A 57,671-nucleotide genomic window follows, 5' to 3' on the forward strand; every position below is an offset into this window, starting at 1 on the left:
GATGACATTGCGCGCCCGAAGCGACAGGCGCTGCGAATATTCGAGCATCCGCAATTCTTCCGGCACGGAGATCAAAATGTTGGAATCCGAACCGACACCGTAATGGCCGCCTTCCGCGATGAAACCTGGAGCGGGGAAGATGCCGTCGCCAAGATTGGCCTCGGTGATGGGGCAAAGGCCGGCAACGGCACCACTTTTTGCCATGCGGCGGGTTTCGGCTTCTGTCATATGCGTCGCATGGATAAGGCACCAGCGCTCATCGACCGGCGCATTCTGCAAAAGCCACTCCACCGGCCGCGCACCTGAAAAGGCGAGCGAGTCCTCGATTTCCTTGACCTGCTCCGCCACATGAATGTGGATCGGGCCGCCTTTCGCCAGCGGTTCGATCGCCGCCAGTTCTTCACCAGTTACGGCACGGAGACTGTGTGGCGCGATGCCGAGCGTTGCACCCGGAAGCCCATTCACCACGGCTTGGGCGCCCTGCATGAGCCTTTCGTAACTGTCGAGCGAATGGATGAAACGTTTCTGACCGTCGATCGGCGCCTGACCGCCGAAACCGGAATGCGCATAAAATACCGGCAGCAAAGTCAGGCCGATACCCGTTTGCGAGGCGGCGGCACCGATACGTTCGGCCATTTCGGCGATATTGCCGTAATGCGAACCATCCATATCGTTATGCAGGTAATGAAATTCACCGACCCGTCCAAAACCGGCTTCCAGCATTTCCATATAAAGCTGGGCAGCAACCGCCTCGACATGATCCGGTGTCATCGACAGCGCGAATTTGTACATGACCGTACGCCAGCTCCAGAAGCTGTCATCGGCAGGTCCGCGAATTTCCGCAAGCCCTGCCATGGCCCGCTGAAAGGCATGGCTGTGTAGATTGGGCATGGCTGGCACGACAACGGCATGCCGTTCATCCTGCGGCTGCGGAGAAACACTGGTTTCGACGGATGAAACAGCACCATCCTTGCAGTGGATGCGAACATCTTGCACCCACCCATCGGCCAGAAGTGCTGCGCCCGCGTGAATTACCGTCATGCCACCCTCTCCTCTTGATCTCTTCTGACAAGGCCACGTCGAATACGAAATTGCGGCTTGCCAACGTGATTATTATGTATATACATTTGGCACATAAAAGAAAGGCGAAAAGCAAATGCCAGGGAACAAATATACAAAGGGAATGGCGACGGGTGACACTACCGCATTGTGGCGCAATGCCCGGCTGGCGACGTTTGATTCTACCATGGAAGGCATCGGCGCTATCGAAAATGCTGCCATTGCCATACGCAACGACCGCATCGTCTTTGCCGGCGCTGAAAGCGATCTGCCCGCCGACCTGGCAACGGCCGACGAGATAACCGATTGTGAGGGACGCTGGATCACCCCGGCCCTGATAGACTGCCACACACATCTGGTCTTCGGCGGCAACCGCGCCATGGAATTCGAAATGCGTCTCAATGGCGCAACCTATGAGGAGATCGCCAAAGCGGGCGGCGGTATCGTTTCTTCGGTACGCGACACGCGCGCCCTTTCGGAAGAGGCTTTGGTGGCACAGGCATTGCCCCGACTGGATACGCTTCTGGCGGAGGGTGTCTCGACCCTCGAAATAAAATCCGGTTACGGTCTTGATATCGAAACCGAACTGAAAATGCTGCGCGTCGCCCGCAAACTTGAGACGCTACGGCCCGTTAGAATCGTCACCAGCTACCTGGCCGCGCATGCGACACCGGCCGAATATAAGGACCGTAACGCCGACTACATTATGGAAGTGGTTCTGCCGGGGCTGGAAAAAGCCAATGCGGAAGGACTGGCGGATGCGGTTGACGGTTTTTGCGAAGGCATCGCCTTTTCCGTTGAGGAAATGACCCGGGTTTTCGAGGCGGCAAAACAGTACGGTCTTCCTGTCAAGCTGCATGCCGAACAGCTTTCCAACCTCGGCGGTACGGAGCTTGCCGCATCCTACGGTGCGCTTTCCGCCGATCATCTGGAATATCTGGACGAGGCCGGTGCAAAAGCGCTGGCTAAAGCGGGAACGGTGGCCGTGCTTCTGCCCGGGGCCTTTTACGCGCTCCGGGAAAAACAGCTGCCCCCGGTTCAGGCTCTGCGCGATGCAGGCGCTGACATCGCGCTGGCTACCGATTGCAATCCTGGCACCTCTCCACTGACTTCCCTGTTGCTAACCATGAACATGGGTGCCACGCTTTTTCGCATGACGGTGGAGGAATGCCTGACGGCGACCACGCGCAATGCCGCAAAGGCGCTCGGCCTGCTTGCGGAAACCGGCACGCTGGAAGCAGGAAAATCCGCTGATTTCACCATCTGGGATATCGAACGCCCGGCTGAACTTGTCTACCGCATCGGCTTCAACCCGCTCCACGCCCGCATTTTCAAGGGACAGAAGGTTTCTCCATGACTATCACGCTTCACCCCGGCAATGTGACCCTTGCTGAACTTGCTGCAATCTACTGGGATAACGGCACAGCGAAACTCGACCGTTCGTTCGATGCCGGCATAAAAAAAGCAGCGGCCCGCATCGCCGAGATCGCCGCCGGCAATGCGCCGGTCTATGGCATCAATACCGGTTTCGGCAAACTCGCCTCAATCAAGATCGACGCAGCCGATGTGGCGACGCTGCAGCGTAACCTCATCCTGTCGCATTGCTGCGGCGTCGGTGCGGCGCTTCCGGAAAATGTCGTGCGCCTGATCATGGCGCTGAAGCTGATTTCGCTCGGTCGCGGCGCCTCCGGCGTGAGGCTGGAACTGGTACGGCTGATCGAGGACATGCTGGAAAAGGGTGTCATCCCTTCCATCCCGGAAAAGGGTTCGGTCGGAGCGTCAGGCGATCTCGCGCCGCTTGCCCATATGGCCGCCGTGATGATGGGCGAAGGCGAGGCTTTCTATGAAGGTACGCTTCTGCCCGCCGGCGAAGCTCTCACTAGAGCCGGGCTGACCCCGGTCGTGCTCGCCGCCAAGGAAGGGTTGGCGCTGATCAACGGCACGCAAACCTCGACGGCGCTGGCGCTTGCCGGTCTTTTCCGCGCTCACCGCGCGGCACAGGCAGCGCTGATAACAGGTGCGCTTTCCACCGATGCCGCCATGGGTTCCTCGGCTCCCTTCCATCCCGATATTCACACATTGCGCGGCCACAAGGGCCAGATCGATGCCGGGGCTGCGCTGCGCAACCTGCTGGAAGGATCCGAAATCCGTGTCAGCCATATCGAAGGCGACGAGCGCGTTCAGGATCCCTATTGCATCCGCTGCCAGCCGCAGGTGGACGGCGCCTGCCTCGATCTTCTTCGACAGGTAGCCCGCACGCTTGAAATCGAAGCCAATGCCGTGACGGACAATCCGCTGGTGCTTTCCGACAATTCCGTCGTATCCGGGGGCAACTTCCACGCTGAACCGGTGGCATTTGCCGCCGACCAGACGGCGCTTGCCATCTGCGAAATCGGCGCGATCGCGCAACGCCGCGTGGCGCTGCTTGTCGATCCGGCTCTATCCTATGGCCTTCCGGCATTTCTATCGAAAAAACCGGGGCTGAATTCCGGCCTGATGATTGCCGAAGTCACCTCCGCTGCGCTGATGAGCGAGAACAAGCAGATGGCTCATCCGGCCTCGGTCGACTCGACGCCAACCTCCGCCAATCAGGAAGACCATGTCTCCATGGCCTGCCACGGCGCGCGCCGCCTGCTACCGATGACGGAGAACCTTTTCGCCATCCTCGGCATCGAGGCGCTTTCGGCGGTTCAGGGCGTTGAGCTGCGTGGGCCATTGAAAACCAGCCCGGAGCTGCAAAAGGCAATCGCCGTGCTGCGTCAGGCGATCCCTTCACTGGAAGAGGACCGTTATATGGCGCCCGATCTGAAGGCGGCATCCGACCTTATTGCTACCGGCGCTCTTGTGTCCGTGATTTCCGACGGCATTCTTCCGAAGCTGGAGGCGTAAGATGCCCGTCTTCGATATTAAAGAAGGCACATCGCCCGTCATTCTCGGCCTGCCCCACACCGGCACCGATGTTCCGGCAGCGATTTGGCAACGCTTGAACGACAACGGCAAGATGCTTGCCGATACCGACTGGCATATTCATGATCTCTACGCGGATCTGCTCCCCGACGCGACGACGGTTCGCGCCACCTTTCATCGTTATGTGATCGATGCCAACCGCGATCCTGAAGGCGTCAGCCTCTATCCGGGACAAAACACCACAGGCCTTGTTCCGGAAACCGATTTCGACGGCAAATCGATCTGGAATGAGGGGCAGGAACCGAATCAAGACGACATCGTCTCTCGGCTGGAAACTTTTCATGCGCCCTATCACTCCGCACTTGCGGCGGAAATCGAGCGGGTTAAGGCCATTCACGGCATCGCCATTCTCTATGATTGCCATTCGATCCGCTCGCATATCCCGTTCCTGTTCGAAGGCAAGCTGCCGGATTTCAACATCGGTACGGATATGGGTAGGACCTGCGATCCAGCCATCGAGACAATGGCGATCGAAGCGACCGCGGCGGCGGAAGGTTATTCCAGCATACTCAACGGTCGCTTCAAGGGTGGCTGGACGACGCGCCACTACGGAAAGCCAGGGACCGGCGTGCACGCCATCCAGATGGAACTGGCGCAATCCACCCATCTAACGACAGAAGCACCGCCGTTTGCCTATGACGACGCCAAGGCCACCAAGCTTCGTATCCACCTGAAAGACATTCTCACGCGCATCGAAACGACTGCGCTGACACTCGCACACACCAAAAGGGGAACCAAATGACCAATCCTCGTCACAATATCCGCGACGTCCGCGCTGCGCGTGGAACCGAGCTGACCGCGAAATCGTGGATGACAGAAGCGCCGCTGCGCATGCTGATGAACAATCTCGATCCTGAAGTGGCCGAGAACCCGCACGAACTGGTGGTTTATGGCGGCATAGGCCGTGCCGCCCGCACCTGGGCGGATTTCGACAAGATCGTCGCGACCCTGCGCGATCTCAACGAAGACGAAACGCTGATGGTCCAGTCCGGTAAACCGGTCGGCGTGTTCCGCACCCACAAGGATGCGCCGCGCGTGCTGATTGCCAACTCCAACCTCGTGCCGCACTGGGCGACATGGGATCATTTCAACGAGCTGGATAAAAAGGGTCTTGCCATGTACGGCCAGATGACCGCCGGTTCGTGGATCTATATCGGCAGCCAGGGCATCGTGCAGGGCACCTACGAAACCTTCGTGGAGGCCGGTCGCCAGCACTATAACGGCGATCTCACAGGCAAATGGGTTCTGACCGGCGGCCTTGGCGGCATGGGCGGCGCCCAGCCACTTGCCGCCGTGATGGCCGGTGCCTGCTGCCTTGCCATTGAATGCAATCCCGATTCGATCGATTTCCGTCTGCGCACCCGCTACGTCGATGCCCGCGCCGAAACTCTTGATGAGGCGATGGAGATGATTGAGCGCTGGACCGCCGCCGGCGAGGCAAAGTCCGTCGGCCTGCTCGGCAACACCGCTGAAATCCTGCCGGAAATGGTCCGCCGCGGCATCCGTCCAGACATGGTAACCGACCAGACCTCGGCGCACGACCCGATCAACGGCTATCTGCCGAAGGGCTGGACGATGGCCAAGTGGAAGGAAAAGCGCGAGAGCGACCCGAAAGCCGTCGAAAAAGCCGCCCGTGCCTCGATGCGCGAACATGTCGAAGCGATGATTGCCTTCCAGGACATGGGCATTCCGACTTTCGACTACGGCAACAACATCCGCCAGGTGGCAAAAGAAGAAGGGCTGGAAAACGCTTTCGCCTTCCCGGGCTTCGTTCCGGCCTATATCCGCCCGCTGTTTTGCCGCGGCGTCGGCCCGTTCCGGTGGGCGGCACTATCGGGTGATCCGGAAGACATCCGCAAGACCGACGCCAAGGTGAAGGAACTGCTGCCCGACAACAAGCATCTGCACAATTGGCTTGATATGGCCGCCGAGCGTATTGCCTTCCAGGGCCTGCCGGCGCGTATCTGCTGGGTTGGCCTTGGTGATCGCCATCGTCTCGGTCTTGCTTTCAACGAAATGGTCAAGAACGGCGAGCTCAGCGCTCCGATCGTCATCGGCCGCGACCACCTCGACAGCGGCTCCGTCGCCTCGCCGAACCGCGAGACCGAAGCCATGCAGGACGGTTCGGATGCCGTATCCGACTGGCCGCTGCTGAACGCGCTGCTCAACACCGCATCCGGCGCGACATGGGTTTCCCTGCACCACGGCGGCGGCGTCGGCATGGGCTTTTCCCAGCATTCCGGCATGGTCATCTGCTGCGACGGCACCGATGACGCGGCCCGCCGCATAGAGCGCGTGCTGTGGAACGACCCGGCAACCGGCGTCATGCGCCATGCCGATGCCGGTTACGAAATCGCCGTGGAATGCGCGAAGGAGCAGGGCCTGCGACTGCCCGGCATTCTCGGTAACTAAAGAAAAAACTCGGCGCAGTCTTGAGGCTGCGCCGTTATCTGATCCGGGAAGAGGGCCGCGATCCACACGTCGTATAGTGCCGACCGCGATGCCGCATCAGTTTCGACGCCGCTGTCGGCGGCCGTTGGAACTTCTGGTCTGTCTGCGGCTTTGTTCGTTGCTGTTTTTAACCGACCGACTGTATGCTCGTTTGAAAGCCGCGCTAACCGTTAGGCAGGCATGAAGGACATGGTAGATCAAAGAATGGCGCACAGGTTCCTTCCGCTTGCCTTTACCCTCCTGTTCGGGGCACTTCTCCCGGTTTCCGCTACGAATGCCGTGGCGTCCGAAAAGCAGCAAAATGTTCCCGTGCGGATCGATGTGGGCGGCTACAAGCTGAACAGCATCTTGGTCGAGCCGGGAAAAAGCGCCGAGCTTCCGCCGATCCTCTTCATTCACGGGGCAAGCGCCAGTCTCTATGATCCGATGTTTTCGTTTCTCGAAAAGCTGAGAGGCCGTGCAAAACTGCTATTTGTCGACAGGCCAGGGCATGGCAACTCGGATATCGGCGGCAAGGCAAATATTCTCCCGGATGGACAGGCGGACGCCATTGCCCAGCTTATGAAAAAGCGAGGCGTCCCGAGAGCGATTATCGTCGGACATTCCTTTGGCGGCGCCATCGCGGCATCGCTTGCGGTCCGTCATCCGGAGATGGTCGCGGGCCTCGTATTCCTTTCTCCCGCTGTCTATCCATGGGAGGGCGGCATCGCCTGGTATTATACAGCGGCAAATGCGCCCTTCACCGGTACGCTGTTCAGCACCTTCATTGCTCCGCCCGCCGGCCTTCTGGTGTTGGATCAGGCAACGCGCGGCGTTTTTGCACCCAATTCCAGACCCGCCGGTTACGTGCAAGCGACGCATTCCGTGGCGGCCCTGCGGCCCAGGGCCTTTCGACACAATGCCCAGGAGGTCGCGGCTCTCAATGAATGGGCGCGTGGAGCTTCCTCGGAGTATCGGCGCATCACGGCACCAACCGTCATCATAACCGGTGATACGGACACGATCGTCTCGCCAGAGGTGCATTCCCGTCATCTCGCCAGAGATATTCGCGGCTCCACTTTGATCGTCGTGCACAATCTCGGGCATAAATCTGACTATGTCGCCAGTGACCTTGCCATTGCCGCGATCGAAAAGGTTGCCGGCCGGCCATCCGATTTAAAGGCGGTCCAAAAAACGATTGAGCGACGCATCGAGAATGATCGCGGATCGTAAACTTCCGCCCCCGCCCCCTTAACGACCCGATTCTGGACATCACATGAGACTATTACGCGCTTCCGAATACAAAACCATGCCGTGGAAAAATGGCGGCGGCGTTACGGTGGAAATCGCCATCCATCCGCCGGGTGCTTCCGTGGATGCATTCGACTGGCGCGTCAGCATGGCGACCGTTGCTCAGGACGGACCATTTTCCAGCTTCCCCGGCATAGACCGCACGCTTGCGATTATCGAGGGAAACGGCATGGCACTCGCTATTTCGGGTCATGAGCCGGTGGCGCTGACGACGGAGAGTACCCCGCTGCCCTTTGCCGCCGATGTTCCCGTGGATGCGACCCTGATGGACGGCGCGATCGTCGACCTGAACGTCATGACCCGCCGCTCATCCTTCGCCCACAGCGTGCAAAGACTATCCGGCAGTTGTTCGATGCAAGCGGCAACGGGAACAAGGCTGATCCTCGCGCTCGATCCTTTGACTGTCGCCGTCAAGAACGACACAGCCCGGCTGGAGAAGCTGGATAGCGTTTTCATCGCGGAAAGCATGCCTTTCACCATCGAGGCGGATCATGGTGAAGGCATATTCTTTTTGATCACGCTACAAGATATCTGACGCGCCGCAGCCTCAGTCCAACCCCAGCGGATCGGCCACCCGTGGCCATAACTGGAGGCTTGCCTTGCGATACGCGGTTGTGGCCGGATCGGTCGGATAGGAGGTAGGTGCAGCGATATAAACGATCTCGGAGGCGACCGGCGCAAAACCCGCATGGAAGTGGTTGGTGGACTTCACCAGCAGCACGTCTTTCCTGGCAAAATCAATGCCGAGATTGGAAAAGATATCCGGCTCATAAGTTTGCGTGCGGCTGGTAATGAGAATGATATCGATTTCCGTTCCGACCGGTCGAACGACGGCGGCGCGGCCGAGGGTGACGCGGCTGTTTCGGAAACTCTGCCACCCTGCTTCTGCAGTGCGCATGACCCTGATCCGGAAATCGAGCGGCTCGCCACCTTCGGGACTGGATTTGCCGCCGATACGCAGATCAATCTCCGCCCCCTCGCCTGCGGCGTGACAGAAAGACACGGCAATCGGATCCCAGATCGTTGCCACACCGATATTGTCCATGCCGCGCTCCACCATACGCCGCAGAATATGGGTGGCATCACCCGCAACGCCGCCACCGGGATTATCCCATATATCCGACACCACGACCGGCATATCCGGATGCTCACTACGAATGGCGAGAGCCTTGTCGAGACCCGATTCCGTGTCGAGCATCGGCATGGCAGTCAACTTGCGCATGGCATAAAGCTCATGGCCGAATTTTTCGGCCAGTGCGTCACCTTTTGCCCTGTCATTATCTGTCACGACGACGATACGCGTGCCCATATCTGGAACATCGCCCGCCATAAAACCGTGAATAACGGAAATAGACAGCACGCCGTCCTTGCCCTCCAAAGCCTTCAAACGGTCAACATAAGAACGCATCGGTTCGCGGCTGGTGGGGTAAATGGTGATCATGCGGCAATCGAAAGTGGAAATAACCGGCCTGATTTCTCCGCGCAGGGTGCGAAGCGCCAGTTCAACAACGTGCTCACCACGTTCCTCAAAATCCGTATGCGGGAATTCCAGAAACGTCGCCATGATATCGAGATTTTGGACCCTTAAAGGGGTCAAATGGCTGTGGGGATCGAATTCCGCCGCGATCAGTACGTCGGGACCAACAAGCGTGCGGACATGCGACAGGAAATCGCCTTCCGGATCGTCATAACCCTGCGCGACCATGGCGCCATGGAGACCAAGAATTACCGCATCGACCGGCATGGCGGCGGCAAGCTCGGCAAGAATTGTATCGCGCAGCGTTTCATAGGTCTGGCGCTGTATCAGCCCCGCCGGTTCCGCCCAGCAGGAGGTGCCCTCGATTACCGTAAACCCTTCCGCTTTGCCGCGCCGGCGCAGAATTGGTACCGGTGAGGAGCACAGCGTCGGCGTTTCCGGATGTTCACCGGGCCCAGCGTAAAAAGCCGCGCGAAAGGCGTCCATATCCGTCGGGACGGGTGAAAACGTGTTGGTTTCGGTGGCAAGCGATGCCGTGAATATGCGCATGACTGTCATTCTCGTTGCCGATGCCCGCATTTCGGCAGCATCTTTTTTGCAATTTAATTAGCCGGGTAATATTACCAGACGGTGCCGCGTGCTGCGACGTCTTCCACCCGCGTCACGAAACCGTTTCGATGGAAAACCATCCTGTCGAAAAGATTGGTGATGACGCAGGTGTGGTTCGGCACAACCTTGACCAGATCACCGATTTCCGGCCGACCCGATGTGCAGCCCGACAAATCGACCACCGCATGTTCTTCCGAAAGCGACATGATTTTTGCGCCTTCATACCCTTCAATCAGCCCGTAATCGCTGAACCCAAGGAGATCGGAGGTCAAAGCCTTGGAGCCACAATCGAGCACAGCGCGATCAGCTGTCGGTCGCGACACCACGGTGGCAAGAACATGCATTGCCAGGTCGCCAGCGGTGCAATGTCCGGCGCGCAGCATCGAACGGTCATTATACACATAGGTGCCCGCCCGATATTCGGTTGCGGACGGAACGAGGTGAGCAGAGAAAAAATCCGGTGAGCCGCCACTGGAGCGAACCGGGCAGTCAATGCCCTTTTCCGCAAGCAACGCCATGGTTTCGCGAATGAAGTTCTCCACCTTTTCGGCGCCACCGGGTGCCGGATAGGTCAAAATGCCCTTGAAATTGAGACCAGGTGCCGCGACGATCTTTTCTGCAAGCTGCAACACGGCTTCAGGGGTCTGCACACCGCAGCGTTTTCCGCCAGTATCGCATTCGACAAGAACGGAAAGCGGTCTTTCCGCATCGAATGTGCCGGCAAGGCCGGCAATCGTCACGGCGCTGTCGGCAACGACGCTCAGCTGCCCTATACGCGCATTCAATGCCCTCAGCCGCGAGAGTTTCGCCGCGCCGAGGATATTGTAGGTGATCAGGATGTCGTCGAAACCGGCATCCGCGAAAACTTCCGCCTCGCTGACCTTCTGGCAATTGATGCCGATGGCGCCCGCCTGAAGCTGCTGCTTCGCAACGGCTGGTATCTTATGCGTCTTGATATGGGGGCGAAAAGCCTTGCCATGTCCGTCAAGATAGGACTGCGCCCGCGCAATATTGGCGGCAAGCCGGTCCTCGTCGATCACCGGCATCGGCGTCGAGATCGCATCGAGTGGGGTGCCTTCGTCAGGCCAGGGATAGGTCATCGTCATACGCTCTCAGAATCGGAAATTGGCAATCAAACCAGTGGCTTATAGGCGATAACATCCATTTCAACCTTCGCATCGACCATCAGGGGCGACTGCACGGTTGAACGTGCCGGCGGATGATCGATGAAATATTTCTGGAAGACCGCGTTGAAGCTCGAAAAATCCCGAGCATCATCCAGCCAGACATTGACCTTGACCACATCGGCAAGCGTACAATCCGCAAGCGCCAGAACATCTATGATATTGGCCACAACCTGCTCGGTCTGGGCCACAATGCCGCCGGTTACTACTTCACCATCGACGGTTGGCACCTGTCCAGACACATAGACGAAATCACCGGCCCGCACTGCCTTGGCAAAAGGCCTGCGCTGTCCGCCAGCCTGAGCGTCAGCCGTCTCGAACCTTACCAGTTTCTGCTTTTCCATCGATGCCTCGCAAATAATTTTCATGGAAATCGTATTTTTAAGGGTTTAATAGCTCGTTTTGCGTCAATATTCCATAAGTGATGTAAATAATTTAGCAATTGTGTAAATCTCAACTCGCAGACCGATGATGTTACGGTGAACCATTCGCATCGCCGCACGTTGTCGAACCGAATGATGAGACTCAAAAGCTATTGTCTGTTGCGTTATATGGAAGCGGCTATTGGCCGAGCCAAGGCTCTTTCCAATCCTTAGCTCTATCGCGCAATCAGTAAGCCCGCGATATTTCGGATACCTGCCTGATAAGAGAGAGGTTAGCCGCGGCAAACCTCAGTATCTGAAAAGTTCGAGGAACAGTCTCAAGGTGCTACTGTTCTTTAACATCAACCGTGTGCCGAGACCCGCCGGTCTGATACCACTCTGTCCGTGACAGCTTGCGCGATCTTCTGCGCCTGAACGCGGATATCCGGCACGGCGGTTATCTCCCAAAAGCGGCCCGCCGTCAGCGCCCCGGCGGCAAACAGGCCGGGCCAGATCTGCCCGTCCGCGTTTGACAAGCGCGACTGGCCATCGACCTCGACCCCAAGACCAAAGGCGTCAAGCAAAAGCACGCCATCGTCCCGCATGGTTTCCAGAAGCCGTGAATGACCGATCCCCGCCCTCTCCATTCCGGTACAATTAACAACCCAATCGACCTGAAACTCTCTAAGCGTCTCCGTATGCCGACGGCGATAAAGTACGGCGATTCCCTCGTCCTGCTCGTCGAGAGAGCGGAGATAACCGGCATGAATCTCTAAAACGCCGTCAGATAAGAGCTTTTCAAAAGCCTTATGCACTTCGGGCGCGATTCGGTGCCGGTGAATGTTCCACCAGGGCAACGCATGGCGAAGAAACCGGCTACGCTGCTCAGATGTGAGACTCTGCCAAAGTAGCTGGGTCTTCGGCCGTAGACCATCCATGACAGTACGCCACGGCGCACCATCTTTCACCCGCTTACGCAGAGCCTGCAGTAACCGGCTGATCTCGGTCGAACCTTCAGGTAAGCGCGGATCAACCGGCGACAGGGGCGGGCTGATATGTGGATGCGGCACAAGTCCGCGGCGGGACAATACGTGGATTGGGCCACGGTGTCCCTTTCCGCGAAGCGTCAGGACCTGATCGATCATCGTCAGGCCAGAACCCAGAATGCAGATGCGGTCCCCCGCCTTTACTTTCGACAGCCATCCGGACTGCCAGCAATGCCCGATGATGCGCTGCGGCGTGTCATCATCTTTCGTCAGAGTTTGCACCGGCAAACTTGCCGCGCCGACACCAAGACATAAGACAACGTTTTGCGCGCGCAGCTTCTCACCGTTCTCCAGTGCAAAAGAGAAACCTCCATCGCCATCCGGCCGACAGGCTGAAGCCTTGGCACGGATGAAGTCCACCCTCGCCCGCTGATCCCGGCTTCTCAGCAAGCTGGCGAGCCTGTCCCTGAGATATAGGCCGTAATCGCCACGTGAGGCAAAAGCCAATGGATCATTTCCGAGCCCATTCTCCGTCAGCCAATCAAGAAAGTCATCCGGCCTGTCGGGGAATACGCTCATCCGCCCTGCGGGCACATTGAGCCGGTGATAGGGCAACTCGGTACGATAGGCCGTACCACGCCCGAAATCCGACTCGTCGCCGACAATGGCGATCGACGCGTCCCCGGGGAGGGATGATAGAAGATGAGCGGCGGTACAGATGGCCGAGAAACCCGAACCGACGATAGCGACATCATAGGACATTCATTCCTCCAACCTGCGACAGCACGAAAGGTCAGGCGGTGGGCGCCGGACCCGTTGATACTCTAGTCGATGAGTAGAGATTAAACACCTGCCAATGTCCACCCTTCACTTTCCGCTGGCGGGATCGCTCATTGCACATTGATACGCAGGATTCTCAAAGTTAGCCGCGGCAAACTTTCTCTCTGATCGCTTCTTGTCAATTTTGAAGGAAGCCAAAAAACCGCATCTCTGCCAGAACGAAGATGAAGTTAGCCGCGGCTAACCGACAAACTGTCACAAAAAGCAAAACTGATTCTTCCACAATGCCTTAGCGGTACTTCTGCATCCGGGAAAAAAGCCTATTGCGCCAAAAAGAGAATCGGCGCTTATATCTCAGTTGCGGAAAAAACCGTCTTTTTCGAAAAAAACCGCAACTGCAATATCGAGCGAAAGTAGATCCATGACACAGAGTGCCGACTCAAGATTTGCTGCAGGGGCACCCGACCTCACGAGCCTTATACAACAGCATTCGGCTGCATTGTCAGCCCAATTGCAGGCGCATAATGCGAATACGTTTTCACCGCATACCGAAAAGAGTATGCGCCATTTTTCGCCGGCGGAAACCGCCCGGCTGATTGGCATCGGTGAAGCCTATCTTCGTCAGATCGCCGCTGAGCGTCCGGAACTCGATGCAGCGCAGGCATCCGGTCGTCGTTCCTATTCGGTAGAGGATATGGACGAGATCAGAAAGTTTCTCGATCAGGGCGCGCGCGGCACACGTCGCTATCTGCCCCACCGTCGCGACGGCGAGGAATTGCAGGTCATCGCGGTCATGAATTTCAAAGGCGGTTCTGGTAAGACCACGACATCCGCGCATCTGGCACAATATCTGGCGCTGCGCGGTTACCGGGTTCTGGCTATCGATCTCGATCCGCAGGCCAGTCTCTCCGCTCTCTTCGGTCACCAGCCCGAAATGGATGTCGGCCCGAATGAAACGCTCTACGGCGCGATCCGCTACGATGACGAACGCCGGCCGATAGCCGAGATCGTTCGCGGCACCTATATTCCCAACCTTCATATCGTTCCGGGCAATCTGGAGCTTATGGAGTTCGAACATGATACCCCGCGCGCACTGATGCGCCGCGCACCGGGCGACACGCTGTTCTTCGCTCGCATCGGCCAGGCAATCGCCCAGGCCCAGAACTTCTACGATGTCGTGGTCATCGATTGCCCACCGCAACTCGGTTACCTGACGCTTTCGGCGCTGACGGCGGCAACATCGGTTCTCGTCACCGTTCATCCGCAAATGCTTGATGTCATGTCCATGAACCAGTTCCTTGCCATGACTGGCGATCTTCTCGCTGAAATCGGCAGGGCTGGTGCACGCTCCGATTATAACTGGATGCGTTACCTCATCACGCGTTTCGAACCGAGCGATGGGCCGCAGAACCAGATGGTGGCTTTCCTGCGCTCGATCTTCGGTGAAAACGTCCTCATTCACCCGATGCTGAAGAGCACGGCCGTTTCGGATGCCGGATTGACCAACCAGACGCTTTTCGAGGTGGAAAGAACCCAGTTCACGCGCTCCACTTATGACCGCGCACTGGAAGCCATGAACAACGTGAACGCTGAAATCGAGGGATTGATTAAAAAAGCGTGGGGTAGGGCAGCATGAGCAGAAAACAGATTTTCGCCAATCTTGGCACGCCAGGCACTGACAACGATACCACTCCCGAGCGGTCCCGTCCGCGTGTCAGACCCATCCTCGGTTCTCCCGAACTGGTGACGGATGTGTTGAACTCGCCAGTCGGCATGATCGGCCAGTCTCTGAACGAAGTGTCGGAGCGCTCCAAACGTGCTGAAGAGATCGAAAAACGGCTCGCAGAGGGCCTTACGATCGTTTCGCTCAATCCTGCTGATATCGACCCGTCCTTCATACCCGACCGCATGCCAGCCTCAGAAGAGGCGGATGCAGGCCTGGTGGAGGCTATTCGTGAGCAGGGCCAGCAGGTTCCCATTCTGGTGCGCCCTCATCCCGAATTTCCGGGACGTTATCAGGTCGCATTTGGCCATCGCCGTCTGCGCGCCGTTTCCAACCTGGGTATTCCGGTCAAGGCCGTGGTTCGCGATCTCAGCGACGAACAGCTGGTTGTGGCCCAGGGACAGGAAAACAACGAGCGCCGTGACCTAACCTATATCGAAAAGGCGCGGTTCGCCCAGAAACTGCAGATGCGGTTTCCGCGTGATACAATCATGGCGGCGATGTCCCTACACAAGGGCGATCTTTCCAACATGCTATCGGTTGTCGGTCGCATTCCCGAGGATCTGGTCGATCTTATTGGTCCGGCACCTACCGTCGGTCGCCGTAACTGGATGGATCTTGCAGATCAGCTCTCCTCGTCACAGGTCAAGGAAGCTGCGCGCGCTTATGTCAGGGAACCTTCCGTTGCCGCTCTTCCGTCCGAAGAACGCTTCAAGTCGCTTCTGGATTTTCTGAAACCCAAGGCACAGGCAAAGAAAGCCGGTGTCTGGTCTTCGGAAACTGGCAGCAGACTGGCAAAGGTGGTCGAAAGCGACCGCAAGCTGGATATATCCATCGACAAGAACGAGGCGCCGGAATTTGCTGATTTCGTTCTGGAACATCTTCAGGCGCTGTTTGCCGAATACCGGTCCAAGCAGTGATTGTTAATACCAACGACTAACAGGAGACGCATTACAAAAGAAAAAAGCCCCCGAACGTTGCCGCACGGAAGCCTTTCTTTGATCTAAGCAACCAAAGAATCTCATTTCCGCGAATCATAGTCAAGAGTCTTGGCATCGAATTTTTCGGTGAGCGATTTTCTTTTGCCTTGTGAAAGGTGAAAGACATGGACAGCACATGTGTAACGACGCCCTTTGGGCGGCGAGCGATGTCGTTTGGCGTCCTCGCAACACAGTTTGCCGCGCAGAAAAACAAAAAGACAGAAGCGGTCGATAAATGGAAACTCTACCGTTCGGTCTGTGAAGCCAGACCATTGCTCGGCGTGACCGATCGCTCTCTCGCGGTCTTGAACGCCCTTCTGAGTTTTTATCCGAAAAATGAACTCTCCAGCGAAGCCGGATTGGTCGTCTTTCCGTCGAATACGCAATTATCATTGCGGGCACATGGAATGGCAGAACAGACATTGCGCCGGCATCTCTCGGCTCTCGTCGAGGCCGGTCTCATCATCCGCAAGGATAGTCCAAACGGAAAACGCTACGCCCGTAAGCACAGGGGCGGGGAAATCAGCGAAGCCTATGGTTTTTCGCTGGCACCGCTTCTCGCCCGCAAATCGGAAATCGAGGAACTGGCCGAACGCATCGTTCGCGAGCGGCTCGACCTTCAGCGGCTTCGTGAAAACATCAGCCTGTGCCGCCGCGATATCCAGAAGCTTTGCGAAATGATAGCCGCCAGCGGTGACGTCGTAACGTCAGAAGGATTCCAGACGCGCTACAATGCCATTGCCCGGTCTCTCGGCCGTAATTCAAAGCCTGTCGAACTCAAGGAAATCGCCGGATTTTTGGTCTCCCTGCGTGCAGAAGTGACCAACTATCTGGAAAATATTGAAAATTCGGAGAAATCGGGCGGCAATGACTGCCAAAATGAGCGCCTCATAAAGAATTCAGAATCCGAATCTATATCTAAACCGCAAGATTTGCGTGAACCGGTAGTCGTCGCACCTGCCGACACGACAGTCGTACAGCCAGAATATGCCGTACCCGTCAGTGCAAAACCTTCGCCGCAACAGCCAAAGCCTGTTCTTCATAAGCAATTTTTTGTTCCTGATATTGTTTTGGTTGTGAAGGCTTGCCCGGATATTTCCCTCTATGCACCCGGAGGAGCGGTGACTGGATGGCGTGATCTCGAAGTGGCGACATCAGTCATTAAAACCATGTTCAACGTTAGCCAGTCGGCCTACCAGGACGCCCTCACCACTTTCGGTCGACAGGGAACAGCGGCGATTCTTGCCTGCCTGCTGCAAAAGGCCGACCAGATCAGCTCGCTGGGCGGATATCTGCGCAATCTCACCCGTAAGGCCCACGAGGGCGGGTTTGATCTTCAGGCCATGCTTCTGGCGCAACTGCGGGGTCGAACTGACGGGATAGAGAGAAGCATGGCTGTATGAGTTCTTGAGGACGGACAGAAAATGGCGTCGGCTTGCCGAATTCCCAGTCTGGAGCTACATTGACGCTGTTTCTGCAACACCCCGAAGATTCGCTGTGAGGCTGCCAGTGTTTACGAACAGACTGCGCCGGCAGGGGCTCCTATGGTTAATGCAAAGTAATGAAAGTTAAGCGTCGATTGACTTTCATTTGAGTTATTCCATGATTGGTTTCAATCGCTTGATTCCGGGCATCTTTTAACGGGATTGCGATGATAAGGGCAGGAAAAGCGCGATTTTTATGCGTCTCATGCCTGACTAGACTGGGGTAATGCAGAGATCTCGATATGGCACGACGTTGGAACTGAACCTTCCTTAAGATTGTGCGTTTCCGTGTCGATGTTGGAAGGGGGCGGTGAGCCTATGGTTTTTCCAGACGATATGGAGCTGGCTGTCGCTGTTTACATGGCGGACATTGCCTTGCCTCGACATACCGCCATCGAAAAGCTCTTGAGGGCGGGACTTGAAGAAGCCGGTTATTTAACCGGAGGTGAGGGGCGGCCGCCGGAAATTGTCGACGGGCAACCAAGTTCGGATTATGTGCAATATCGCACCTATCTGGACGAGGACAGCTGAAAGACGGCGGGAACCAAACCGGGCGAGGGCTGTTTATGGCGCAGTCAATTGTGACAGGATGTGCCGATGTTCTCCAAGTCCCTCTTTATCGCGACAATTGTCATCTCCGCGACAAGCAACCCGATATTTGCTCAGCCTTTGGAGGTCAGCATATTGGAACCGACCAAGACCCGTAGCGCCGCATTCTCGTCTGGGGCGACCGCACAGAATTATATTACCGATGTCTCCGGCAAGACAGTGCGTCTGGTAGGACCGCGTTTTTATCCCGACAATGCGCGGGCGCTGCAGTTTCCCGGCCGGGACTCGAATGTTAATTCTTCGGCTGAAGCGCAACGCTAACGCGATCGCAATAATTAATACTGACGAACAGGGGCAGAATGGGAACCGAAAGCGAAACGTCCGGGCAGAAACCGGATGCGCAAACCTGGATCAAACAGGATGGGCACAAAGCAGAAAAGGCGACCTTTCCTGAACTATTCTTCGATCTGGTTTTCGTTTTCGCGCTCATTCAGCTTTCCCATGCGCTTGCAAAGGACTTCGGACCGACAGCGGCGCTTGAGGCGGGCATTCTGATATTGTCACTTTGGTGGCTGTGGATACACACCACCTGGATCACCAACCTGCTGAATACGGAAAAGGAGCCCGTCCGGATTCTGCTTTTCGTCCTGATGTTCGGTGGAGTGCTTTTGGCCATCGCGCTGCCGGAGGCTTTTGCGGAACAGGGTTTCGTGTTTGCTCTGATCTACAGTGCCATGCAGGTGGGGCGGAGCCTGTTTGCACTTTATGCCTTCAAGGGAGAAGACAGGCAGTCTTTTCTGGTTTTTGTGCGCGTGACGATCTGGCTAATCATATCGAGCCTGTTCTGGCTGGCTGGCGGGCTTGTCGATCTGACGGATCGAATCCTCCTGTGGGGTATCGCACTCGCGATAGAATATGCCGGACCCGCTTGTCGTTATGTCGTACCGGGATTGAAAGCAAGCGATGCGGACAAGCTGCATCTCTCCGGCGAGCACCTTGCGGAGCGCTGTGCGCTTTTCGTCATCATCTGTCTCGGAGAAACGATTCTAACCACCGGCCGTACGGCCACGGAATATATGAATTCCGGCCTCACATTCATCGTCTTTTGTTCGGCCTTCGTCAGCACGGTCACAATGTGGTGGATCTATTTCCATCACGGGCAGGAAGAGGCCTCCAGAAAGGCCGAACATGCGGACGAGAAAGCGAAGATTGCCCAGAATCTTTTCAACTACGGACATCTGCCAATCGTGGCCGGCATCATTCTCACGGCAGTTGGAGAGGATTTCAGCCTGTCCCATGCCCACGAAGGGGCGACGATGAGAGAGTCCATCGCCATTCTTGGCGGCCCGATCCTGTTTCTAGCCGGTAATATCGGCGTCAAGATTGCCGCCACCTATCAGCGGCCCATTTCGCATTTTGCCGGAGTAGCAGCACTTTGCCTGCTTCTGCCTGTGCCGGGCGTGCCGCTTTTTGTGCTGCAGCTGGCGAGCACCGGGATTTTGCTGCTGGTGGCGCTGTGGGAATATCTGGCGTTGAAAAAATCAGTAGCCAACGCCTAGGCAGTGGCGAAATTGCGTGCCCTGTCGTTCCATAGCCGCAGGCTGCGGGCATAGGCCTCTTCGAAAGGCAGAACCATATCATTGACCAGCATCAGGGCGATGGCAGCGGTGGAGACGATGATGGTTTCCGCTCTTTCGTCTCTGGCCGCCCCCGTCCAGACGGCGCGCCAATATTCGAAGGTGGTGAACATGGTCGGCATTTCGGCCGGTGGGGTTTCGCGGGCGGAAATGACGAACTCAACATCTTCGCCCTTGGAAAGACCGAAGATCCGGGTGCTGCGGAAGGGTGTAAATTGCGCGAAATCCCGCGTATTGCCGAGAATGGCAAGGTTTTCGACCGAAAGCAGCCGCGCGGTATCGCGATGGAGCTCCTGATAGGAGGGGCGGGCGACGCCGATAATGGTGCTTCTGGCGCGAAGTGGATTGAGAAGATGCACGACCGTATTGAGCGGCAGGCGCATTTCCAGAATGCCGTGCAGGCCAAGCAGGCTCTGAAACTGTAACGACAGTCCACCGATCGGTAGATAGGCGATCCCTTGCGAGGCAGTGGCCTTGGACGCCTGCGAAAGTGAATGGCAGAGCGGTATCCCGCAGGCTTCAGCGGCGAGTTCGAGCTTGCCGCCATTTTCTCCTTGGCCCACATGGCCGTGTAACAAGACGCTATATCCCGCCATGGAAACAAGACGTGCGGAATGCAGGAACCAGGGTGCATCGCGATGTTTGGGCGACATATAGGCCGGCCAGTCGAGATCGACCGATGCGGGCGCTTGCTGGTCTCTTTTTATATGGCCCCACATGGCTTCGATAAAACCGGCAAGCTCTGCCGCGGTCACACCGCGATAATGCATGGTCGCAAGCAGCGCTCCTATCTGTATGGGATCTGCATCGCCTTCGAGAATGATCGAAAGCGCGTCCATCGCCTCTTGCTGGCTGAGCGGGCGGCTGTTGCCGATGCCCATCGCCGAGGTCGCTATATATTTGGCGAGCCTGTGCTGCGGATCGGCATTGTGGCCGATGCGGGCAAGGCGGTCCGCTATATTTTCCGGTGTCGGCTGACCTTCCAGAAGAACGCTGGGGCGCAGCGAAAGAGGCGGCGCCTTCATCAGCACCGGCCGTTCCCAGCCGCTAACATTGGCGGCTGCAGGAGCTGCCGCTTTTTCCTGTGAATAATCGATCAGGTTTTCCGCCTCCGCCGCCAGCGAACGAATGCGCAGCCGCATGGTCTCGGCAAAGGGGGTGGGTCGCAAACCCTGGCCGGTACGCAGAAACAGCTGGTCGCCGTATTTCTCGCGCAGCTGCTGTAATATCCGGCTCATCGATGATGTCGGCAGTCCCATGCCTGCCGCTGCGCGGCTGACGCTTCCTTCCCGCAACAACGCATCGAACGCGACAAGTAGTTTCAGCTGACCAAGCCTGTCGGGCTTTGTCGGGGAAGCTGGTTCTTCTTTTCTCTTGCCGGTTGTCATCTTGCTGTTTTTTTACCCCGCCGCCGAATGGCGGAGCCCTTTTTGCAATTTCTGGAATTTAGAACTGTTCGAAAACAAACGCGTTGCGCCAGACCTCCCTCCTAAATAAGTGGGGTTAAATTCTCAAGTTAAATGCGGGGGCGTAACATGGAATTGAAGTACCGCGGGCAGGATATGACCGCGACGATAATAAAGGCTGGCATTTCCGTCGCTATGGCGGGAACGGCGCTCAGCGTTGCCTTGCCTGCTGTCGCGCAGCAGGCGACCGACGGAACCACCGTTCTTCAGCAGATTGTGGTGACCGCGTCCGGCTTCGAGCAGAATGTGAAGGATGCTCCGGCCAGCATCACGGTTGTGACGCGAGAAGATCTGGAAAAGGGGTCTTACCGCGATCTGACAGACGCCTTGCGCGAAGTTCAGGGCGTGTCTGTCACCGGCATTGCCAATGAGAAGGATATTTTCATTCGCGGATTGCCCGGCGCTTACACGCTGATCCTGGTTGACGGTAAGAGGCAGAGCACGCGCGATGCCCGTACCAATGGTAATTCCGGCTTCGAACAGAGTTTCGTGCCGCCGGTTTCGGCGATCGAACGCATCGAGGTCGTGCGCGGCCCGATGTCCTCTCTTTACGGTTCCGATGCCATGGGCGGCGTCATCAACATCATCACCCGCAAGGTCGGAGATGTCTGGTCTGGCTCCGTGACCAGCGAGGGTACGGTTCAGCAACATTCAAAATTCGGCAATAGCGGCCAGGTGTCCTGGTATGCCAATGGGCCGATCCTGAAGGACCGGCTGGGGCTGCAGATCTGGGGCAGGGGCTTCACGCGCGGCGAAGACCGCATATTGAATGGTACGACGAGCGCGAAGGAATACGATTTCAATGGACGTTTGACCTTCACGCCGAATGAGGATCACGACATCTATCTCGAGGCTGGCAAAGCACGGTTGCGCCGCGATGCCGAGTCCGGCGAGACGCTGGCAGCCAATGCAGACGGCACCTACAACACCAATACGCGCGACCATTGGTCATTGTCGCATACCGGCCGGTGGGGACCGACCACGTCCGAATTCTCCTTCCAGCAGGAATGGGCCGAGCGCACCAACTTCACCAGAAACTTTCGCACGGGACGCGTCACTGAAAATCCGCGCTCGCCGGAGGTTCGCAATAGCGTTCTCGACGGCAAGTTCACCACGCCGTTCGAACTGTTCGGCAACCATACGCTCGTCACCGGCGGTCAATATTTCGAGGCACAGCTGAAGGACCAGAATCCGGGACGCCGTACCGGTCGCGACGAAACTTTCTCGGCGACGCAATGGGCACTCTTCGTCGAGGATGAATGGCGCATCGTCGATAGCTTTGCGCTGACGGGTGGCCTTCGTCTGGATAACCATGAAAAATATGGCAATCATTTCAGCCCACGCCTTTACGGCGTCTGGAGCGCAACCGACGATCTGACGATCAAGGGCGGCATTTCAACGGGTTTCCGCGCACCGGAAATCCGCCAGATCGCACCGGGTTATGCCTATACGACGGGCGGCGGTGGGTGCACCTATGCCTCGAACGGTACCTGCGGCGTGATCATCGGCGATCCGGGTCTGGAGGCGGAAAAAAGCACGAGTTATGAATTGGCAGCACTCTGGGACAATGGTGATGTCGCCCTCGGTGCCACCTATTTCTACACAGATTTCAAGGACAAGATTTCCAACGCGCTGGTGCTCAATCCGGATGGAACGCCTGCTCGCTGGAGCGAAGACAGCAATTATCGCCTCTGGTACAACTACAATATCGACGATGCGGTCATTCAGGGCATAGAACTGACGGCAGCATGGTATGCGACGCCGGAACTGACATTGCGCGGCAACTATACCTATACGCATTCCGAACAGAAGACGGGCGATTACGAGGGTTTTCCGCTGGCGCGGACGCCGGAGCACATGGCCAATCTGAGAGGCGAATGGGTCACCCCGGTGGACGGGCTGGAAGCCTGGGCTTCGGTGAACTATCACGGATCGGAAATCAATGCGGGTCCGCGCATCGGCACGAACGGCAAACCGGTTACGATCAACGGCAAGGCCGGGCGTAAATATGACGCTTACACCACCCTCGACATCGGGGCGAAATATGCGGTGGCCGAAAATGTCGATCTCAACGCGGCGGTTTACAATGTATTCGACAAGGAAGTCGGCGCTGACGATTTCAACACGGTCATGGAAGGCCGCCGCTTCTGGATCAGCATGACCGCCAAATTCTGATCCGCGATATTTAAGAATTCAGAGGCGCCCGATGGGCGCCTTTTTTGCCATCCATTCTATTGACCTCAACTATGGTTGAGGAATTATACCGGCTGCTCTCTAGTGTGTTTCCGCGTTTTTCAGAGCGGAGGCCGTTCAGAAAACGGAGCCGGCATGGAAAATACCATCTTTAAACACAGCCTGACGGTTGGGGAGGTTGCGCGTCGTAGTGGCGTCGCCGTTTCAACCATCCATTTTTACGAGGCGAAGGGATTGATCGAAGGCTGGCGCACCAGCGGGAACCAGCGTCGTTATCATCGCGCCGTCCTGCGGCGCATTGCCATTATCCGCATTGCGCAGCGGGCAGGTATCCAGCTCAGCATCATCAGGGACGCCTTGGCGGATTTGCCGCAGGACAGGGTGGCGACGACCGCTGACTGGCGCGTGTTCTCGCAATCCTGGCGGGAAATGCTGCAGCTTCGTATCAACAGCCTGATTATGCTGCGCGACCAGCTTACCGGCTGTATCGGTTGCGGTTGCCTCTCACTTGATGACTGTCCCTTACGCAATCCGAACGATGTTCTGGCCGATGCCGGCGCGGGCCCGCGCCGTCTCGTATCCGTCAAATGAGCAAGGTTTCCGGCTGGCCGCTTTAAAAGCAATTGTTCCTACTCGACGTCGGCCGGAACCCAGACACTGACGCTGCCGCCATTGGTGGAAAACAGACCCTTGCCATGCTCGTCAAGGGTGATCTGTTCGTGACGGTGACCAAGGAAATCGCGCCATACAGCTCCCGCCTGCTCGGGGCCGAGATCGATCTGTTTTTCCGCCGCCTCGCCGTTCGACATCACCACAACGCAGCCCGGCTCATCGGCGGTACCGTGGCGAATAAACGCAATGCAGCTCGGATCATCGAAAATATCCGTCTGGGCACCGTTGGAAAAGCGGCTGCGTGCCTCGATGAGCTTCGGCAGGCATTCGATAGCCGGCATGACGATCTCATGGTCGTTGCCGTCATTGCCGGTGTCTGTATAGGTCGTACCGAAAAGATCGGGATAAAAGACGCAAGGCACACCTTCTTCGCGCAGCAGAATGATTGCATAGGCAAGAGGCTTGAACCAAGGTTCTACCGGCGCTTCCAGAGATTGCAGCGGCTGCGTGTCGTGGTTGTCGACAAGCGTGACGGCGTGATCTGGAACAGCGGAAAGCAGCGAACCATCGAAGATAGTGCGCATGTCGAAATCGCCGCCCTGCTTGGAGGCGTCATGGAAGCGGTGGTGAAGGGCGACATCGAAGAGCATCAGCTGCTTGTCGACCAGATCGAGATAGCTTTTCAGCGCGTCTATATCGGGGTGCCAGTATTCTGCCACGACGAAGAGGTCGGGATTAATCGTGTCGCGCATATGGCCTACCCAGTCGCGGAAGAACCATGCCGGAATATGTTTGGCCGCATCCAGACGGAAACCATCCACCTGCACCTGTTCGGCAAGCCACCGGCCCCAATATTTCAATTCCTCGTAGACAGCCCTGTTTCGGAATTCGACATCCGCGCCCATGAGATAATCGAAGTTACCGTTTTCCTCGTCGACCTCCTCATTCCATTCGCCGTCGCCATATTCGTTGACGAGACGGAAAATGCCGTCCTCGTCAGGCTCTTCGATGTGGTCGACGCCGCTGAAGCACTTCAGGTCCCAGATGAATTTGGAATGCGTGCCGTTTCGGCCCGGAAAGGTGAAGCGCGTATAGGCGTGCGCCTCGAAATCCTCGTCCTCTATCTCGGTGCGGTCATCGGGATTGACGCGGCGAACCCGCACCTTCTCCCGTTCATCCGCGCCCATCTTGTGATTGAGAACCACGTCGTGAATGACGCGAATGCCGTTTTCCTTCAACGTCCGACCGGCCTGTTCGAGGGCAGCACGATCACCGTATTTGGTCGCCACGGTTCCCTTCTGGTCGAATTCGCCAAGGTCGAAGAGATCATATGTATCGTAACCTACCGAATAACCGCCGGCAGAACCCTTGTAGGCCGGCGGTAGCCAGACGTCGGTAATACCCATTCGGGCAAGGCTTTCCGCCTTTTCGGCCACCTCGCTCCATAATTTCCCTCCGTCCGGATAGTACCAATGGAAGAATTGAAGCAAGGTGCGTCCGGCCATATTTCCCTCATGATGGTTAGCAGGTCGCGCCATAAACGGCCCGGCGGCGAAAGGGTTCCGCCGCCGTATTGACCAAACTTCGATTCTGAGGAGACCACATTCCCTGATCGGTCCGGTGGTCTGGTCTATGCGCTATTCCGCAATTTCGAGAAGTGCGGCGCCCGCCTGAAGATAGTCGCCTTCCTTGACGATCAGGCGGACCTTGCCGGCCTTCGTCGCCACGATTTGCGTTTCCATTTTCATGGCTTCCATGACGGCCAGAAGATCGCCTTTGGAAACAGTTTCGCCATCGTTCACCTTGAACGATTGCAAGGTGCCGGAAACGGGAGCGATAATTTCACCTTCCTTCTCCTTGACCGACGCGCTGGGGGCAGCGGCATTGCCGCCGCTGACAGCGCCGAGGCCGGAGAGCAGCAGGTTCGGCAGGCCGACAGAAACACGCTTGCCGTCGATTTCCAGAAAGGTGCGCGTGATGGAAGGGTCTTCAGCCGGTGCCGGGCGTTCCATGGCGTCAGGCATGGCGGCGAAATCGGTTTCGATCCAGCGGGTATGAACCTTGAAACCGTCGGTGCCGATGAAGTCGTCCGTCTCGATTGCGGCGCGATGGAACGGCAGAACCGTGGCAACGCCTTCGATACGGAATTCTTTCAGCGCGCGGCGCGCGCGGCGCAGAACCTGATCGCGGTCGGTACCCGTAACGATGAGCTTTGCCATCAGCGAGTCTAATACCCCAGGCACGCTGGAGCCGCTGACGACGCCGCTATCTACACGGATGCCGGGGCCGGAAGGAGCATCGAAAACAGAGATCGAGCCGGGTGTTGGCAGGAACCCCCGGCCGGGGTCTTCGGCATTGATGCGGAATTCCATCGAGTGGCCGCGCGGTTCCGGCGTTTCAAGCACCCGCAGGGTGTGGCCCTCTGCGATGCGGAACTGCTCGATGACGAGATCGATGCCGGTGGTTTCCTCAGTAACGGGATGTTCCACCTGCAGGCGCGTATTGACCTCCAGGAAAGAAATCGTGCCATCAACGCCGAGCAGGAATTCGACGGTGCCGGCACCGGAATAGCCCGCGGCGGCACAGATCGCCTTTGCCGCGTCGTGGATTTTTTGTCGCTGTTCGGCAGACAGGAACGGGGCCGGAGCCTCCTCTATCAGCTTCTGGTTCCGACGTTGCAGCGAGCAATCGCGGGTGCCCAGCACCAGCACATTGCCGTGCTTGTCGGCCAAAACCTGCGCCTCGATATGGCGGGGCCGGTCGAGGAAGCGTTCGAGAAAACATTCGCCGCGACCGAAAGCGGCGGTCGCTTCGCGAACGGCGGATTCGTAGAGATCGGCGATCTCTTCCATCTTCCATGCGACCTTCAGGCCGCGCCCACCACCGCCATGCGCCGCCTTGATGGCGACGGGCAGGCCGTATTCTTCGGCAAAAGCGGTGACTTCGGCGGCGGTAGAGACGGGGCCGTCACTGCCGGCGACCAGCGGCGCGCCGACGCTGGTGGCGATGCGCCGCGCTTCCACCTTGTCGCCCAGCGCTTCAATGACATGTGGGTCGGGGCCGATCCAGCTAAGGCCGGCATCGATAACCGCCTGCGCAAATTCGGCGCGTTCGGACAAAAAGCCGTAACCGGGATGCACGGCATCCGCGCCGGCGCGTTTGGCAATCGCGATCAGCTTGGCGATATCGAGATAGGTTTCGGCGGGGCGGACGCCTTCCAGCGCATAGGCCTCATCCGCCAACCGAACGAATAGTGCATCCTGATCGGGATCGGCATAAACGGCAACCGACTGCAGGCCGTAATCACGGCATGCGCGGATGATCCGCACCGCGATCTCGCCGCGATTGGCAATCAGCACTTTTTTCATCGCTATTCTCCCTACAGACTTTTAGCCGCCGCGATTTCGGCAAAAGGGCCGATCGGGCGGAACTTGATTTTGGCATTGACGGGGATTTGTCCCGCGAGATCGAGATGGTATTCCGCGACCGCGCCGATGACGGGATAGCCGCCGGTCAACGGGTGGTCGGCAAGGAAGAGAACGGGCTGGCCGCTATGGGGAATCTGGATTGCTCCGGTGGCCGTGCCTTCGCTCGGCAATTCGGCACTGTCCCCGCGCTCCATCGGCACTTCGCCGGCAAGGCGGATGCCGACGCGGTTGGATTGCGGCGTGACCTGCCAGAGTTGGCCGGTCAACGTGTCTAGACCCTTTTGCGTGAACCAGTCGGTGCGCGGCCCGAGAACCACGTCGAGCGTCACAATATCGCCGGTTGCCGGCGGATCGAAGGCCGGAGCCTCGTCGACAGACACGCTGGAAAGCCCCGTCTTTTTACCCTTCAGCAGCAGGATAGTGCCCGCAGTCACGTTTTCTGGACCGACTACGGCGAGCGTATCCGTCGCATAGCTGCCAAGCACGGGCTCGACATCGAACCCGCCACGCACAGCAAGATAACAACGCATGCCCTTCGGCGGCTGACCCAAGGTTACGATATCGCCGGGTTCGAGAGAGACGGGAACATGGGTTTGTGCGGTGAAACTGCGATCTGCGGTCTTGACGGTGATGGGGCAGGGCGCGCCCGCAATGCCGATAACGGCGCGGCTCGTGCTTTTGAAGGAAAAACCGCCGAGCGTGAGCTCGAGACACGGTGAGTTGACGGGATTGCCAACGATACGGTTGGCGGCGTTAAACGCGCCACGATCCAGTGCGCCGGAGGCGGAGACGCCCTGTCCGGTTTGGCCGAAGCGGCCGAGATCCTGAAAAATGGCGGGCATGGGGGCCGCGAGCACCTCGAAATGCGGGCCTTCTCTTGTCATCTCAGTCTGGGCGGTGCGCGGCGCGGAGGCGGGAACATCAACCGTTCTTCCGGCCTTGTCCATATCGAAGAAACGCACGCGATAACCCGGCTGGAAAAGCGCACCGGGATCACGGTCTATATCCCACATCTTCACCGGTGTGGTGCCGATGATCTGCCAGCCGCCGGGGCTATTTTGCGGATAGACGCCGCTGAAGGCGCCAGCCAGCGCCACCGAACCCGCCGGAATGCGGGTACGCGGGCTTTGCCGGCGCGGCACGTGAAGAGCCGGATCGCCGCCAACCAGATAACCGAAGCCGGGCGCGAAACCGCAGAAGGCCACGGTGAATTCGCTTTCGGTATGGCGGCGGATGACTTCGTCGACGCTCATGCCGGTCAGTTCGGCAACGTCGGCCAGATCCTCGCCGTTATAATGGACGGGGATTTCCACCAGATTGTCCGAGGGCGCGATTTTTGCGGAGAGATCGCGGCTGGAAAGCCGCGCAACCAGCGCCTCTGCGCCAATCTTTTCGGGGCGGAAACGGATCATCAGGGTGCGGGCAGCCGGAACCGTTTCGTCGATGCCCTCGATCGGATCGTTCTGAAGCGAGGCGAACAGCGCCAGCGTTTCATCGAGATCGGCAAGTTCGACGAGAATGGTGGTGAGGCTGACGGGGAGAAAGCGCATCATATCCTCACGCGTGATAGGCAGAATCGGGAATGTCGGTGATGAACATGTGCCCGGGCGCATGGGTAATCGCGAACGGCACGCCGGACGCCATGACTGCAGCCTGAGGCGTCACGCCGCAGGCCCAGAAAACTGGAACCTCACCGGGTTCGATCCGCACCGCATCGCCGAAATCCGGTTTCGCGAGATCCGATATGCCGATTTCTTCCGGCGCGCCGACATGCACGGGCGCACCGTGAACCGCCGGAAAACGTCCCGAAATTGTCGCGGCATCGGCCACGCGCGAAGCCGGGATCGGCCGCATGGAAACGACCATGTTGCCCTTAAATCGGCCGGCCGGCCGGCAGGGGCGGTTGGTCAGATACATCGGAACGTTGCTTTTGTCGGTCATGTGACGGATTTCGATACCCGCTTCGACCATCGGCGTTTCAAAGGTAAAACTGCAACCGATCAGGAAAGCGACGAGATCGTCACGCTCTGCCCAGGCGGCGGTCGCATCCGCCGTTTCCTCGGCAAGTTTGCCATCCCGCCAGATACGGTAGAGCGGCAGGTCGGTCCTGAGATCGGCACCGGGGGCAAGAAGCGTAGTTGGTGAGCCGGGATCTGAAACATCGAGCACCGGGCAGGGCTTGGGATTACGCTGCGCATAAAGCAGGAAATCGAAGGCCCAGTCGCGCGGCAGCACGATCATGTTGGCCTGCGTGAAACCGGGAGCGATGCCGGAGGTCGGAGCAACGAGGCCGCCACGATAATCGGCGCGGGCCGTCCGGGCGGCATCCGCATTGGTGTGACTCAGAAAGGATAAGGGTATCGTCATTGGTCGCCCTTTTGAAGAATGGATGCAAAAGAGCGGATTTTGATGCCCTCGGCTTCGAAACGGCGGCGGATTTCCTGGGCGATCGCGACCGCGCCGGGGCTGTCGCCATGCACGCAGATGGATTGTGCTTCGATCTTGATGCTGCTGCCGTCGATGGCTTCGAGTGTTCCTTCGCGGGCAAGCTGCACCATCCGCTCGGCGATTTTGGCAGCGTCGTGCAGTACGGCGCCCGCCTCACGGCGCGAGACGAGTTGGCCTTCGGGCGTATAGGCGCGGTCAGCGAAGGCTTCTGCGACGACGGCAAGGCCTGCCTTGCGGGCGAGATCGAGGATGGGCGCATTGGCAAGACCCATCAGCACCAGCGAGGGATCGACGGCCTTGATACCGTCGATGACCGCCTGTCCCTGTTTCGCATCATTGGCGATGCGGTTGTAAAGCGCGCCATGCGGCTTCACGTAACGCACCGTGGTTCCGGCAGCAGCGGCGACACCCTTCAGTGCGCCGATCTGGTAGATGACATCGGCGATCAGCTCTTCGGAGGTCACATCCAGATCGCGGCGGCCAAAGCCGACGCGGTCCGGATAGGAGACATGGGCGCCCACGACCACGCCTTTTTTGGCGGCGGCCTTGACGGTGCGGTAAATCCCGGCCGGGTCGCCGGCGTGAAATCCGCAGGCGATATTGGCGCTGGAAACGACGGCGAGCATCGCCTCGTCGTCCCCCATGCTCCACGCGCCGTAACTTTCGCCAAGATCGCTGTTGAGATCGATAGCGGCCATGTTTGCCTCCCTTTAATTATCAGTAGCCGAGCAGGGCGAAAATCGCGCCCGCCGACTTATAGGCCATATACCAGGTGAGTACGCAGGTCAGCACGCCAAGCACGAGCAGCCAGCGCGGGTAGTGATAGCCATGCATCAGATCGGCGCGTTTCCATGCGGCATACATGAAGATCGAAAGGCCGATCGGCAGAACGAGACCGTTGAGGCCGCCGACAAAGACGAGCATGGCTGCGGGTGGTGTGGTGATAATGACATAGGCGATCAGCGAGATGGCGATGAAGCCGACGGTGGCTAGATTGCGCTGGCGTTCCGTGATGTCGGGCTTAAAAGCCGTCAGGAACGAAACGGAGGTGTAGGCCGCACCGATGATGCTGGTCATGGCCGAGGCGAGGAAGACCGCGCCAAACAGACGGTAGCCGATATTGCCGGCTGCGGCATGGAAGGCCTGACCTGCCGGGTTCGCGGCCTTGCCCGAGAGATCGATGACCACGCCACTTGCGACGACGCCGAGAATGGCGAGGAACAGGATGTAGCGCAGCACGCCGGTAATCGCGATGCCGCTCAGGGCGGCGCGATTGACCGCGTTGATATTTTCAACGCCGACCATTCCCTTGTCCAGCAGGCGATGCGCGCCAGCGTAGGTGATGTAGCCGCCGACCGTGCCACCGACGATGGTGGTGATGGTGACGAAATCGACGGTATCAGGCAGGAAGGTCTGACGGAAAGCTTCCGCGACCGGCGGGCCGGAAACATATGCCGCATAAAGAATCAGCGCGAGCTTGACGAAGGCGGCCACAAAAACGACGCGGTCCATGGCGATGCCCGCCCGGCGCGACAGGAAGATGCCGATGGCCGCCAGTGCGCCGATGGCGCCACCGATCTTCGGGTCAAGGTCGATCATGGCGTTGAAGCCGAGGCCTGCGCCGCCGATGTTACCGACGTTGAAGAACAGGCCGCCGATGATGACGAGGATGGCCAGCAGATAGCCAGAACCCGGAATGGCGGCATTGGCGATGGCAGGCGCCCGCATGCGGGTGATGGTGACGATGCGCCAGATATTGGCCTGCACGACAAAGTCAATCAGGATGGAAATGATGATGGCAAATGCAAATGCGGCGCCCAGTTTCACCGTAAAATTCGCTGTCTGGGTGATAAAGCCCGGCCCGACGGCGGACATCGACATCAAGAACATCGCCGAAAGCAGGGCATAACGTTGGTTCTTTGCCTTCTGTGCCGCCTCATTCGGGTCGGCGGGCGTGGGCATTTTCTGCTCCATGGATTTTCTCCGCTCCTGTCGCAATCCGCCCCTCGCGGATGCTTTATGCCGCCGATCTTGTCTTGTTCCGTGAGATTGTCAATATTGTTCAACAATAAATGATAATCGTTCTTTTATTTTGTCTATTTGTTGGACGTTATGAGTATGAATTCATCACGTTTTTTTGGCGCTTTGCTGAAGCTTTGTGCTATGGGCAATCATGCCGTGTCCGAACATGCCTGTCACGGAATTCCCAATGTTGCATTGCTCTTAAGGAAAGCGCTATGACGGAAACGATAGAGGGTCTGCCGCTTGCGGATCGATTGGCAAAGGGTATTCGCACCCTGCTGATCTCCGGTGAGCTGATGCCGGGCCAGCGTCTTTCGGAAGCAGCCTTCAGCGAACGTTTCGAGGTCTCCCGCAATTCGCTGCGTGAAGCCTTTCGTCTCCTGACCAAGGATGGTCTGCTGCGTCACGAGGCCAATCGCGGCGTTTTTGTCGCCGTTCCCACCCTGGCTTCGGTGATTGATATTTATAGGGTGCGGCGCATGGTGGAATGCGGGGCGCTGCGTCAGGCCTGGCACAAGCACCCGGCCATCCGGACAATGCGCACGGCGGTCGATGACGCCAGGATAAAGCGCGACCAGGCAGACTGGCTGGGCGTGGGTAGCGCCAACATGAAGTTCCACGCCGCCGTGGTCGACCTTCTCGACAGCGCTCGCCTCAGCGATTTTTACGAGCGAATCGCCGCTGAGCTCAGGCTTTGTTTCGGCCTGCTGAAAGACCCGGAACAGCTCCATTCCCCCTTTGTGGACATGAACAGCAAGATCCTGTCGCTGATGGAAGAGGGCAAGGCGGCTGAGGCCGGTGACGAGATGGAAATCTATCTCAATCTTTCCGAGCGGACGGTTTTGAAGGCGCTCGAACGGGCGTCCTGAGAGATCAGGCGGAGCGGGATGAAAACGTCCCGTTCGCGTCCGCTCCATTTTTATATCGGCGCCTGATTGCCAAGTTTGTTGCGGTGCGTCATCAATGCCGACATGACGCTTCGCGACCTCACCATTCTCGTTATAGACGAAAACGCGATCCGCGCCTCGATCATCGAGGAGGGGCTGCGCGAGGCCGGGTATAATCGCGTGACGGTCATCCATGAGGTGCACGGCGTGGCGCGGACCATCGAGACGCTGCAACCCGATGTCATCTTCATCGATCTTGAAAATCCCAACCGCGACATGATGGAGCATCTGTTTCAGTTGACACGCACGGTCGGCCGGCCGATCGCCATGTTTGTCGACCGCTCCGATACCGCGTCCATCGAGGCGGCCGTTGAGGCTGGTGTTTCCGCCTATGTCGTTGACGGGCTGAAGAAAGAGCGCGTCAAACCCATCCTCGATATGGCGGTCAGCCGCTTCAACGCTTTCAGCCGTCTGCGACAGGAACTTGCCGAAGCAAAATCGGCGCTTGAGGAGCGCAAGGTCATCGAGCGCGCCAAAGGCATTTTGATGAAAATGCGTGGCCTGTCCGAAGAGGAGGCTTTTGCGCTTCTGCGGCAAACGGCGATGAACGAGAAAAAGAAAATATCCGAGATCGCGCAAAGCGTGGTCACCGCGGCCGGTCTGTTGATGTAACGAACCCGCCGGCGGGACAGTCGAGGAGTGTATGATATGGCGGCACAGGAAAAATCGGCCGGTTCAAAAGCGGGCGCGCCGGCAATCGTTGGCAGCGACCGGCAAAAAATCCTTCGGGCAGGTTTTATTCCTCTTGTCGATGCGTCCGTCCTCATTGCTGCGGCGGAATTCGGCTTTGCCGAGCGCGAAGGCCTGACGCTCGATCTCGTCAAGGATGTGTCCTGGGCGAATGTGCGCGACCGGCTGGCATTCCGGCAATTCGACATTGCCCATATGCTGTCGCCGATGCCCGTTGCCTCCATGCTGGGCCTCGGCTCGAACCCTTCGCCGACGATCACGCCGTTTTCACTTGGACGCGGCGGCAATGCGATCACGCTTTCGACGCGGCTTTTTGCCCGGATGAAGGCGTTGACGGGGCTTTCCGAAACGGCGGGGGCGCTGGAAAATGCGAAGGCCTTGAAGCAGTTGCTGGATGACATGCGAGCGCGGGGCGAAGCTACACCGACGCTCGGCATGACCTACCCGTTTTCCTCGCACAATTACGAATTTCGCTATTGGCTCGCCGCTGGTGGCATTCATCCCGATCACGACGTCAAGCTTGTGGTCGTACCACCGCCATTGACGTCGGATGCATTGGCGGCGGGCGCCATCGATGGTTTCTGTGTCGGTGCGCCGTGGAACATCGTTGCCGCCGAGCGCGGTGTGGGCAGGATCGTCGCTGCCAAGCAGGATTTGTGGCCGTCTGCGCCGGAAAAGGTGATCGGGATGCGGCCTGAATGGGCTGAAAGCCAGCAGGAAACGGTCAGCCGGCTGCTGACGGCGCTCGATGCTGCCGCGCGTTGGTGCGACCTTGCGGAAAATCACGATGATCTGAGCGGGACACTTGCCGATCCGCGTTATATCGGTGCGCCGCAAAGCATCATCCGCCATGTGCTTGCCGGTGAATTCAACATCGACAGCCAGGGCAACCGCCGGGTCATCGACAAATATTTCCTCTTCCACGGCGGCCATGCCAATTATCCGCGCCAGAGCCAGGCATTGTGGATTTACAGCCAGATGATCCGCTGGGGGCAGACGGAATTTTCGCAAGGTGGTGTGGAGGCCACCCTGTCCGCTTACCGTCCGGATATTTATCGGGCGGCGCTGGGCGATGCCAATGCGCCCGATGATGCCGATATTCGAGTCGAAGGGCAGGAGGCGGGTGACCGGTTCGTGGACGGTTTTGTTTTCGATCCCGCAGACATTGCTGGCTATGTGAATGGCTTTTCCGTGCGCAGTTCTGCCCCGTTTTCCATCTCCCAAAGCGAGGCCTGACAGCCGTCGGCCGGGCAAGCTGCGCAAATTTCAAGCGCGGAATTTATCCAGTTGCGCAAACCATAGACAAAATTTCTGCTGATTAAAATTTAATCGTCCGATTCAATCTCGGAAATTCCGTTTTTTTCCAATGCGATAGCTTCCATATATAAAACTGGCACGCCTCTTGCCTCTTCGTCTTTGCACTGGTCAACGGCGATCGGGGCGAGCAGGGCGCGGCATAAGCGCTTTCACAGACATAGACGTCGCAAGGTTTTGCTGCCCGGAACACCTCCCGTTCCGAAGGCGCAAACACCGAGCGGCGTTTTTTTATTTTCAGGTTTTTTCGCAAGCGAACGCGCCACCCATGCGGTGGTCCAATAAGGGGAAGATGCGAATGAAAAAGATATTCTCGGGCGATGTCAGCCGCCGCACGATACTCAAGACGACAGCTACCGCAGCCCTTGTTACCGCCGTGCGCACCGCTTTTCCATCAGGCGCTTTCGCAGCCACGGCTGAGCCGGAAGTGAAGGGCGCGAAAATCGGCTTCATCGCGCTGACCGACGCCGCCCCGCTTATCATCGCGGCGGAAAAGGGACTGTTCGCCAAGCATGGCATGCCGGATGTCGAGGTTCTCAAACAGGCATCCTGGGGTGCGACACGTGACAATCTCGTGCTCGGCGGCGCATCGAACGGCATTGATGGCGCGCATATCCTGACCCCGATGCCCTATCTCATGCATACCGGCAAGGTGACGCAGAACAACGTGCCTGTGCCGATGGCGCTTATCGCCCGCCTCAATCTCGACAGCCAGGGTATTTCCGTCGCCAAGGAATATGCTGAAACCGGCGTTCAGCTCGACGCGTCCAAGCTGAAGGCGGCTTTCGAGAAAAAGAAGGCAGAAGGCAAGGAAATCAAAGCTGCCATGACATTTCCCGGCGGCACGCATGATCTGTGGATCCGCTATTGGCTGGCCGCCGGCGGCATCGACCCGGACAAGGACGTCTCCACCATCGTCGTTCCGCCGCCGCAGATGGTCGCCAATATGAAGGTCGGCAATATGGACGTCTTCTGTGTGGGCGAACCCTGGAACGAGCAACTCGTCAATCAGGGCATCGGCTTTACTGCCTGTACCACCGGGGAACTCTGGAAAGGGCATCCCGAAAAGGCGCTCGGCATGCGCGCCGACTGGGTGGAAAAGAACCCCAACGCCACCAAAGCATTGCTGATGGCCGTGATGGAGGCCCAGCAATGGTGCGATGAGATGGCGAACAAGGAGGAGATGTCCACGATCCTCGGCAAGCGCCAATGGTTCAACGTGCCGCCAAAGGACGTTCTTGGCCGCCTCAAGGGCAATATCAATTACGGCAACGGCCGCGTGCTGGAAAATACCGGTCTGCAGATGAAGTTCTGGCAGGATCACGCGTCCTATCCCTTCCGCAGCCATGACAGCTGGTTCATCACGGAAAACATCCGCTGGGGTAAATTTGCACCCGATACGGACGTGAAGGCGCTGGTTGCTAAGGTCAACCGCGAGGACATCTGGCGCGACGCGGCAAAGGATCTCGGTGTTGCCGATATTCCCGCCTCCACGTCGCGCGGCAAGGAAACCTTTTTCGACGGCAAGGTCTTCGACCCGGAAAACCCGTCGGCCTATCTCGAAAGTCTTTCCATCAAGGCAGCCTCCTGAGGAGGAGACACGGGTGTCGCCCCTCCTCCGCCGGGTTGCCGTTTAAAGATGGACACCAAAGGCCGGGTGAGGGGCAAGACCCTGACCGCAACCGAAATCCAAAGGAAACGCCATGTCCGCATTGGCTCGAAATTTCAAGGAACAGCCGCAGCAACCGGTGGTACAAAAGGCAAACGTCGTGACCCTTCCGCCCAAACATCCCTCGCGGTTCAATCTGCGTAAACTGGGTGCGGCGGCGGCCCGCAATATCATACCGCCGTTTGTCGTCCTCGCCGTTCTGCTGGGCGTCTGGCAGGTGCTCTGTTCCGCCCCCGGCTCGTCCCTGCCGCCGCCAAGCCAGGTATTCGAGGAAAGCTACGATCTCATAGTATCGCCGTTCTTCCATAATGGTTCGCAGGATATCGGCCTTGGCTTGCGCGTGCTGGTTTCGCTGGAGCGCGTGGCATATGGTTTCGGCCTTGCGGCCATCGCCGGCATCATTCTCGGTGCGGTTATCGGCCAGTCGGTCTGGGCCATGCGCGGCCTCGACCCGATTTTTCAGGTCCTGCGCACCGTGCCGCCGCTCGCCTGGCTGCCGCTTTCACTTGCCGCCTTTCAGGACAGCAATCCGTCGGCCATTTTCGTGATCTTCATCACCTCCATCTGGCCCGTCATCATCAATACGGCGGTCGGCGTGCGCAACATTCCGCAGGATTATCGCAACGTTGCGAAGGTGCTGCGGCTCAATCAGATCGAATTCTTCTTCAAGATCATGCTGCCGTCGGCCGCGCCCTACATCTTCACCGGTCTGCGCATCGGCATCGGCCTCTCCTGGCTCGCCATCGTGGCGGCGGAAATGCTGACCGGCGGTGTCGGTATCGGCTTCTTCATCTGGGATGCGTGGAACTCCTCGCGCCTGCCCGACATCATCGTGGCGCTCGCTTACATCGGCGTTGTCGGCTTCATGCTCGACAAGCTGGTAGCGGCGCTCGGCAAGGTCATCACCCGCGGCGCTGCGGCCAACTAAAAGGGCGACCATCATGAACGCTTATCTGAAACTCGATCATATCGACAAATATTTCGACAAGGGCGGTTCGCGCGCCGAGGTGCTGAAAGGCATCAACCTGACCATCGGCAAGGGCGAATTCGTCTCGGTCATCGGGCATTCCGGCTGCGGCAAGTCCACCATGCTCAACCTCATCGCCGGGCTGACCAAAGTCTCAGCAGGCGTCGTGCTTCTGGAAAACCGCGAGGTCAACGAACCTGGCCCGGAACGCGCCGTCGTCTTCCAGAACCACAGCCTGCTCCCCTGGCTTTCGGTTTATGAAAACGTCAACCTCGCCGTCGCGAAGGTCTTCAGCAATACCAAGACCAAAGCGGAACGTCACGACTGGGTCATGCGCAATCTGGATCTCGTGCAGATGGCCCATGCCAAGGACAAGAAACCGTCTGAAATTTCCGGCGGCATGAAGCAGCGCGTCGGCATTGCCCGGGCGCTCGCCATGGAGCCGAAAATCCTGCTGCTGGACGAGCCTTTCGGCGCACTGGATGCGCTGACGCGCGCCCACCTTCAGGACGCCGTGATGGAAATCCACGCCCGGCTTGGCAACACCATGGTCATGATCACCCACGATGTGGATGAGGCGGTGCTGCTGTCCGACCGTATCGTGATGATGACCAACGGTCCGGCCGCCCATATCGGCGAAGTGCTTGACGTGCCGCTGCCGCGCCCGCGCAACCGCATCGAGCTTGCATCCGACAAGACCTACCTCAAATGCCGCGAGGCTGTGCTGAAGTTCCTTTACGAACGTCACCGCTTCGTCGAAGCTGCGGAGTAATCACTATGGCGCAAAAACTCGTCATCATCGGCAATGGCATGGCGCCGGGGCGCATGCTGGAAAACCTGTTCGAAACCGCCCCCGGCCTCTACGACGTCACCATTTTCAATGCCGAGCCGCGCGTCAATTACGACCGCATCATGCTCTCGCCAGTACTCTCAGGCGAAAAGAGCTATGAAGATATCGTCATCCACAATGACGAATGGTACGCGGCCAACAATGTGACGCTGCACAAGGGCGCGAAGGTCACCGGCATCGACCGCGACAACAAGACCGTAACAAGCGAAAACGGCATCACCGTTTCCTACGACAGGCTGGTAATCGCCACCGGTTCCCTGCCCTTCATCATTCCCGTCCCTGGCCATCAATTGCCGGGCGTTCTCGCCTATCGCGATCTCGACGATGTCACGAAGATGCTTGAAATCGCCGAAGGCAAGGGTCGCGCCATCGTCATCGGTGCCGGCCTTCTGGGTCTGGAAGCGGCTTACGGGCTGAAGCGCCAGGGAATGGACGTCACCGTCATCCATCTGATGCCGACGATCATGGAGCGGCAGCTCGATCCGGCAGCGGCCTATCTTCTGGAAAAGGCGCTGAACGAGCGCGGCATCGACATCATTACCAAGGCCAATACCAAATGCATTCTCGGCGCGGAGAAGGTCGAAGGCATCGAGCTGGAAGACGGTCGCGTCATTAAAGGCGACATGGTGGTGATGGCGGTCGGCATCCGTCCAGCCTCGGGTCTCGCCAAGGAAGCCGGCATCGCCGTCAATCGCGGCATCGTCGTGGATGATGGCATGATGACGTCGGATGCCTCGATATATGCGCTTGGCGAATGCGCCGAGCATCGCGGCATGTGCTACGGGCTGGTCGCGCCACTTTATGAATCTGCGCGGGTGCTGGCGGACCGGCTTTGCGGCGGTTCAGCCGAATATCATGGTTCGGTCACCAATACCAAACTGAAGGTCACCGGCATCAACCTGTTTTCCGCCGGCGATTTTGCCGAGGGCGACGACCGCGAGGAAATCGTGCTGCGCGATGCCACCGCCGGTGTCTACAAGCGCCTGATCCTCAAGGAAAATCGCATCATCGGCGCGGTTCTTTACGGCGAGACGGCGGATGGTTCGTGGTTCTTCGACCTGATGAAGAAATCGACCGACATTTCCGCCATGCGCGAAACCCTGATCTTCGGCCAGGCCTATCAGGGAGGGTCCCCGCTGGACCCTATGGCGGCCGTTGCAGCCTTGCCGGATGATGCGGAAATCTGCGGCTGCAACGGCGTCTGCAAGGGCAAGATCACCTCGGTCATCACCTCTAAGGGGCTGACCTCGCTGGATGATGTGCGCGCCCATACCAAGGCGTCCGCCTCCTGCGGCAATTGCACCGGCCTTGTCGAGCAACTGATGACGCTGACGCTTGGCGACAGCTACAATCCCGCTGCCGTGCAGCCCATGTGCAAATGCACAGATCTCGGCCACGATGATGTGCGCCGTCTCATCAAGGCCAAGGGCCTGAAGACCATTCCCGCCGTGATGCAGGAACTGGAATGGAAGACCTCCTGCGGCTGCGCCAAGTGCAGACCGGCGCTCAACTACTATCTCGTCTGCGATTTTCCCGACGAATATGCCGACGACTACCAGTCGCGTTATATCAATGAGCGCGTCCATGCCAATATCCAGAAGGACGGCACCTATTCCGTCGTTCCGCGCATGTGGGGCGGCGTCACATCTTCCTCCGAACTGCGGGCGATTGCGGATGTGGTCGACAAGTTCGAAATCCCAATGGTGAAGGTGACAGGCGGGCAACGCATCGATCTTCTCGGCATCGAGAAGGAGGATTTGCCGGCGGTCTGGGCCGATCTCGGCAAGGCCGGTTTCATTTCCGGCCAGGCCTATGCCAAGGGGCTTCGCACCGTGAAGACCTGCGTTGGAGAACAATGGTGCCGCTTCGGCACGCAGGATTCCACCGGCCTCGGCATCCGCATCGAAAAATTCATGTGGGGCTCATGGACGCCCGCCAAGCTGAAGCTTGCCGTTTCCGGCTGTCCGCGAAACTGCGCTGAGGCGACATGCAAGGATATCGGCGTTATCTGCGTGGATTCCGGTTTCGAAATCCACTTCGCCGGTGCCGCCGGTCTCGATATCAAGGGTACGGAAGTGCTGGGCCTCGTCCATACCGAGGATCAGGCGCTGGAGCATATCGTCGCGTTGACCCAGATGTACCGCGAGCAGGCGCGCTACCTCGAGCGCATCTACAAATGGGCCAAGCGCATCGGTTACGACGAAGTCCGCCGCCAGATCATGGACGATGCCGACAAGCGCCGGGCCTATTTTGACCGCTTCGTCTTCAGCCAGAAATTCGCGCAGGTCGATCCCTGGTCGGAACGTGTGTCCGGCCACGACAAGCACGAATTCAGGCCGATGGCGGCAATCGGTTTCAACGAGGCAGCGGAGTGAGAACGATGGACAGCAACTGGATCGATATTGGCGACATTTCCGACATTCCGTTGCGCGGCGCGCGCTGCGTGAAAACGCCTATGGGCAAGATCGCCGTGTTTCGCACGGCTGAAAATCAGGTCTTCGCCATCGAGGATCATTGCCCGCACAAGGGCGGCCCGCTGTCTCAGGGCATCGTGCACGGGGCTTCGGTGACATGTCCTTTGCACAATTGGGTCATTTCGCTGGAGACCGGCAAGGCGTTGGGGGCGGATGAGGGCGAGGTGAGGACCATTCCTCTCCGCAATCTCGACGGGCGGCTTTCGATTGCGCTCGAAACTTTGATGATTGCGGCGGAGTGATATCAAATGTTGGCGACGATACCCCCCTCTGCCCTGCCGGACATCTCCCCCTCGAGGGGCGAGATTAGCAAGTGGCATGCTTCCCGCTTCATCTCTGTTGTCGGAGACGCAAGCTGTGAAATAGAGCCGGTGCGGCGATTGATCTCCCCCCTTGAGGGGGAGATGTCCGGCAGGACAGAGGGGGCTAAACGCGGCCGGATGAGAGGGCAAACCCATGCCCGTTGAAACAAAAACCACCTGTCCCTATTGCGGTGTCGGCTGCGGCGTCATCGCCACCGTTGCCGATGACGGCATCGTTTCCGTCAAAGGCGATCCGGACCACCCCGCCAACTTCGGTCGGCTGTGTTCCAAGGGTTCGGCTCTGGCCGAAACCATCGACCTCGACGGACGGCTGCTCCATCCCGAAATCCACGGAAAGCGGGTGGCATGGGACGAAGCGCTTCAACTCGTTGCTTCAAGATTTTCCGAGGCCATTTCCGAGCACGGCCCGGATTCGGTTGCCTTTTACGTTTCCGGCCAATTGCTGACGGAGGATTATTACCTCGCCAACAAGCTGATGAAGGGTTTCATCGGATCGGCCAATATCGATACGAATTCAAGGCTTTGCATGTCGTCTTCGGTCGCCGGCCATCGCCGCGCCTTCGGGGCCGATACGGTGCCCGGCACCTATGAGGATATGGAGCTTGCCGATCTGGTAATCCTCACCGGATCCAATCTCGCCTGGTGTCATCCCGTCCTCTATCAACGGCTTGCTGCCGCGAAGGCGGCGCGGCCGGACATGAAGGTGGTGGTCATCGATCCGCGCCGGACGATGAGCGCAGATATTGCCGATATGCACCTCGCCATTCGCCCGGATGGGGATGTGGCGCTGTTTACCGGTCTTCTGGCCCATCTTTCCGGCAGTTCCGCGTTCGATAATGCTTATGTTGGAAACCACACTGTAGGCCTCGATGCCGCGATGCAGGCAGCGACCGGGCACAGCCTGCCGGAGATCGCCGACAAGACCGGTCTGACAATCGCGGAACTGATTTACTTTTACGAATTGTTCGAACGCACGCAAAAAACCGTCACCTGCTACAGTCAGGGCGTCAACCAGTCGCAAAGCGGCACCGACAAGGTCAACGCCATCATCAATTGCCACCTCGCCACAGGCCGCATCGGCCGGCCGGGCATGGGGCCGTTTTCGCTGACCGGCCAGCCCAACGCCATGGGCGGACGCGAGGTGGGCGGGCTTGCCAATATGCTGGCGGCCCATATGGCGATCGAGAACGCTGAAGACCGCGACCGGGTGCAGCGCTTCTGGGCCTCGCCGGCGATTGCGCAGAAGCCTGGCCTCAAGGCGGTGGATATGTTCCGGGCGGTTGCCGATGGCCGCATCAAGGCGCTGTGGATCATGGCCACCAACCCCGTCGTTTCCATGCCGGATGCCGGTGCCGTCGAGGCGGCGATCAAGGCCTGTCCCTTTGTCGTGGTGTCCGATGTCATCGCCAATACCGATACCGCCCGCCACGCCCATGTGCTGTTGCCATCGCTCGGCTGGGGGGAAAAGGACGGCACGGTCACCAATTCCGAACGACGTATTTCCCGCCAGCGCGGTTTTCTTGATGCGCCCGGCGAAGCAAAGGCCGACTGGTGGCAATTCGCCGAAGTTGGACAGCGCATGGGTTTTGACGCTGCCTTCGGCTACCGGCAACCTTCTGAGGTTTTCGCCGAGCATGCCGCTCTCTCCGGCTTCGAGAACGCCGGAAGCCGTGATTTCGATATTGGCGGGATCGACCGTGATTCCTACGATACGATGACACCGTTTCAATGGCCAAAAGCCGGACCCGGTGAAGCCGCCATTACCCGCTTTTTCGCGGATGGCCGTTTTTATCACACGGATGGCAAGGCGCGGTTCATCGCCTCGGCACTGCCGGAGACCGGCAGGACATCGGCCGACTATCCGCTGACGCTGAACACTGGCCGTATCCGCGACCAATGGCACACCATGACCCGCACCGGCAAAAGCGCGCGGCTTACCGCCCATATCGCTGAACCCTTTGCCGAACTTCACCCGCGCGATGCACAGTTGCTGGGCATCGAAAGCGCCGATCTGGTGGAGATTGAAAGCCCGCATGGCAAGGTTCTGCTGCGGGCGCTGGTCAGTGAAAGGCAGGCGCGGGGAGCTGTGTTTGCGCCGATGCACTGGAACGACCAGTTCGCCTCGCAGGCCCGCATCGATAAGCTCGTGCCAGCGGTCACGGACCCGCATTCCGGCCAGCCCGCTTCGAAGAATGTCGGCGTGAGTGCTCGACGTTTTGTGGCGAAAGCCTATGGATTTGCGATCTCCCGCACCCGGCCTGATGCGCCGGACTGCGCCTATTGGGCAGTTGCGAAGGCGGATGGCGGCTACCGCATGGAGCTTGCCTTCGAGGAACAGCCGCAGGACTGGACGCTCTGGGCGCGACAGGTTTTCGGCATTGATATCAGGGTTGAGCCTCTGGGTTACAGCGACCGGCAGACGGGCGATCTGCGACTTGCTTTCTTCGACGGTGATACCTTGCTGGCAGCGCTGTTCGTCGCCAGAGAGCCGGTGGCCGTTGCCCGCAACTGGGCGATTTCACAGCTGAACGAACGCCATGAGGATTTGCGCATGCGTTTTGCGCTGGTTGCCGGGCGTCCCGGCGCCGGCCGCGCCGATCCGGGGGCGACGGTCTGCTCCTGCTTCAATGTCGGGGTCAACCAGATCACGGCCGCCATCCGTGATGGCTGCCACAGCGTCGAAGCCATAGGTGCTGCGTTGAATGCCGGAACCAATTGCGGCTCCTGCCGCGCCGAGATCAGGGGGATCATCGATGGATGCCTTAAAACCGCAGCGGAATGAACCGAACCGCATGGAGAAGCTTGCCAAGTTGCCGGTCTTCTGGGGGCTTGAGGGCAAGCGCGTGGTGCTGGCGGGCGGATCGGATGGGGCAGCATGGAAGGCGGAGCTACTGCTTGCCTGCGGGGCGGAACTTCATCTTTATTGCGAGGAAAGCGAGCTTTCGGAATGCTTTGCGGCGCTCGTTTCGACAAGCCAAATGCTGACATGGCATGACCGTTCCTGGGGTCCGGATAGTTTCAAAGGTGCGGAACTGGCGCTGGCGGATTGTGAAACCGACGAAGAGGCGGCAAGATTTTACAATGCCGCGCGCTTAGCCGGCGTGCCTGTCAATGTCATCGACAAGCCGGAATTCTGCCAGTTCCAGTTTGGCTCCATCGTCAATCGCTCGCCGGTGGTGGTGTCGATTTCCACCGATGGCGCCGCACCCATTCTGGCGCAGGCCATTCGCCGGCGCATCGAGACTTTGCTGCCGCTCGCTCTCAAGGATTGGGGCGCGCTTGCCCAGACCATCCGAGAGCGGGTCAATATACGCCTCGCGCCCGGCACGGCGCGGCGATCATTCTGGGAAAAATTTGTCGACCGGGCGTTTACCGAAAGGCTGGATGAGGGCAGCGAAGAAAGGCTGCTGACAGACATAGGCACGCAGGCCGGGCGGACAGGATCGGGACGCGGCCTTGTGACGCTGGTCGGTGCCGGACCCGGCGATGCCGAGCTGCTGACGCTGAAAGCGGTACGCGCCCTGCAGGCGGCGGATGTCATTCTGTTCGACGATCTCGTTTCATCCGAGGTGCTGGAACTGGCGCGGCGGGAGGCGAAGCGCATGCTGGTTGGCAAGCGCGGCGGCCGGGAAAGCTGCAAGCAGGAAGATATTAACGACATGATGATCCGCCTTGCCAAGGCCGGCAAAAGGGTAGTGCGGCTGAAATCTGGCGATCCGATGATTTTCGGACGCGCCGGCGAGGAGATCGCGGCGCTGGAGGCTGAAAACATCCCGGTCGAAATCGTACCCGGCATCACCGCGGCAAGCGCCATGGCTTCGCGGCTCGGCGTTTCCCTCACCCATCGCGATCACGCCCAGTCGGTCCGCTTCGTCACCGGGCACTCCAGAAAGGGCAAGCTGCCGGAGAATATCGACTGGCAGTCGCTGTCGAACCCTTCCGTGACCACGGTTTTTTACATGGGCGGGCGAACCGCTGCCAGCATCGAGGAAGCCCTTCTGGCGCATGGCATGCCGGCCTCGACGCCCGTCGCCATCATGATTTCCGTCAGCCGCGAAAATGAGCAGCGCTGGTGCGGTTCGCTCGTGCAACTGGCTGCGGCGGTCGAACGACTTGGCGTGAACGAGCCTATACTGATCGGCATCGGTGATGCGTTTGGCGCTGCAATCTCTGCGTTTTCCGAGATCGGCCTGCCGGAGCCAGTCGCGATGTCGATTCAGAAAGCCGGCTAATAATCTTGCTGGTCCGTGCGGATACGTTTTTCGCGTACCTCAGCAAGTGGACCTGATCGGCGCCACAAAACCGTCCCTTGACATTGGTTTTTCGTTCGCTCTTCAATAAAACGAAAAAATTGAAAGAGGAGGGAGGGTGAAATGATGCTCACACCGCGTCAGGATGAAATCGTTGCGCTGGCGAAAGCAAGCGGGCGGGTGCTGGTGGACGAGCTGGCCACGCGGTTTTCGGTAACGCCACAGACGATCCGCAAGGACCTCAACGATCTCTGCGATACGCGGGTGCTGACGCGCATCCATGGCGGCGCGCTTTTTCCGAGCGGCAACGAAAACGTCAAATACGAGGCACGCCGTGCGATCGCCTCCTCCGAAAAGCAAGCGATCGGCGCCGCTGCCGCTGCCCTCATCCCCAACAACTCCTCGCTTTTCATCAATATAGGTACGACGACCGAGGCGGTGGGCGAAGCGCTGGCGGATCATCACGAGCTGATGGTCATCACCAACAATATTAATGTTGCCAACAGGTTACGGGTTTTTCCGGGCATCGAGGTGGTGATCGCCGGCGGCGTCGTGCGCGGTTCCGATGGCGGCATCGTCGGTGAGGCCGCGGTCGATTTTATCCGCCAGTTCAAGGTCGATTTCGCCGTCATCGGCGTTTCTGCGATCGATGAGGACGGCGCTTTGCTGGATTTCGACTTTCGCGAGGTCAAGGTTGCCCAGGCGATCATGTCCAACGCTCGCCACGTCATTCTTGTATCGGATTCGCTGAAATTCGAGCGGACGGCGCCGGTGCGCATCGGCCATCTTTCACAGGTGCACACCTTCATTACCGATCATTGTCCGGTTGATTCGATCCGATCCATCTGTGCCGATCATGACGTCAGGTTGATTGAAACCGAGGTTGGGGAGCCTTGATCCGAACCGCCCCGGAATTTCGTTTGACATTCGTTTTGTCTTCAAATTAGATGTCTGTGCTTTCAATATATCGATGAGGAGAGCGTCGATGAAAGCGCGGGAGGGTCCATGTCTGACGAGGCAATCCACGATGTTTTCGTGATCGGCGGCGGCATCAACGGCTGCGGTATCGCGCGTGACGCTGTCGGCAGGGGCTATTCCGTTGCGCTTGCGGAAATGAACGATTTTGCCTCCGGCACCTCGTCGGCCGCCACAAAGCTCATTCATGGCGGTTTGCGTTATCTCGAACATTACGAATTTCGTCTGGTGCGAGAAGCGCTGATGGAGCGCGAGGTGCTGTGGGCCATGGCGCCGCACATCATCTGGCCTATGCGCTTTGTTCTGCCGTTCCAGAAGGGCGGCGTGCGCCCGGCCTGGCTCGTGCGTCTCGGGCTTTTTCTTTATGACCATCTCGGCGGCCGCAAGCTTTTGCCCGCCACCCGCTCGCTCGATCTGCGCCGTGATCCCGCTGGAAAACCGCTGAAGCCGATTTTTGCCCGCGCTTTCGAATATTCTGACGGCTGGGTGGACGATGCCCGTCTTGTGGTGCTGAACGCCCGCGATGCCGCCGATCGCGGCGCCTTGATCCTCAACCGGACGCAGGTCGTTTCGGCACGGCGCGAAGGCGCCTTCTGGCGGGTCGAAACGAAAAATGCTGCCGGAGAAACCGCGACCTACCGGGCGCGCATGCTGGTAAATGCGGCAGGCCCCTGGGTGGACAAAGTTCTGGCTGCGACATTCGGTAAAAACAATGTCCACAACGTCCGCCTCGTGCAGGGCAGCCACATCATCGTGCGCAAGAAGTTTTCCGATCCGCGCGCCTATTTTTTCCAGAACCCGGACGGGCGCATCATCTTCGCCATCCCCTATGAGCAGGATTTTACCCTGATCGGCACGACGGATCGCGACTATACCGCCGACCCCCGGGCTGTTAAGATCAGCGACGAGGAGATCAGCTATCTTTGCAACGCGGCGAGCGAATATTTCGCTGAACCGGTGACGCCGGCCGATATCGTCTGGACCTATTCCGGCGTGCGGCCGCTGTTTGACGACGGCGCATCGAAAGCGCAGGAGGCAACCCGCGATTATGTGCTGAAAACCGAAGGAGCTGAAGGCGAAGCGCCGCTTCTCAATATCTTCGGTGGCAAGCTCACCACCTATCGGCGGCTTGCCGAACATGCTCTTGAAAAAATCGGTGATGCGCTGGGTGAAAAGGGCTCGCCGTGGACGGCAGGTTCACATTTGCCGGGCGGAAATTTCGGTGCCGAGGCTTATGCGGGAGAGGTCACGGCCCTGCGGTCGCGTTATCCGTTCCTCGATGAGAGGCATGCGAAGCGGCTCATCCGCTGCTACGGAACGGACGCCGTGTCGATTATTGGCAAAGCCGGGGACATGGCAGGGCTGGGACGGCATTTCGGTGGCACGCTTTATGAGGCCGAGGTGCGCTGGCTGATGGCGCGGGAATGGGCGCTGACGACGGAGGATATTCTGTGGCGTCGCACCAAGCAGGGGCTTTTCTTTACCCAAGAAGAGGTGCGCGGGCTGGAGGATTATATCGATGACATTGCAGGTGGACGCTTGAAGGCAATCTGACGATCCGATCAAAAAGCGGAGGAGGCTTTGGATCACCATGCTTGAATTGCGAAACGTCTCGAAGATGGCCGGCGGTGAATATCATATTCACCCGACCGATCTGACGTTGCAGCGCGGAAGCCTGAACGTCCTGCTTGGACCGACACTTTCGGGCAAGACGACACTCATGCGGCTGATGGCCGGGCTGGACAAGCCAAGTGGCGGTACGATTCTCTTTAGTGGGGAGGACGTGACGGGCTGGCCGGTTCAGAAGCGCAACGTCGCCATGGTCTATCAGCAGTTCATCAATTATCCGGCGCTCAGCGTTTATGAAAACATCGCCTCGCCGATGCGCGTTGCCGGCAAGGACAAGGCAACGATCGACAGGGAGGTGAGGAAGGCCGCCGAGCTTTTGAGGCTGACGCCCTATCTCGACCGCACACCGCTCAACCTTTCCGGTGGCCAGCAACAGCGCACGGCACTTGCCCGCGCCATCGTCAAAAACGCCAATCTGGTGCTCCTCGACGAGCCGCTCGCAAATCTCGACTACAAGCTTCGTGAGGAGTTGCGTGAGGAATTGCCGCGCATCTTTGCCGAATCCGGTGCGATTTTCGTTTACGCCACGACGGAACCCTCCGAAGCTCTGCTGCTTGGTGGCAATACCGCGACGCTGAACGAGGGCAAGGTGACGCAATTCAGCCGCACGATCGAGGTTTACAGGCGTCCGGTGGATATCGTAACCGCGAAAATCTTTGCCGATCCGCCACTCAACACCATCGAGGTTATCAAGACGGGCGGCGCCTTTACGCGCGCCGACCATGCGGTTGTGCCGGTGCCGGCGCATCTTGCTGCCATGCCTGACGGTCCGGTGACCATTGCCTTCCAGCCACATCATCTTTTCCCACAGCAAAAGGGGCAGGCGGCGCAATCCATCCGGGCGCGGACACTGATCTCGGAGATCGCCGGATCGGAAAGCTTCGTACACGTGGAATTTTCAGGCCAGCGTTGGGTGATGCTGGCGCAGGGCATTCACGACATCGAGCCGGACACGGAGATCGAGCTGTTTCTCGATACGCGGCACCTGATGGCTTTCGATACACACGGCCACGCCATCGGCGAAGCGGCTTAAGGGGAGATCGATCATGGCACGCATCACGCTCGATCATATCCGCCACGCTTACAACGCCAAGGCGCAGGCGGCAGGTGATTATGCCCTGAAGGAAGTTCATCACGAATGGGAGGATGGCGGTGCCTATGCGCTGCTTGGCCCTTCAGGCTGCGGCAAGACCACGTTGCTCAACATCATTTCCGGCTTGCTGCGCCCCTCGGAAGGCCGCATCGCCTTTGACGGAACGGATGTCACCGATCTTTCCACCGAAGATCGCAACATCGCCCAGGTATTCCAGTTCCCGGTCGTTTACGACACGATGACAGTCTACGACAATCTGGCTTTTCCGCTGCGCAACCGGCAAGTGCCGGAAGCCGAAGTCGACCGCCGTGTGCGGGAAATCCTCGAGATGACCGATCTTTCCGGCATGGCCAAACGCCACGCGCGCGGACTTACGGCGGACCAGAAGCAGAAAATTTCGCTGGCGCGCGGGTTGGTGCGATCCGACGTCAATGCCATCCTCTTCGACGAGCCGCTGACGGTGATCGATCCGCATATGAAATGGGTGCTGCGCTCGCAGTTGAAGCGCCTCCACCGCCAGTCCGGTTTCACCATGGTCTACGTCACGCACGACCAGACCGAAGCGCTGACTTTCGCCGACAAGGTGGTGGTCATGTATGACGGTCAGATCGTCCAGATCGGCACGCCCGCCGAGCTTTTCGAACGCCCGGGACATACGTTCGTCGGTTATTTCATCGGTTCGCCCGGCATGAATGTGATGCCTGCCAGCATTGATGGCGCAACGGCGGTTGTCGGCGGCCTTGGCGTTCCGCTTGCCGGCGTGCCGGTGGTGGATGGATCGAAGCGGATCGAAATCGGCATCCGCCCGGAATTCGTTCGGCTGGAGCGGGGTGGCATGCCCATCACCGTCGACAAGGTCGAGGATATCGGCCGGCAAAAGATCGTTCGTGCCCGGTTCGCCGGCCAAAAGCTTGCGATTGTCGTTCCGGAAGAGGAGGACATTCCGGCAGAAGCGGGTGTTCGCTTCGATCCGGCCGCTATCGGTGTCTTTGCCGATTCCTGGCGTGTGAAGATGGGGGCCTGAGCATGGAAAAGACCTGGAACAACAAAGCGTGGTTGATGGTGCTGCCGGTTCTGGTGCTGGTCGCCTTTTCCGCCGTCATCCCGCTGATGACGGTCGTGAACTATTCGGTGCAGGATACCTTCGGCAACAACCAGTTCTTCTGGGCGGGAACCCAATGGTTTCAGGAAATTCTTGGCTCCGACCGTTTCTGGAACGCGCTCGGACGCAATCTGGTATTTTCCGGCATCATATTGGCGATTGAAATTCCGCTCGGCATATTCATCGCGCTCAAGATGCCCAAATCCGGCATCGGCGTGCCGGTCTGCCTCGTCACCATGGCGCTGCCGCTTTTGGTGCCATGGAATGTGGTAGGCACGATCTGGCAGGTGTTCGGTCGCAGCGATATCGGGTTGCTGGGTTATTACGCCAATCAGCTTGGGCTTGACTACAACTACGTCAACGATCCCGTCGACGCATGGATCACCGTCGTCATCATGGATGTGTGGCACTGGACAAGCCTCGTCGTCCTCCTGTGCTACGCCAGCCTCGTCTCCATTCCGGATGCCTATTATCAGGCAGCAAGGATCGATGGCGCATCGCGTTTTGCGGTTTTCCGGTTCATTCAGTTGCCGAAGATGAAGCGGGTGCTGCTGATCGCATTCCTGCTGCGCTTCATGGACAGCTTCATGATCTACACCGAGCCTTTCGTTGTCACCGGCGGCGGTCCCGGAAATTCCACCACCTTCCTGTCCATCGATCTCGTCAAGGTAGCGCTCGGCCAGTTCGATCTGGGTCCCGCGGCGGCCATGTCGCTGATCTACTTCCTCATCATCCTGCTGTTGTCCTGGGTGTTCTACACCGTGATGACCAGCCACGACGCGGAGACTTGAGACATGAGCGCCTCTGATGTCACCACAAGCGTGGAACTCAACGGTATCGGCAATCCACCGGTAAGAGCCAGTTCGGCGAGAATATCAGGCCTTGCTGCGAATTCACGATCGCGCCGCCGCCATGGGCCATCGCGCTTTTCCTGGCTGGTGCCGACGATCTACATCATCCTGCTGCTCGTGCCGATCTACTGGCTTATCAATATGAGCTTCAAGACGAACACGGAAATCGTCTCGTCGATGACGCTTTATCCGCACCAGCCGACGTTGCAGAATTACCGGACGATCTTCACGGATTCATCCTGGTATTCGGGTTACATCAACTCGATCATCTACGTCGTCATGAACATGGTGATCTCGGTCTCGGCGGCACTCCCGGCGGCCTATGCCTTCTCGCGTTACCGCTTCCTGGGCGACAAGCACCTGTTCTTCTGGCTTTTGACCAACCGCATGGCGCCACCCGCCGTCTTCGCGCTGCCCTTCTTCCAGCTCTATTCCGCTTTCGGGCTGATCGACACGCATATTGCGGTGGCGCTGGCGCATTGCCTGTTCAACGTGCCGCTAGCGGTGTGGATTCTCGAAGGTTTCATGTCGGGCGTACCGAAGGAAATCGACGAAACCGCCTATATTGACGGCTATTCCTTCCCGAAATTCTTCGTGAAGATTTTCATGCCGCTCATTGCCTCCGGCATCGGTGTCGCCTGCTTCTTCAGCTTCATGTTCTCGTGGGTTGAGCTTCTGATCGCCCGCACGCTGACGACGACCGACGCCAAGCCGATCGCCGCGACCATGACGAGAACCGTTTCTGCCGCCGGCATGGACTGGGGCCTGCTTGCCGCCGCCGGCGTGCTGACGCTCATTCCCGGTGCGCTGGTGATCTGGTTTGTTCGCAATTACATCGCCAAGGGCTTTGCGCTGGGGAGGGTTTGATATGACGAAGATGCCCGATTTTACCTGGATGGCATGGACCTGGCAGACGGCCGCGTTTTTCGGTGCCATCGCCGTGTTGCTGGTTGGGATGTGGTTCTGGGAACAGCTCTCGCCCGGCGGCAACCCCCGCTTCGGCCTGCTGCGTTTCGAGACAACGCGTGGCGACAGGTTGTTCATTTCGCTGCTCGGCAGCGCTTTCATTCATCTTGCATGGCTTGGGCTGATCGGCCCGAACCTGTGGTGGGCTCTCGCTCTGTCGGCGGTTTACGCAATTGGCGTTTTCCGTTTCGTCTAGAGCAGGAAGAACGGTGCGGCGGAGGAAAACCGCACCCGGCAGACTTCGTGCAATCGCAACCCTTGGGAGGACTGATATGCGACGGCATCTGATGACGACGACGGCAGCCATGCTGCTGGCAATGACAGGTTCCGCTTTCGCCGGAATGGAGGAGGCAAAGCAATTTCTGGATAAGGAAATCGGCGATATGTCGTCGCTTTCGCGTGCAGATCAGGAAAAGGAACTGCAATGGTTTATCGATGCCGCGAAACCTTTTGCTGGCATGGACATCAAGGTCGTTTCCGAATCCCTGACCACACATGAATATGAATCGAAGGTCCTGGCACCGGCGTTTACCGCTATTACCGGCATCAAGGTCACGCACGACATCATCCAGGAAGGTGACGTCGTTGAAAAGATCCAGACCCAGATGCAGACCGGCCAGAACCTCTATGACGGCTGGGTGAATGACAGCGACCTCATCGGCACGCATTGGCGTTACCAGCAGGTGCGCAACCTCACGGATTTCATGGCCAATGAGGGCAAGGACGTCACCAATCCCGGCCTGGATCTCAAGGACTTCATCGGCAGCGCCTTTACGACGGCACCGGACAAGAAGCTGTACCAGCTTCCCGACCAGCAATTCGCGAACCTTTACTGGTTCCGCTACGACTGGTTCAACGACGACAAGAACAAGGCCGATTTCAAGGCCAAATACGGCTACGACCTTGGTGTGCCCGTAAACTGGTCGGCCTATGAGGATATCGCCGAATTCTTCACCGGCCGTGATGTCGGCGGCAAGAAGGTCTTCGGCCATATGGACTACGGCAAGAAGGACCCGTCGCTTGGCTGGCGCTTCACCGATGCCTGGCTTTCCATGGCCGGCAACGGCGACAAGGGCCTGCCAAACGGCCTGCCTGTCGATGAATGGGGCATCAAGGTCAACGACAAGTCGCAGCCGGTCGGCTCCTGCGTGGCACGCGGCGGCGATACCAACGGTCCGGCGTCGGTCTATTCCATCGAGAAATATCTCGAATGGCTGAAGAAATTTGCGCCGCCAGAAGCGCAGGGTATGACCTTCTCCGAATCCGGTCCGGTGCCGGCGCAGGGTAACATCGCCCAGCAGATCTTCTGGTATACGGCCTTCACTGCCGATATGGCAAAGCCCGGCCTGCCTGTCGTGAACGAGGACGGTTCGCCGAAATGGCGCGTCGCACCTTCCCCGCATGGCGTCTACTGGAAGGACGGCATGAAGCTCGGTTATCAGGACGTGGGTTCGTGGACGCTGATGAAATCCACCCCTGACGATCGCGCCAAGGCCGCATGGCTTTATGCGCAGTTCGTAACTTCCAAGACCGTGGATGTGAAGAAGAGCCATGTTGGTCTGACCTTCATTCGCGATACCACCATCCATCACAAGAGCTTCACGGACAGGGCCGCCAAGCTTGGTGGTCTGATCGAGTTCTATCGCTCGCCGGCTCGCGTGCAATGGTCTCCAACCGGCACCAACGTGCCTGACTATCCGAAGCTGGCACAGCTCTGGTGGCAGGCAATCGGCGATGCATCTTCGGGTGCTAAAACCGCTCAAGCCGCAATGGACTCGCTCTGCGCCGAGCAGGAAAAAGTCATGGCACGTATCGAGCGCGCCGGTGTGCAGGGCGATATCGGCCCGAAACTGGCGGAAGAACACGATATCGACTACTGGAACAAGGACGCCGTTTCGAAGGGCAATCTGGCACCGCAGCTGAAGATTGCCAACGAAAAGGAAAAGCCGGTCACCGTCAATTACGACGAGCTGGTCAAAAGCTGGCAGAAGTAATGTCTGCGTGAAATCTTAAACCGGGGCGGCTTTGCCGCCCCGTCATTGCGTTTGAAAGGGAGTGACATAATGGGCGGTTATATTCTGGCGATCGATCAGGGGACGACATCGACAAGGTCGATGGTCTTTGATCGCGACATGCGGGTCATCGGTGTCGGCCAGCGAGAATTTCCGCAGCATTTCCCAGCCTCCGGCTGGGTCGAACACGATGCCGAGGATATCTGGAAAAGCGTGCTTGAAACAATTCGGCTGGCGCTTGCCGATGCCGGTATCGCCGCTTCCGATATCGAGGCGATCGGCATCACCAACCAGCGCGAAACGACCGTGCTGTGGGACCGTAATACAGGCGAGGCCGTGCATCGGGCCGTTGTCTGGCAGGATCGCCGTGCTGCACCAATTTGCGAGGATCTGAAACGAAGGGGACTGGAGCCGCTCTTTTCCAAAAAGACTGGTCTGCTGCTCGACCCCTACTTTTCCGGCACGAAGCTGAAATGGCTTCTCGACAGCGTCAGCGGCCTTCGCGAAAAAGCCGTGAAGGGCGAAATCTGCTTCGGCACGGTCGACAGTTTCCTGATCTATCGCCTCACCGGCGGTCGCCGCCATGTGACCGACGCTACCAATGCCTCGCGAACGCTGATCTACAATATCGAGGACAATGCCTGGGATGACGAATTGCTGTCCATCCTCGACATTCCCCGCGCCATGCTGCCGGAGGTGCTTGATTGCGCTGCCGATTTCGGCGTAACGGACAAGGCGCTTCTGGGCGCGGAAATTCCGATCCTCGGCGTCGCCGGTGATCAGCAGGCTGCCGTTATCGGTAACGCCTGCTTCGAACCTGGCATGATGAAATCGACCTATGGCACCGGCTGCTTTGCGCTTCTCAATACCGGCACCGACCGGGTCGCCTCGACAAACCGGTTGCTGACGACCATTGCCTATCGCCTCGATGGCGTGACGACCTATGCGCTCGAAGGCTCGATCTTCATTGCCGGCGCCGCCGTGCAATGGCTGCGTGACGAGCTCGGCTTCATCTCGGTCGCCTCCGAAGTCAGTGCGCTTGCCGAAAAAGCCGATCCCAAGCAGCGGGTTTATCTTGTGCCGGCCTTCACCGGCCTTGGCGCGCCCTATTGGGATGCCGAAGCGCGGGGCGCGATTTTCGGCCTGACGCGTGGCACCGGCCCTGCGGAATTCGCCCGCGCGGCACTCGAAAGCGTCGCCTATCAGACCTTTGATCTTCTGGACGCCATGCGCAACGACTGGGCGGGCGATAATGGCAAGACGGTGCTCCGGGTCGATGGCGGCATGGTTGCCTCGGACTGGACCATGCAGCGGCTGGCGGACATTCTCGCTGCACCGGTCGACCGGCCGGTATTCCTGGAAACCACCATTCTCGGTGCGGCATGGCTCGCAGCATCGCGCGCCGGCATCTGGCCGGACCGGGAGGCCTTCGCCGCCCATTGGAAACGGGATCGCCGTTTTCTGCCAGATATGGATGAGACTGAGCGTAAGAGCGCCATCGCGGGGTGGCGTGATAGTGTAGGCCGCTGCCTCTCGAAACGGGAAGACTGACGCAAGCAAGCGTCTTTTTTACGCAAAACTGCCCGGTGCGATGCTCTTGCTGGATACCAGATCGGAAAGGGCGCGCACCAGTTTCGTGTCCGCGCCCTTACTTGGCTGAAGCACGAATTCCACGTCTTCGAGCGCCGGCAGCACATCAGCCGCAATCTCCCTGAGGCCGGCTGGCGCCATGCTGCGCGGTTGCACGAGGATCCCCATGCCCGCCCTTGCGGCAGCGGTCAGTCCGCTAAGGCTGCCACAGGTGCAGACGATCCGCCACGCGAGACCGGCCCGATCCAGCGCTTCTTGCGCCGCCTTTCGAGTAATGCTTGGCGGCGGAAAGGCGATCAACGGCAGGGCGTCCGGTTGGCTCAGCATTCGCTCCGGGTCACGCGCGAGCCATACCAGAGGTTCGCGGTATAGGAAGTGGCCGAGCTTATCACCGAGTCGACGTTTCGCGAGCACGACGTCCAACTCACCATTATCCTGCATCTGGTAAAGCACGCCGCTCAGCGACACCGTCAGCTCCAGATCGACCAAGGGATAGAGGCGGATGAATTCTTCCAGAATGGCGGTGAGCCGGCTGGCGACGAAATCCTCGGAAACGCCGAGCCTTAAGCGCCCGCGCAGGCGGTTTTCACTGAACAGCGATGAAACCCTGCTGTCGATCTCCAGCATATTGCGGGCATAACCGAGCAGCGCCTCGCCTTCGCCCGTCAGCTTCACCTGATGGGTGCTGCGCGCAATCAACCGACGGCCAAGTGCCGCCTCAAGCCGCTGAATATGCTGGCTGACGGTGGATTGGCCGATGCCCAGCCGCTCGGCAGCCAGCGTGAAGCTGCCGGTTTGCTGAAGCATCACAAAGCTGGCAAGATGTTGAAGGTTCAGCATTTATCTCATATCGTGATAACTGTTAGTCTTTGCATCCGAATTCATGATGAGCGATAGTGTGGGATATTTCAAGCAAAACCGATGCCGGAAAGACCTCCTATGACCCGCTTCCTGCCTGACCGTTTCACCATGATGCTGGTGGCCACCGTGATCCTGGCTTCCCTTTTGCCGATCAGCGGACAGCCAGCGGTGTATTTCGGGCTTGCCACGAAACTGGCAATCGCATTGCTGTTTTTTCTCCACGGCGCGCGGCTGTCGCGGGATGTGGTGATTGCGGGTATCTTGCACTGGCGCCTGCACCTGGCGATCCTTCTCGTCACCTTCGGCCTTTTCCCGTTGCTAGGCGTGGCGATCGGTTTCATTCCCGAGAGCATTCTGCCGGCACCGCTTTATATGGGCGTGCTGTTTCTCTGCGTCCTGCCGTCGACGGTGCAATCGTCCATCGCCTTCACATCCATGGCAGGCGGAAACGTGCCCGCCGCGATCTGTTCAGCCTCCGCCTCGAATATTTTCGGCATGGTGCTGACGCCGCTGCTGGTCGGGCTGCTGTTCACGGTCGGTGGCCATGGTGGTGGATTTTCGCTGGATGCGTTCCTGCAAATCTTCCTGCAGCTTCTCTTGCCCTTCATCGCCGGCCAGGTGCTGCAGCCGTGGATCGGTGACTGGATCAGGGCACGCAAGAAATTGCTGTCGCCGGTCGATCGCGGTTCCATCCTGATGGTGGTCTATCTTGCCTTCTCCGAGGCAGTTATCGAAGGCATATGGCAGACGTTTTCCGTGCGCGATATCGGCGTTGTCATCGGCATCAATATCGTTCTTCTGGCGCTTGTTCTCTGCGTGACGATGTTCGGCAGCCGGGCGCTCGGTTTCGACAAGGCGGATGAAATCACCATCACCTTCTGCGGGTCGAAGAAGAGCCTTGCCAGCGGCGTGCCCATGGCAGGAGCGATCTTCGCCGGCCAGAGCATCGGCGCAATCGTATTGCCAATCATGCTTTTCCATCAGATTCAGCTGATGGTCTGCGCGGTGCTAGCCCAGCGTTATGCCCGCAAGGCCCATGAAAAAGCAGCGATAACGGAAACTGTCACTGCGGAAGGCGCGGCAGTATCCACTCGCTAAGGGATGAATTTTCGGCAAACAAAAACGGCCCCTTAACGGGGCCGTTCGTTTGACATCCGGATCGGCCTAGTTGACCTGGGCCGGCGTGATCTGTGCTTCGATCGTCTTCGGCGCATCTGCGCTGTCGGAGGAGATCGCGATACGGCGCGGTTTCATGGCTTCCGGAATATTGCGGACGAGATCGATGTGAAGCAGGCCATTCTTCAGGGAAGCGGTCTGGACTTCGACATGATCGGCCATCTGGAAGCGGCGTTCGAAAGCGCGCGTGGCAATGCCGCGATACAGAAACTCGCCTTCGGACGA

Annotated in this window: 48 protein-coding genes (2 of these 48 running past the window's edge); 34 read left to right on the forward strand and 14 right to left on the reverse strand. The window is 58.6% G+C overall.

Annotated features, from left to right (window positions below; translation table 11 throughout):
- Positions 1–1,041: the 5' portion of a formimidoylglutamate deiminase gene (locus CRO62_RS08010; RefSeq protein ID WP_097099813.1), read on the reverse strand. Its footprint begins 306 nt before the window's first position; 1,041 of the gene's 1,347 nt are visible here — the first part of the coding sequence; it begins with the start codon at positions 1,039–1,041; the stop codon falls past the left edge of the window.
- Between the two features lie 115 nt (positions 1,042–1,156).
- Here CRO62_RS08010 and hutI point away from each other — a divergent pair, with 115 nt between their 5' ends.
- From hutI to CRO62_RS08040, 6 genes are all read left to right on the forward strand, one after another.
- Positions 1,157–2,416: an imidazolonepropionase gene (hutI, locus tag CRO62_RS08015; RefSeq protein ID WP_097099814.1), complete on the forward strand. Its 1,260-nt coding sequence runs from the start codon at positions 1,157–1,159 to the stop codon at positions 2,414–2,416.
- Positions 2,413–3,948 (forward strand): histidine ammonia-lyase, encoded by a 1,536-nt coding sequence (gene hutH, locus CRO62_RS08020; RefSeq protein ID WP_038494479.1) that lies wholly within the window; start codon positions 2,413–2,415, stop codon positions 3,946–3,948. The genes hutI and hutH overlap by 4 nt, the downstream gene beginning before the upstream one ends.
- Before the next feature lies 1 nt (position 3,949).
- Positions 3,950–4,768 carry an N-formylglutamate deformylase gene (gene hutG, locus CRO62_RS08025; RefSeq protein ID WP_097099815.1) on the forward strand — a complete coding sequence of 273 codons (819 nt, stop codon included), beginning with the start codon at positions 3,950–3,952 and terminating at the stop codon, positions 4,766–4,768.
- The gene (gene hutU / locus CRO62_RS08030) at positions 4,765–6,438 is read left to right on the forward strand and encodes a urocanate hydratase (RefSeq protein ID WP_025595291.1); all 1,674 of its coding nucleotides are present in this window, start codon (positions 4,765–4,767) and stop codon (positions 6,436–6,438) included. The genes hutG and hutU overlap by 4 nt, the downstream gene beginning before the upstream one ends.
- A gap of 243 nt (positions 6,439–6,681) precedes the next feature.
- The gene (locus CRO62_RS08035) at positions 6,682–7,689 is read left to right on the forward strand and encodes an alpha/beta hydrolase (protein WP_323455481.1); all 1,008 of its coding nucleotides are present in this window, start codon (positions 6,682–6,684) and stop codon (positions 7,687–7,689) included.
- 43 nt (positions 7,690–7,732) lie between these two features.
- On the forward strand, positions 7,733–8,302 hold the full coding sequence (locus tag CRO62_RS08040; RefSeq protein WP_179784476.1) for a HutD family protein: 570 nt from the start codon (positions 7,733–7,735) through the stop codon (positions 8,300–8,302).
- A 12-nt stretch (positions 8,303–8,314) separates the two neighbouring features.
- On the opposite strand, the gene CRO62_RS08045 is transcribed toward CRO62_RS08040, so the two are convergent.
- The 4 genes from CRO62_RS08045 to CRO62_RS08060 form a co-directional block, all read right to left on the reverse strand.
- Positions 8,315–9,793, reverse strand: a complete 1,479-nt coding sequence (locus CRO62_RS08045) for a M81 family metallopeptidase (RefSeq protein ID WP_097099818.1) — start codon at positions 9,791–9,793, stop codon at positions 8,315–8,317.
- A gap of 71 nt (positions 9,794–9,864) precedes the next feature.
- Positions 9,865–10,953 carry a D-TA family PLP-dependent enzyme gene (locus CRO62_RS08050; RefSeq protein WP_097100427.1) on the reverse strand — a complete coding sequence of 363 codons (1,089 nt, stop codon included), beginning with the start codon at positions 10,951–10,953 and terminating at the stop codon, positions 9,865–9,867.
- Between the two features lie 32 nt (positions 10,954–10,985).
- Positions 10,986–11,381, reverse strand: a complete 396-nt coding sequence (locus tag CRO62_RS08055; RefSeq protein ID WP_097099819.1) for a RidA family protein — start codon at positions 11,379–11,381, stop codon at positions 10,986–10,988.
- Between the two features lie 380 nt (positions 11,382–11,761).
- Positions 11,762–13,147, reverse strand: coding sequence for an FAD/NAD(P)-binding protein (locus CRO62_RS08060; RefSeq protein ID WP_097099820.1), 1,386 nt, complete (start codon positions 13,145–13,147; stop codon positions 11,762–11,764).
- A gap of 439 nt (positions 13,148–13,586) precedes the next feature.
- On the opposite strand from CRO62_RS08060, the gene repA reads away from it, so the two are divergent.
- The 6 genes from repA (at position 13,587) to CRO62_RS08090 (ending at position 19,460) form a co-directional block, all read left to right on the forward strand.
- The gene (gene repA, locus CRO62_RS08065) at positions 13,587–14,801 is read left to right on the forward strand and encodes a plasmid partitioning protein RepA (RefSeq protein WP_029658853.1); all 1,215 of its coding nucleotides are present in this window, start codon (positions 13,587–13,589) and stop codon (positions 14,799–14,801) included.
- A complete protein-coding gene (repB, locus tag CRO62_RS08070) occupies positions 14,798–15,808 on the forward strand; it encodes a plasmid partitioning protein RepB (RefSeq protein WP_003511631.1) in 1,011 nt (336 codons plus the stop codon). The genes repA and repB overlap by 4 nt, the downstream gene beginning before the upstream one ends.
- A gap of 185 nt (positions 15,809–15,993) precedes the next feature.
- Positions 15,994–17,271, forward strand: a complete 1,278-nt coding sequence (gene repC / locus CRO62_RS08075) for a plasmid replication protein RepC (RefSeq protein ID WP_097099821.1) — start codon at positions 15,994–15,996, stop codon at positions 17,269–17,271.
- 399 nt (positions 17,272–17,670) lie between these two features.
- Positions 17,671–17,883: a hypothetical protein gene (locus CRO62_RS08080; protein ID WP_097099822.1), complete on the forward strand. Its 213-nt coding sequence runs from the start codon at positions 17,671–17,673 to the stop codon at positions 17,881–17,883.
- 66 nt (positions 17,884–17,949) lie between these two features.
- Positions 17,950–18,222, forward strand: a complete 273-nt coding sequence (locus CRO62_RS08085; protein WP_097099823.1) for a hypothetical protein — start codon at positions 17,950–17,952, stop codon at positions 18,220–18,222.
- Between the two features lie 38 nt (positions 18,223–18,260).
- On the forward strand, positions 18,261–19,460 hold the full coding sequence (locus CRO62_RS08090; RefSeq protein ID WP_097099824.1) for a low temperature requirement protein A: 1,200 nt from the start codon (positions 18,261–18,263) through the stop codon (positions 19,458–19,460).
- Here the strand turns inward: CRO62_RS08090 and CRO62_RS08095 are convergent.
- The gene (locus CRO62_RS08095; protein ID WP_097099825.1) at positions 19,457–20,926 is read right to left on the reverse strand and encodes a glycosyl transferase family protein; all 1,470 of its coding nucleotides are present in this window, start codon (positions 20,924–20,926) and stop codon (positions 19,457–19,459) included. The two genes, CRO62_RS08090 and CRO62_RS08095, sit on opposite strands and share 4 nt — an antisense overlap.
- A gap of 147 nt (positions 20,927–21,073) precedes the next feature.
- On the opposite strand from CRO62_RS08095, the gene CRO62_RS08100 reads away from it, so the two are divergent.
- Together CRO62_RS08100 and soxR are read left to right on the forward strand one after the other, a co-directional pair.
- A complete protein-coding gene (locus CRO62_RS08100) occupies positions 21,074–23,179 on the forward strand; it encodes a TonB-dependent receptor plug domain-containing protein (RefSeq protein WP_097099826.1) in 2,106 nt (701 codons plus the stop codon).
- Positions 23,180–23,332: 153 nt separating this feature from the next.
- Complete coding sequence (gene soxR / locus CRO62_RS08105) at positions 23,333–23,788, forward strand: redox-sensitive transcriptional activator SoxR (RefSeq protein ID WP_003511623.1); 456 nt, start codon at positions 23,333–23,335, stop codon at positions 23,786–23,788.
- Positions 23,789–23,826: 38 nt separating this feature from the next.
- Here soxR and amyA read toward each other — a convergent pair whose 3' ends face one another.
- The 6 genes from amyA to CRO62_RS08135 form a co-directional block, all read right to left on the reverse strand.
- Entirely contained in the window at positions 23,827–25,314 is a 1,488-nt protein-coding gene (gene amyA, locus CRO62_RS08110) for an alpha-amylase (RefSeq protein WP_097099827.1), read from the reverse strand.
- A gap of 132 nt (positions 25,315–25,446) precedes the next feature.
- A complete protein-coding gene (locus tag CRO62_RS08115; protein WP_097099828.1) occupies positions 25,447–27,177 on the reverse strand; it encodes an acetyl/propionyl/methylcrotonyl-CoA carboxylase subunit alpha in 1,731 nt (576 codons plus the stop codon).
- Positions 27,178–27,188: 11 nt separating this feature from the next.
- Positions 27,189–28,787, reverse strand: a complete 1,599-nt coding sequence (locus CRO62_RS08120) for a 5-oxoprolinase/urea amidolyase family protein (RefSeq protein ID WP_097099829.1) — start codon at positions 28,785–28,787, stop codon at positions 27,189–27,191.
- Positions 28,788–28,794: 7 nt separating this feature from the next.
- Positions 28,795–29,604 carry a putative hydro-lyase gene (locus CRO62_RS08125; protein WP_003511619.1) on the reverse strand — a complete coding sequence of 270 codons (810 nt, stop codon included), beginning with the start codon at positions 29,602–29,604 and terminating at the stop codon, positions 28,795–28,797.
- On the reverse strand, positions 29,601–30,383 hold the full coding sequence (locus tag CRO62_RS08130; RefSeq protein WP_097099830.1) for a LamB/YcsF family protein: 783 nt from the start codon (positions 30,381–30,383) through the stop codon (positions 29,601–29,603). Before CRO62_RS08130 ends, CRO62_RS08125 begins: the two co-directional genes overlap by 4 nt.
- A 19-nt stretch (positions 30,384–30,402) precedes the next feature.
- Complete coding sequence (locus CRO62_RS08135; RefSeq protein ID WP_065662395.1) at positions 30,403–31,659, reverse strand: NRAMP family divalent metal transporter; 1,257 nt, start codon at positions 31,657–31,659, stop codon at positions 30,403–30,405.
- Between the two features lie 263 nt (positions 31,660–31,922).
- Here CRO62_RS08135 and CRO62_RS08140 point away from each other — a divergent pair, with 263 nt between their 5' ends.
- The 19 genes from CRO62_RS08140 to glpK all read left to right on the forward strand — a co-directional run bounded on the left by CRO62_RS08140 (position 31,923) and on the right by glpK (position 55,370).
- Complete coding sequence (locus CRO62_RS08140) at positions 31,923–32,576, forward strand: GntR family transcriptional regulator (protein ID WP_003511611.1); 654 nt, start codon at positions 31,923–31,925, stop codon at positions 32,574–32,576.
- Between the two features lie 102 nt (positions 32,577–32,678).
- Positions 32,679–33,266 (forward strand): ANTAR domain-containing response regulator, encoded by a 588-nt coding sequence (locus CRO62_RS08145; protein ID WP_065660503.1) that lies wholly within the window; start codon positions 32,679–32,681, stop codon positions 33,264–33,266.
- A gap of 36 nt (positions 33,267–33,302) precedes the next feature.
- Complete coding sequence (locus CRO62_RS08150; RefSeq protein WP_097099831.1) at positions 33,303–34,580, forward strand: CmpA/NrtA family ABC transporter substrate-binding protein; 1,278 nt, start codon at positions 33,303–33,305, stop codon at positions 34,578–34,580.
- Positions 34,581–34,956: 376 nt separating this feature from the next.
- Positions 34,957–36,249, forward strand: coding sequence for a CmpA/NrtA family ABC transporter substrate-binding protein (locus tag CRO62_RS08155; protein WP_019564997.1), 1,293 nt, complete (start codon positions 34,957–34,959; stop codon positions 36,247–36,249).
- A gap of 112 nt (positions 36,250–36,361) precedes the next feature.
- Positions 36,362–37,255, forward strand: a complete 894-nt coding sequence (gene ntrB / locus CRO62_RS08160) for a nitrate ABC transporter permease (protein ID WP_035199774.1) — start codon at positions 36,362–36,364, stop codon at positions 37,253–37,255.
- A gap of 13 nt (positions 37,256–37,268) precedes the next feature.
- Positions 37,269–38,066 carry an ABC transporter ATP-binding protein gene (locus CRO62_RS08165; RefSeq protein ID WP_013761942.1) on the forward strand — a complete coding sequence of 266 codons (798 nt, stop codon included), beginning with the start codon at positions 37,269–37,271 and terminating at the stop codon, positions 38,064–38,066.
- Positions 38,067–38,071: 5 nt separating this feature from the next.
- A complete protein-coding gene (nirB, locus tag CRO62_RS08170) occupies positions 38,072–40,519 on the forward strand; it encodes a nitrite reductase large subunit NirB (protein ID WP_097099832.1) in 2,448 nt (815 codons plus the stop codon).
- Positions 40,520–40,524: 5 nt separating this feature from the next.
- A complete protein-coding gene (gene nirD / locus CRO62_RS08175) occupies positions 40,525–40,860 on the forward strand; it encodes a nitrite reductase small subunit NirD (protein ID WP_003511593.1) in 336 nt (111 codons plus the stop codon).
- Between the two features lie 214 nt (positions 40,861–41,074).
- The gene (locus CRO62_RS08185; protein WP_097099834.1) at positions 41,075–43,723 is read left to right on the forward strand and encodes a nitrate reductase; all 2,649 of its coding nucleotides are present in this window, start codon (positions 41,075–41,077) and stop codon (positions 43,721–43,723) included.
- A complete protein-coding gene (gene cysG, locus CRO62_RS08190; protein WP_179784477.1) occupies positions 43,695–45,173 on the forward strand; it encodes a siroheme synthase CysG in 1,479 nt (492 codons plus the stop codon). Before CRO62_RS08185 ends, cysG begins: the two co-directional genes overlap by 29 nt.
- Positions 45,174–45,314: 141 nt before the next feature.
- Complete coding sequence (locus CRO62_RS08195; RefSeq protein ID WP_003511588.1) at positions 45,315–46,088, forward strand: DeoR/GlpR family DNA-binding transcription regulator; 774 nt, start codon at positions 45,315–45,317, stop codon at positions 46,086–46,088.
- 108 nt (positions 46,089–46,196) lie between these two features.
- Complete coding sequence (locus tag CRO62_RS08200) at positions 46,197–47,720, forward strand: glycerol-3-phosphate dehydrogenase (protein ID WP_097099835.1); 1,524 nt, start codon at positions 46,197–46,199, stop codon at positions 47,718–47,720.
- A 37-nt stretch (positions 47,721–47,757) separates the two neighbouring features.
- Positions 47,758–48,828, forward strand: a complete 1,071-nt coding sequence (locus CRO62_RS08205) for an ABC transporter ATP-binding protein (protein WP_097099836.1) — start codon at positions 47,758–47,760, stop codon at positions 48,826–48,828.
- 13 nt (positions 48,829–48,841) lie between these two features.
- Positions 48,842–49,912 (forward strand): ABC transporter ATP-binding protein, encoded by a 1,071-nt coding sequence (locus CRO62_RS08210; RefSeq protein WP_013761936.1) that lies wholly within the window; start codon positions 48,842–48,844, stop codon positions 49,910–49,912.
- A 2-nt stretch (positions 49,913–49,914) separates the two neighbouring features.
- Entirely contained in the window at positions 49,915–50,781 is an 867-nt protein-coding gene (locus CRO62_RS08215) for a carbohydrate ABC transporter permease (protein WP_097099837.1), read from the forward strand.
- A 3-nt stretch (positions 50,782–50,784) separates the two neighbouring features.
- On the forward strand, positions 50,785–51,708 hold the full coding sequence (locus CRO62_RS08220; protein ID WP_003511581.1) for a carbohydrate ABC transporter permease: 924 nt from the start codon (positions 50,785–50,787) through the stop codon (positions 51,706–51,708).
- A gap of 1 nt (position 51,709) precedes the next feature.
- On the forward strand, positions 51,710–52,003 hold the full coding sequence (locus CRO62_RS08225) for a DUF2160 domain-containing protein (protein ID WP_013761935.1): 294 nt from the start codon (positions 51,710–51,712) through the stop codon (positions 52,001–52,003).
- Between the two features lie 76 nt (positions 52,004–52,079).
- On the forward strand, positions 52,080–53,801 hold the full coding sequence (locus CRO62_RS08230) for an extracellular solute-binding protein (protein WP_003511579.1): 1,722 nt from the start codon (positions 52,080–52,082) through the stop codon (positions 53,799–53,801).
- A gap of 69 nt (positions 53,802–53,870) precedes the next feature.
- Positions 53,871–55,370 carry a glycerol kinase GlpK gene (gene glpK / locus CRO62_RS08235; protein ID WP_097099838.1) on the forward strand — a complete coding sequence of 500 codons (1,500 nt, stop codon included), beginning with the start codon at positions 53,871–53,873 and terminating at the stop codon, positions 55,368–55,370.
- A gap of 18 nt (positions 55,371–55,388) precedes the next feature.
- On the opposite strand, the gene CRO62_RS08240 is transcribed toward glpK, so the two are convergent.
- Positions 55,389–56,249 carry a LysR substrate-binding domain-containing protein gene (locus CRO62_RS08240; RefSeq protein ID WP_003511576.1) on the reverse strand — a complete coding sequence of 287 codons (861 nt, stop codon included), beginning with the start codon at positions 56,247–56,249 and terminating at the stop codon, positions 55,389–55,391.
- Between the two features lie 99 nt (positions 56,250–56,348).
- Between CRO62_RS08240 and CRO62_RS08245 the strand changes: the two genes are divergently transcribed.
- A complete protein-coding gene (locus tag CRO62_RS08245) occupies positions 56,349–57,368 on the forward strand; it encodes a bile acid:sodium symporter family protein (RefSeq protein WP_097099839.1) in 1,020 nt (339 codons plus the stop codon).
- Between the two features lie 66 nt (positions 57,369–57,434).
- Here the strand turns inward: CRO62_RS08245 and hspL are convergent, their stop codons facing one another.
- Positions 57,435–57,671, reverse strand: the final stretch of a protein-coding gene (hspL, locus tag CRO62_RS08250; protein WP_019564988.1) for a heat shock protein HspL. 246 nt of this gene lie beyond the right edge of the window; the window shows 237 of its 483 coding nt (coding positions 247–483); the start codon falls outside the window, past its right edge; the stop codon is at positions 57,435–57,437.

Origin of the sequence: Rhizobium sp. AN6A (assembly GCF_900215635.1) — a bacterium.
Taxonomy (GTDB): Bacteria; Pseudomonadota; Alphaproteobacteria; order Rhizobiales; family Rhizobiaceae; genus Agrobacterium; species Agrobacterium tumefaciens.

Coding starts and splice junctions, on each gene's coding strand:
- hutI (WP_097099814.1), top strand. CDS start 1,157: ATGCCAGGGAACAAATATACAAAGGGAATGGCGACGGGTGACACTACC.
- hutH (WP_038494479.1), top strand. CDS start 2,413: ATGACTATCACGCTTCACCCCGGCAATGTGACCCTTGCTGAACTTGCT.
- hutG (WP_097099815.1), top strand. CDS start 3,950: ATGCCCGTCTTCGATATTAAAGAAGGCACATCGCCCGTCATTCTCGGC.
- hutU (WP_025595291.1), top strand. CDS start 4,765: ATGACCAATCCTCGTCACAATATCCGCGACGTCCGCGCTGCGCGTGGA.
- CRO62_RS08035 (WP_323455481.1), top strand. CDS start 6,682: ATGGCGCACAGGTTCCTTCCGCTTGCCTTTACCCTCCTGTTCGGGGCA.
- CRO62_RS08040 (WP_179784476.1), top strand. CDS start 7,733: ATGAGACTATTACGCGCTTCCGAATACAAAACCATGCCGTGGAAAAAT.
- CRO62_RS08045 (WP_097099818.1), bottom strand. CDS start 9,793: ATGCGCATATTCACGGCATCGCTTGCCACCGAAACCAACACGTTTTCA.
- CRO62_RS08050 (WP_097100427.1), bottom strand. CDS start 10,953: ATGACCTATCCCTGGCCTGACGAAGGCACCCCACTCGATGCGATCTCG.
- CRO62_RS08055 (WP_097099819.1), bottom strand. CDS start 11,381: ATGGAAAAGCAGAAACTGGTAAGGTTCGAGACGGCTGACGCTCAGGCT.
- CRO62_RS08060 (WP_097099820.1), bottom strand. CDS start 13,147: ATGTCCTATGATGTCGCTATCGTCGGTTCGGGTTTCTCGGCCATCTGT.
- repA (WP_029658853.1), top strand. CDS start 13,587: ATGACACAGAGTGCCGACTCAAGATTTGCTGCAGGGGCACCCGACCTC.
- repB (WP_003511631.1), top strand. CDS start 14,798: ATGAGCAGAAAACAGATTTTCGCCAATCTTGGCACGCCAGGCACTGAC.
- repC (WP_097099821.1), top strand. CDS start 15,994: ATGGACAGCACATGTGTAACGACGCCCTTTGGGCGGCGAGCGATGTCG.
- CRO62_RS08080 (WP_097099822.1), top strand. CDS start 17,671: ATGGTTTTTCCAGACGATATGGAGCTGGCTGTCGCTGTTTACATGGCG.
- CRO62_RS08085 (WP_097099823.1), top strand. CDS start 17,950: ATGTTCTCCAAGTCCCTCTTTATCGCGACAATTGTCATCTCCGCGACA.
- CRO62_RS08090 (WP_097099824.1), top strand. CDS start 18,261: ATGGGAACCGAAAGCGAAACGTCCGGGCAGAAACCGGATGCGCAAACC.
- CRO62_RS08095 (WP_097099825.1), bottom strand. CDS start 20,926: ATGACAACCGGCAAGAGAAAAGAAGAACCAGCTTCCCCGACAAAGCCC.
- CRO62_RS08100 (WP_097099826.1), top strand. CDS start 21,074: ATGGAATTGAAGTACCGCGGGCAGGATATGACCGCGACGATAATAAAG.
- soxR (WP_003511623.1), top strand. CDS start 23,333: ATGGAAAATACCATCTTTAAACACAGCCTGACGGTTGGGGAGGTTGCG.
- amyA (WP_097099827.1), bottom strand. CDS start 25,314: ATGGCCGGACGCACCTTGCTTCAATTCTTCCATTGGTACTATCCGGAC.
- CRO62_RS08115 (WP_097099828.1), bottom strand. CDS start 27,177: ATGAAAAAAGTGCTGATTGCCAATCGCGGCGAGATCGCGGTGCGGATC.
- CRO62_RS08120 (WP_097099829.1), bottom strand. CDS start 28,787: ATGCGCTTTCTCCCCGTCAGCCTCACCACCATTCTCGTCGAACTTGCC.
- CRO62_RS08125 (WP_003511619.1), bottom strand. CDS start 29,604: ATGACGATACCCTTATCCTTTCTGAGTCACACCAATGCGGATGCCGCC.
- CRO62_RS08130 (WP_097099830.1), bottom strand. CDS start 30,383: ATGGCCGCTATCGATCTCAACAGCGATCTTGGCGAAAGTTACGGCGCG.
- CRO62_RS08135 (WP_065662395.1), bottom strand. CDS start 31,659: ATGGAGCAGAAAATGCCCACGCCCGCCGACCCGAATGAGGCGGCACAG.
- CRO62_RS08140 (WP_003511611.1), top strand. CDS start 31,923: ATGACGGAAACGATAGAGGGTCTGCCGCTTGCGGATCGATTGGCAAAG.
- CRO62_RS08145 (WP_065660503.1), top strand. CDS start 32,679: ATGACGCTTCGCGACCTCACCATTCTCGTTATAGACGAAAACGCGATC.
- CRO62_RS08150 (WP_097099831.1), top strand. CDS start 33,303: ATGGCGGCACAGGAAAAATCGGCCGGTTCAAAAGCGGGCGCGCCGGCA.
- CRO62_RS08155 (WP_019564997.1), top strand. CDS start 34,957: ATGAAAAAGATATTCTCGGGCGATGTCAGCCGCCGCACGATACTCAAG.
- ntrB (WP_035199774.1), top strand. CDS start 36,362: ATGTCCGCATTGGCTCGAAATTTCAAGGAACAGCCGCAGCAACCGGTG.
- CRO62_RS08165 (WP_013761942.1), top strand. CDS start 37,269: ATGAACGCTTATCTGAAACTCGATCATATCGACAAATATTTCGACAAG.
- nirB (WP_097099832.1), top strand. CDS start 38,072: ATGGCGCAAAAACTCGTCATCATCGGCAATGGCATGGCGCCGGGGCGC.
- nirD (WP_003511593.1), top strand. CDS start 40,525: ATGGACAGCAACTGGATCGATATTGGCGACATTTCCGACATTCCGTTG.
- CRO62_RS08185 (WP_097099834.1), top strand. CDS start 41,075: ATGCCCGTTGAAACAAAAACCACCTGTCCCTATTGCGGTGTCGGCTGC.
- cysG (WP_179784477.1), top strand. CDS start 43,695: ATGGATGCCTTAAAACCGCAGCGGAATGAACCGAACCGCATGGAGAAG.
- CRO62_RS08195 (WP_003511588.1), top strand. CDS start 45,315: ATGATGCTCACACCGCGTCAGGATGAAATCGTTGCGCTGGCGAAAGCA.
- CRO62_RS08200 (WP_097099835.1), top strand. CDS start 46,197: ATGTCTGACGAGGCAATCCACGATGTTTTCGTGATCGGCGGCGGCATC.
- CRO62_RS08205 (WP_097099836.1), top strand. CDS start 47,758: ATGCTTGAATTGCGAAACGTCTCGAAGATGGCCGGCGGTGAATATCAT.
- CRO62_RS08210 (WP_013761936.1), top strand. CDS start 48,842: ATGGCACGCATCACGCTCGATCATATCCGCCACGCTTACAACGCCAAG.
- CRO62_RS08215 (WP_097099837.1), top strand. CDS start 49,915: ATGGAAAAGACCTGGAACAACAAAGCGTGGTTGATGGTGCTGCCGGTT.
- CRO62_RS08220 (WP_003511581.1), top strand. CDS start 50,785: ATGAGCGCCTCTGATGTCACCACAAGCGTGGAACTCAACGGTATCGGC.
- CRO62_RS08225 (WP_013761935.1), top strand. CDS start 51,710: ATGACGAAGATGCCCGATTTTACCTGGATGGCATGGACCTGGCAGACG.
- CRO62_RS08230 (WP_003511579.1), top strand. CDS start 52,080: ATGCGACGGCATCTGATGACGACGACGGCAGCCATGCTGCTGGCAATG.
- glpK (WP_097099838.1), top strand. CDS start 53,871: ATGGGCGGTTATATTCTGGCGATCGATCAGGGGACGACATCGACAAGG.
- CRO62_RS08240 (WP_003511576.1), bottom strand. CDS start 56,249: ATGCTGAACCTTCAACATCTTGCCAGCTTTGTGATGCTTCAGCAAACC.
- CRO62_RS08245 (WP_097099839.1), top strand. CDS start 56,349: ATGACCCGCTTCCTGCCTGACCGTTTCACCATGATGCTGGTGGCCACC.